This window comes from Facklamia sp. P12950 (assembly GCF_050409465.1).
Taxonomy (GTDB): Bacteria; Bacillota; Bacilli; order Lactobacillales; family Aerococcaceae; genus Facklamia.
This window is the reverse complement of sequence record NZ_JBNUPK010000002.1, coordinates 57,672-115,342: the sequence shown is the minus strand read 5'-3', so window position 1 is coordinate 115,342 and position 57,671 is coordinate 57,672. Positions and strand designations below refer to the sequence as shown.

44 protein-coding genes and 3 pseudogenes (2 of these 47 cut by a window edge) are annotated in these 57,671 nt (G+C 36.2%); 16 read left to right on the top strand and 31 right to left on the bottom strand.

Annotation, left to right across the window (positions count from 1 at the left end; genetic code table 11):
- Window positions 1-740, top strand: the 3' portion of a protein-coding gene (locus ACQV2Q_RS02520; protein ID WP_428873687.1) for an LCP family protein. 154 nt of this gene lie to the left of the window's left edge; the window shows 740 of its 894 coding nt (coding positions 155-894); the start codon falls outside the window, past its left edge; it ends in the stop codon at window positions 738-740.
- A gap of 126 nt (window positions 741-866) precedes the next feature.
- Complete coding sequence (locus tag ACQV2Q_RS02515; RefSeq protein WP_428873688.1) at window positions 867-1,589, top strand: TraX family protein; 723 nt, start codon at window positions 867-869, stop codon at window positions 1,587-1,589.
- Window positions 1,590-1,613: 24 nt separating this feature from the next.
- On the opposite strand, the gene ACQV2Q_RS02510 is transcribed toward ACQV2Q_RS02515, so the two are convergent.
- Window positions 1,614-2,393 carry a threonine/serine ThrE exporter family protein gene (locus ACQV2Q_RS02510; RefSeq protein WP_428873689.1) on the bottom strand — a complete coding sequence of 260 codons (780 nt, stop codon included), beginning with the start codon at window positions 2,391-2,393 and terminating at the stop codon, window positions 1,614-1,616.
- Between the two features lie 241 nt (window positions 2,394-2,634).
- On the opposite strand from ACQV2Q_RS02510, the gene ACQV2Q_RS02505 reads away from it, so the two are divergent.
- Both ACQV2Q_RS02505 and ACQV2Q_RS02500 read left to right on the top strand, forming a co-directional pair.
- Window positions 2,635-3,636 (top strand): ornithine cyclodeaminase family protein, encoded by a 1,002-nt coding sequence (locus tag ACQV2Q_RS02505; protein WP_428881812.1) that lies wholly within the window; start codon window positions 2,635-2,637, stop codon window positions 3,634-3,636.
- A 173-nt stretch (window positions 3,637-3,809) separates the two neighbouring features.
- The gene (locus tag ACQV2Q_RS02500; RefSeq protein WP_428873691.1) at window positions 3,810-4,091 is read left to right on the top strand and encodes a GNAT family N-acetyltransferase; all 282 of its coding nucleotides are present in this window, start codon (window positions 3,810-3,812) and stop codon (window positions 4,089-4,091) included.
- Between the two features lie 70 nt (window positions 4,092-4,161).
- On the opposite strand, the gene ACQV2Q_RS02495 is transcribed toward ACQV2Q_RS02500, so the two are convergent.
- A complete protein-coding gene (locus ACQV2Q_RS02495) occupies window positions 4,162-5,124 on the bottom strand; it encodes an asparaginase (RefSeq protein WP_428873692.1) in 963 nt (320 codons plus the stop codon).
- Between the two features lie 770 nt (window positions 5,125-5,894).
- Here ACQV2Q_RS02495 and ACQV2Q_RS02490 point away from each other — a divergent pair.
- The 9 genes and pseudogenes from ACQV2Q_RS02490 (at window position 5,895) to ACQV2Q_RS02450 (ending at window position 19,162) form a co-directional block, all read left to right on the top strand.
- Window positions 5,895-6,620 (top strand): metal ABC transporter ATP-binding protein, encoded by a 726-nt coding sequence (locus ACQV2Q_RS02490; RefSeq protein ID WP_428874743.1) that lies wholly within the window; start codon window positions 5,895-5,897, stop codon window positions 6,618-6,620.
- Between the two features lies 1 nt (window position 6,621).
- Window positions 6,622-7,506, top strand: a complete 885-nt coding sequence (locus tag ACQV2Q_RS02485) for a metal ABC transporter permease (protein WP_428881810.1) — start codon at window positions 6,622-6,624, stop codon at window positions 7,504-7,506.
- Window positions 7,499-8,638: a metal ABC transporter permease gene (locus ACQV2Q_RS02480; RefSeq protein ID WP_428881808.1), complete on the top strand. Its 1,140-nt coding sequence runs from the start codon at window positions 7,499-7,501 to the stop codon at window positions 8,636-8,638. The genes ACQV2Q_RS02485 and ACQV2Q_RS02480 overlap by 8 nt, the downstream gene beginning before the upstream one ends.
- 263 nt (window positions 8,639-8,901) lie before the next feature.
- Window positions 8,902-9,822 carry a metal ABC transporter solute-binding protein, Zn/Mn family gene (locus tag ACQV2Q_RS02475; protein ID WP_428874741.1) on the top strand — a complete coding sequence of 307 codons (921 nt, stop codon included), beginning with the start codon at window positions 8,902-8,904 and terminating at the stop codon, window positions 9,820-9,822.
- Between the two features lie 259 nt (window positions 9,823-10,081).
- Window positions 10,082-10,255, top strand: coding sequence for a hypothetical protein (locus ACQV2Q_RS02470; protein WP_428881807.1), 174 nt, complete (start codon window positions 10,082-10,084; stop codon window positions 10,253-10,255).
- A gap of 42 nt (window positions 10,256-10,297) precedes the next feature.
- Window positions 10,298-10,834: pseudogene (locus ACQV2Q_RS02465) on the top strand (IS256 family transposase).
- Window positions 10,797-11,138 (top strand): transposase, encoded by a 342-nt coding sequence (locus tag ACQV2Q_RS02460; protein WP_428881805.1) that lies wholly within the window; start codon window positions 10,797-10,799, stop codon window positions 11,136-11,138. The pseudogene ACQV2Q_RS02465 and the gene ACQV2Q_RS02460 overlap by 38 nt, the downstream one beginning before the upstream one ends.
- Window positions 11,139-11,720: 582 nt before the next feature.
- A complete protein-coding gene (locus ACQV2Q_RS02455; RefSeq protein ID WP_428881803.1) occupies window positions 11,721-15,488 on the top strand; it encodes a YSIRK-type signal peptide-containing protein in 3,768 nt (1,255 codons plus the stop codon).
- A 401-nt stretch (window positions 15,489-15,889) separates the two neighbouring features.
- Window positions 15,890-19,162, top strand: coding sequence for a G5 domain-containing protein (locus ACQV2Q_RS02450; RefSeq protein ID WP_428881801.1), 3,273 nt, complete (start codon window positions 15,890-15,892; stop codon window positions 19,160-19,162).
- A 982-nt stretch (window positions 19,163-20,144) separates the two neighbouring features.
- Here the strand turns inward: ACQV2Q_RS02450 and ACQV2Q_RS02445 are convergent.
- The 8 genes from ACQV2Q_RS02445 to ACQV2Q_RS02410 all read right to left on the bottom strand — a co-directional run bounded on the left by ACQV2Q_RS02445 (window position 20,145) and on the right by ACQV2Q_RS02410 (window position 34,815).
- A complete protein-coding gene (locus ACQV2Q_RS02445; protein ID WP_428881800.1) occupies window positions 20,145-22,658 on the bottom strand; it encodes a CAMP factor family pore-forming toxin in 2,514 nt (837 codons plus the stop codon).
- Window positions 22,659-22,862: 204 nt separating this feature from the next.
- On the bottom strand, window positions 22,863-23,525 hold the full coding sequence (locus ACQV2Q_RS02440) for a potassium channel family protein (protein ID WP_428873353.1): 663 nt from the start codon (window positions 23,523-23,525) through the stop codon (window positions 22,863-22,865).
- A 4-nt stretch (window positions 23,526-23,529) separates the two neighbouring features.
- Window positions 23,530-24,885, bottom strand: a complete 1,356-nt coding sequence (locus ACQV2Q_RS02435; RefSeq protein ID WP_428873354.1) for a TrkH family potassium uptake protein — start codon at window positions 24,883-24,885, stop codon at window positions 23,530-23,532.
- A gap of 145 nt (window positions 24,886-25,030) precedes the next feature.
- Window positions 25,031-25,888: a class C sortase gene (locus ACQV2Q_RS02430; protein WP_428881798.1), complete on the bottom strand. Its 858-nt coding sequence runs from the start codon at window positions 25,886-25,888 to the stop codon at window positions 25,031-25,033.
- Window positions 25,889-26,740 carry a class C sortase gene (locus ACQV2Q_RS02425; RefSeq protein WP_428875257.1) on the bottom strand — a complete coding sequence of 284 codons (852 nt, stop codon included), beginning with the start codon at window positions 26,738-26,740 and terminating at the stop codon, window positions 25,889-25,891.
- A complete protein-coding gene (locus tag ACQV2Q_RS02420) occupies window positions 26,721-28,067 on the bottom strand; it encodes an MSCRAMM family protein (protein WP_428876434.1) in 1,347 nt (448 codons plus the stop codon). Before ACQV2Q_RS02420 ends, ACQV2Q_RS02425 begins: the two co-directional genes overlap by 20 nt.
- 99 nt (window positions 28,068-28,166) lie before the next feature.
- Window positions 28,167-29,696 carry a SpaH/EbpB family LPXTG-anchored major pilin gene (locus ACQV2Q_RS02415; protein ID WP_428881796.1) on the bottom strand — a complete coding sequence of 510 codons (1,530 nt, stop codon included), beginning with the start codon at window positions 29,694-29,696 and terminating at the stop codon, window positions 28,167-28,169.
- A gap of 4 nt (window positions 29,697-29,700) precedes the next feature.
- Window positions 29,701-34,815, bottom strand: a complete 5,115-nt coding sequence (locus ACQV2Q_RS02410; RefSeq protein WP_428881795.1) for a SpaA isopeptide-forming pilin-related protein — start codon at window positions 34,813-34,815, stop codon at window positions 29,701-29,703.
- A gap of 337 nt (window positions 34,816-35,152) precedes the next feature.
- Here ACQV2Q_RS02410 and ACQV2Q_RS02405 point away from each other — a divergent pair, with 337 nt between their 5' ends.
- A complete protein-coding gene (locus tag ACQV2Q_RS02405) occupies window positions 35,153-36,346 on the top strand; it encodes a coenzyme F420-0:L-glutamate ligase (RefSeq protein ID WP_428881793.1) in 1,194 nt (397 codons plus the stop codon).
- A 294-nt stretch (window positions 36,347-36,640) separates the two neighbouring features.
- Here the strand turns inward: ACQV2Q_RS02405 and ACQV2Q_RS02400 are convergent, their stop codons facing one another.
- The 5 genes and pseudogenes from ACQV2Q_RS02400 to ACQV2Q_RS02380 form a co-directional block, all read right to left on the bottom strand.
- Window positions 36,641-36,850, bottom strand: coding sequence for a hypothetical protein (locus ACQV2Q_RS02400; RefSeq protein WP_428881791.1), 210 nt, complete (start codon window positions 36,848-36,850; stop codon window positions 36,641-36,643).
- Between the two features lie 124 nt (window positions 36,851-36,974).
- Complete coding sequence (locus ACQV2Q_RS02395; protein ID WP_428881790.1) at window positions 36,975-37,844, bottom strand: radical SAM protein; 870 nt, start codon at window positions 37,842-37,844, stop codon at window positions 36,975-36,977.
- Window positions 37,845-37,936: 92 nt separating this feature from the next.
- Window positions 37,937-38,185 (bottom strand): annotated as a pseudogene (locus ACQV2Q_RS02390) (2-keto-3-deoxygluconate permease); the annotation flags it as partial.
- A 79-nt stretch (window positions 38,186-38,264) separates the two neighbouring features.
- A pseudogene (locus ACQV2Q_RS02385) lies at window positions 38,265-38,816 on the bottom strand (2-keto-3-deoxygluconate permease).
- Window positions 38,817-38,888: 72 nt separating this feature from the next.
- Window positions 38,889-40,076: a M20 family metallopeptidase gene (locus ACQV2Q_RS02380; protein WP_428873363.1), complete on the bottom strand. Its 1,188-nt coding sequence runs from the start codon at window positions 40,074-40,076 to the stop codon at window positions 38,889-38,891.
- A gap of 161 nt (window positions 40,077-40,237) precedes the next feature.
- Between ACQV2Q_RS02380 and ACQV2Q_RS02375 the strand changes: the two genes are divergently transcribed.
- Complete coding sequence (locus ACQV2Q_RS02375; RefSeq protein ID WP_428873364.1) at window positions 40,238-41,578, top strand: MATE family efflux transporter; 1,341 nt, start codon at window positions 40,238-40,240, stop codon at window positions 41,576-41,578.
- Window positions 41,579-41,654: 76 nt separating this feature from the next.
- On the opposite strand, the gene ACQV2Q_RS02370 is transcribed toward ACQV2Q_RS02375, so the two are convergent.
- From ACQV2Q_RS02370 to ACQV2Q_RS02310, 13 genes are all read right to left on the bottom strand, one after another.
- A complete protein-coding gene (locus ACQV2Q_RS02370; RefSeq protein ID WP_428881788.1) occupies window positions 41,655-42,005 on the bottom strand; it encodes a hypothetical protein in 351 nt (116 codons plus the stop codon).
- Window positions 42,006-42,074: 69 nt separating this feature from the next.
- On the bottom strand, window positions 42,075-42,224 hold the full coding sequence (locus ACQV2Q_RS02365; protein WP_428881786.1) for a hypothetical protein: 150 nt from the start codon (window positions 42,222-42,224) through the stop codon (window positions 42,075-42,077).
- A 122-nt stretch (window positions 42,225-42,346) separates the two neighbouring features.
- Entirely contained in the window at window positions 42,347-43,855 is a 1,509-nt protein-coding gene (locus ACQV2Q_RS02360) for a DUF1846 domain-containing protein (protein ID WP_428873366.1), read from the bottom strand.
- A gap of 157 nt (window positions 43,856-44,012) precedes the next feature.
- The gene (locus tag ACQV2Q_RS02355; protein WP_428873368.1) at window positions 44,013-45,092 is read right to left on the bottom strand and encodes a M42 family metallopeptidase; all 1,080 of its coding nucleotides are present in this window, start codon (window positions 45,090-45,092) and stop codon (window positions 44,013-44,015) included.
- An 11-nt stretch (window positions 45,093-45,103) separates the two neighbouring features.
- A complete protein-coding gene (locus tag ACQV2Q_RS02350; protein WP_428881785.1) occupies window positions 45,104-45,895 on the bottom strand; it encodes a Cof-type HAD-IIB family hydrolase in 792 nt (263 codons plus the stop codon).
- Between the two features lie 128 nt (window positions 45,896-46,023).
- Complete coding sequence (locus ACQV2Q_RS02345) at window positions 46,024-46,287, bottom strand: YkvA family protein (RefSeq protein ID WP_428873370.1); 264 nt, start codon at window positions 46,285-46,287, stop codon at window positions 46,024-46,026.
- Between the two features lie 85 nt (window positions 46,288-46,372).
- Window positions 46,373-47,362 carry an MsnO8 family LLM class oxidoreductase gene (locus ACQV2Q_RS02340; RefSeq protein WP_428873371.1) on the bottom strand — a complete coding sequence of 330 codons (990 nt, stop codon included), beginning with the start codon at window positions 47,360-47,362 and terminating at the stop codon, window positions 46,373-46,375.
- Window positions 47,363-47,387: 25 nt separating this feature from the next.
- Entirely contained in the window at window positions 47,388-47,879 is a 492-nt protein-coding gene (locus tag ACQV2Q_RS02335; protein ID WP_428873373.1) for an FUSC family protein, read from the bottom strand.
- A 348-nt stretch (window positions 47,880-48,227) separates the two neighbouring features.
- Window positions 48,228-48,593 carry a DUF937 domain-containing protein gene (locus ACQV2Q_RS02330; RefSeq protein WP_428875263.1) on the bottom strand — a complete coding sequence of 122 codons (366 nt, stop codon included), beginning with the start codon at window positions 48,591-48,593 and terminating at the stop codon, window positions 48,228-48,230.
- Window positions 48,594-48,720: 127 nt separating this feature from the next.
- The gene (locus ACQV2Q_RS02325; RefSeq protein ID WP_428873375.1) at window positions 48,721-50,505 is read right to left on the bottom strand and encodes an ABC transporter ATP-binding protein; all 1,785 of its coding nucleotides are present in this window, start codon (window positions 50,503-50,505) and stop codon (window positions 48,721-48,723) included.
- Window positions 50,492-52,255, bottom strand: coding sequence for an ABC transporter ATP-binding protein (locus ACQV2Q_RS02320; RefSeq protein WP_428881783.1), 1,764 nt, complete (start codon window positions 52,253-52,255; stop codon window positions 50,492-50,494). The genes ACQV2Q_RS02325 and ACQV2Q_RS02320 overlap by 14 nt, the downstream gene beginning before the upstream one ends.
- Window positions 52,256-52,387: 132 nt before the next feature.
- Window positions 52,388-54,229 (bottom strand): heavy metal translocating P-type ATPase, encoded by a 1,842-nt coding sequence (locus ACQV2Q_RS02315; RefSeq protein WP_428876429.1) that lies wholly within the window; start codon window positions 54,227-54,229, stop codon window positions 52,388-52,390.
- Between the two features lie 211 nt (window positions 54,230-54,440).
- Entirely contained in the window at window positions 54,441-55,118 is a 678-nt protein-coding gene (locus tag ACQV2Q_RS02310; protein WP_428873379.1) for an LPXTG cell wall anchor domain-containing protein, read from the bottom strand.
- Window positions 55,119-55,273: 155 nt separating this feature from the next.
- On the opposite strand from ACQV2Q_RS02310, the gene ACQV2Q_RS02305 reads away from it, so the two are divergent.
- On the top strand, window positions 55,274-55,555 hold the full coding sequence (locus tag ACQV2Q_RS02305) for a DUF1294 domain-containing protein (protein WP_428881781.1): 282 nt from the start codon (window positions 55,274-55,276) through the stop codon (window positions 55,553-55,555).
- A gap of 45 nt (window positions 55,556-55,600) precedes the next feature.
- Here the strand turns inward: ACQV2Q_RS02305 and fsa are convergent, their stop codons facing one another.
- The 3 genes from fsa to ACQV2Q_RS02290 all read right to left on the bottom strand — a co-directional run.
- Entirely contained in the window at window positions 55,601-56,257 is a 657-nt protein-coding gene (gene fsa / locus ACQV2Q_RS02300) for a fructose-6-phosphate aldolase (RefSeq protein WP_428875247.1), read from the bottom strand.
- A gap of 98 nt (window positions 56,258-56,355) precedes the next feature.
- Window positions 56,356-57,018, bottom strand: a complete 663-nt coding sequence (locus tag ACQV2Q_RS02295; RefSeq protein ID WP_428881780.1) for an HD domain-containing protein — start codon at window positions 57,016-57,018, stop codon at window positions 56,356-56,358.
- A protein-coding gene (locus ACQV2Q_RS02290) for a deoxynucleoside kinase (RefSeq protein ID WP_428873385.1) crosses the window boundary here: on the bottom strand, window positions 56,999-57,671 show its 3' portion. The gene runs 5 nt beyond the window's last position; the window shows 673 of its 678 coding nt (coding positions 6-678); the start codon falls outside the window, past its right edge; it ends in the stop codon at window positions 56,999-57,001. Before ACQV2Q_RS02290 ends, ACQV2Q_RS02295 begins: the two co-directional genes overlap by 20 nt.

Below are 57,671 nucleotides of genomic sequence, written 5' to 3'. Positions count from 1 at the left end.
TTGGGCGTTCAGATGTTATGATGGTTGCTACGATAAATCCTAAGGAAGAAAATATTGTCATTACCTCTATTCCTCGTGACTCCTATGTTGATATTCCTGATAGAGGAATGGATAAAATCAATCACGCTTATGCCTTTGGGGGACCAGAATTGTCAGTTGAAACAGTCGAAAACTGGTTAGATATTGAAATTCCATACTATATTACCGTTGATATGAAAGGCTTAGCTGATGTAGTTGATTCTGTAGGAGGAATTGATGTTGTTCCACCAACTTCTTTTGAAATCAGCGGTTATAGTTTTACTGAAGGTCAAGAACTACATTTAGATGGTGAGATGGCGCTTGCTTACGTTAGAGAACGCTACAATTCTGGTGGCGACTATGCTCGTCAAAAGCGTCAACGTCAAGTGGTAGTTGGTATTGCCCAATCTGCTTTAAATAAAAGCAGAGGTATTAAAGAAGTAATAGATATGACGACGGCTATTAACAAATATGTGGGGATGAATCTCAATATGTTTGATTTGGGTAAGCTAGTAATTTCACACTTAGATATGCGTCCAACGCTAACCTTTAATCAATTTGAAGGTGAAGGCTTTATGTTAGACGGCATCTATTATGATCAAATTACTGAAGAGTCCTTTAATAAGAATCAACAAATTATTAAGGACGAGTTAGACGGTAAGCTTACCAATAATTCAGAAAATGAAGAAAGCTTTAAATTAGAAAAAGAATCGGATAAATAAATGAAAACAGACAGCTAGGCATAGCATCATTGCCCCTAGCTGTCTGTTTTTTATTGTTTTAAAAGCGTTTTCTCTATATAATAAGAATAATTTTAAAAATAAATTTGATGAGTGGGTGACAATAAAATGAAGAACTTTAAAGGCTTTTTAACAGCTGGCCATTTAAAGTGGTTGGCTTTAATTTTTATGATCATTGACCATACAGCTGTTGTTCTGATCGAAATGGGCATCTTTAGACATCAGAGTGATTACAGCTATGAATTCTTAAGCCAGATGGTAAGCGTTTATGAAATTATGCGAAATATTGGGCGCTTAGCTTTTCCAATCTATCTTTATCTATTATTAGAAGGTTATCATCATACTAAAAATTTGAAGCGTTATTTTATGCGTTTGGGGTTTTTAGCAGTGATATCGGAAATACCTTTTGATTTAGCCTTTGCTGATCAAGTCTTTTATTGGAACCATCAAAATGTTTTCATAGAATTATTGATTGCCTTAATGCTTTTTGTAAGTCTGGATTATTTTAAAGATCGTTGGTTGATGCGTTTAGTGAGTGTCGGCTTATGCTTTGGCTTAGCATATTTAACTATGGCAGATTATGACTTATTTGGTTTATTAGCTGCTTTAATTTTTTATTTTGCTTATGGTAAACGATTAAGAGAGGCGCTAGCCGTTCTGCCAGCCTTTGCTTTTGAGTATTTCATGCCCACTGTCTTTCTAAGCAGTCTATTTATTCTTTTTTATAATGGTAAGCGTGGTAGGGTTCAACAAGCCTTTCACTATTGGGCCTATCCGGGACATATTTTATTGCTTTATCTAATTAAATTAATGCTTTTTAAATCCAATTAAAAATCAGTTTTTGGCTATCGGTTTTTAGCTTAGGAAGGGCAGGAGTATTTGACTAAGAAGAATTCCTAGGGTATACCCAATAGTCAGAGAAATGATGACCATTATTGCATCAATGCCCTTGATTATACCAGCAAGATTGTTCCCTTTAAGAATATCGCGCATGGCATTGGTCGTTGAAGTTACTGGATAATTTGGCATGATCATAGCTCCTAAAATAATGCCTGGATGAATGGTTGAAGGGAAACTAGCATCAATCCATTTTACGGCTAAAGATCCTAGAGCGATGGATAAGATATTAAAGAAAAAGTCAGTGAGAAAAGTTGTTTTGCGCCAATATTCTAAAGCTAGTATGAGACAAGCAATTAGAAAAGCGACCAACATATCTATATTAGTTCCGCCAAAGAGAATGACGAAGAGGACCATCAGGATTAGGTTAATGTATTTAATTAAAAAGCCATACTTATCATCCTTGATATTTTTCATAGCTTCATAGGCTTGATCAACAGATATTGCGCCAGAAACATAGGATCTAGAAATATCATTTACTTTAGCGATGTGTTGGATATTGTTTTGTCGCTGATTTATGCGGACAATACCAGAAAAACTATATTCTGCCAAGTCTGTATCTGTTAGCGATAAAAAAAGACCGGTGGTGTTGGAATAGCTAGAAGGGGAGTCAAGGCCAGTTGTTTGAAGGATTCTCAAAGTCGTGTCTTCAACACGGTGTTCCTCGGCATTGGATTCTAAAAGAATCTTCCCAGCTAAACGTGCTAATTTAAAAACTTTCTTATAGAAAATACGCATTCAACCACCCTCCTTCTTTTTTATATTTTAGAACCTATTGCTTTAAAAGGCAAGGAGAGTCAATCAATTGGTCGAGTACTATGAGTAAAGTATAATAATTGTTAAATAATTAATTACGAAAGGACGAACCTATGGCTTATCAAGCGAAAACCAAACAAACTCAAGCTAGCGTTAAAGCATTTATTCAAAGCATCGAAAAAAGAAAAGTGTCATGATACAATAATCATAAAGGGGTGATTTAATGGATCAATCAAGTTTACTGATCAATGATTCCACAATTGAGCATTTAATTACCATGGAAGATACCGTTGAAATTATTGACAATGTTTTTAAAGAATTTGCGGCTGGTCAAGTGGTTAATCCAGGTAAGGTAACTTTGGATATGGGGGAAACGGGAGGCTGGCCTTTTCATGAAGCCTTTCTTAACGCCATGCCAGCTTATTTAGGTTCTCTAAAAGTAGCAGGTCAAAAATTTGTGGGAGGTTTTGCAGGAGAACGAGCTAAAGCGGGTTTACCCTTTATTAATGCGATGATCATGCTAGTCGATGCTAGAATGGGTAATTTTATTTCAGTATTAGATGGGACACGGATTTCGAATATGCGAACCGGAGCGCAAGCAGCTGTAGCTTTAAAATATATGCTTAATAAGCCTAAGGTTAAAATGGGTATCTTCGGCGCTGGTCAACAAGCTAGACAGGTTACTCATGCCATTTCAACTGTTTTTGAGATAGTAGAATTAAGGGTTTGGAATATCCACCACGATACAGCCGAAGAGTTTAAAGAGGATATGCAAAAATATGTCCAAGGCGCCATTAAAATCTGTGAAGACGGTCAAGAGGCTTGTCAAGTAGACGCGGTCTTTACCCTAACTCCTTCTAAGGTTGCTTTAATAAAAGAAGAGTGGGTACAAAAAGGAACTATCGTTTTCCCAATGGGATCCTACCAAGAAATTGAATACGAATTGATCCACCAAGCAGATGCTATTGTGGTCGACCACGTCAGTCAAGCTCTTAATCGTGGAATCTTAAAACCTCTCTATCAGTCAGGTCAAATTTTAGAAGAAGATATCACAGCTACTTTGGCTGAACTTTCTGAGAGTCCGAGTGAAAAGATTGATCCAAAAAATCAGCGCATCATCTGTATTCCAATTGGAATCGGTGCCACGGATGTAGCTGTCGCTCACGAAGTCTATCAAAGGGCCTTAGCACAAGGATTGGGAACTTCCTTTGATTTTACCGCTTAATTATTTATTGACCAACATCCTAGAGCTTCTTTTAAGAGCGAGCAATACTTATATTTCTCCTATATTAAAAGTAGGTTAAATTGAGTCGTTTAAGATTACAAACGCTTACATTTTGTTTATAATGGTTTTAAGTGACTTTCAGTTAAAAAATAGGTTTAGAAAAGAGGGTTTCGATGAAAATCGTGGATGATTCGAGAAGGTTGGTTGCAGTAGATGAACAAGAAAATACACTGGCACAGATGGTTTATGAATTAACCGAAGGCGATAAAATCTGGGTCACTCATACTTTTACTCACCCTACCAACCAGGGTAGGGGGCTAGCTGGCGAGTTGTTCAATGCAATGGTCGATAAAGCCCGGAGGGAAGGAAGAAAGATTACTTCCACTTGCACCTATGTGACCCACAAGCTAGCTAAGGATCCTGAAAAATATCAGGATGTGACGGCAGACTCTTAAGGATTTAAGCCAATAAATTAAGACCTCCCATTGATTCGTTAATCAATGGGAGGTCGTCTTTGTATTAAGCTTATAGATGGAAGGCTGAAGCAATTTCTCCTTCTATCTCCGCGTTCAAAATCGCTGATAATTTAAGTCGTGCTTTTACGCCAGAAAGTCCTTGCGCAAATATGATCCCCATTTGTTTCAATTGTTTACCACCGCCTACATAGTCATAGACATCTTCAGTGACTCCGTTAAAGGCTCGAGAAACCATCACAATAGGAATGTTTTTTTCTAACAGTTGTTGAATGGGTGGAAGTGTCTCGGGTGGAATATTACCAGCGCCTAATCCTTCAATAACTAAGCCATCAAAATTATTATCTAGGACTGTTTGAAAGAGTTCGGGCCCCATGCTGGCGTAAGTTTTAATTAAGACAACTTTTTTACTAATTGAATTAACTTTATAATATTCACGGTGCAGTGATTCTTGGAAATAAATGACCTGGTTTTTAGAAATTAATCCAATCGGTCCAAAGGTAGGTGTCTGGAAGGTTGCAACATTAGTGGTATGGGTTTTGGTCACATAAGTAGCGGTATGGATTTCTTCATTCATCACCACTAATACCCCTTTGCCGCGGGACTTCTCATCACGGGCTACAAAGATGGAAGAGCGGAGATTGGCTAAACCGTCAGATCCAATTTCGTTACTTGAGCGCATGGCTCCCGTTAAAACGACTGGAATGGGGATATCAAGGGTTAGTTCTAAGAAATAGGCTGTCTCTTCCAGAGTATCTGTTCCGTGGGTGACAACAATGCCATCATATTGATCCGATATCGATTGAATATAATTGCTAAGATTGAGCATCAATTCTTCGTTCATATGCGGTGAAGGAATATTCATTAAATCTTCTACAGTGATATCAGCGAATTGGTTAAAGAAAGAAGATTGGGTAATAATTGGGTTTTCAGATGAGGGAGATACCTTACCACTGGTTTGGTCTTCAGACATGGCAATCGTGCCACCGGTATTAATTAATAATAATTTCTTCATGCTTTCACTCCTCATGGTTGTTCTTAGAAAAGTATAACGTTTTCAAATTCAGTAAACAATCCCTACCGCTTTGATTTTAATAAGAGTTTGGTTAAAGTTATGAAAAGGCGTTTCCCCTGTCTAAATCCAGATGAACCAGATGTAATAGGGAAAACTTCTTTGGGCTTTTTAAAAAATTAGGGTGTTAAGGATGATAATATAGGGCGGATTTTATAATGAACTTGACACTCATTCGTCTAAGTAAAAAACGACACTGAATTCATTTTCTATTGAAGTGACCAATCATCAATAAAGGAGAATTCAAATGTCGCATGATTATCGGAATACACCCACGCAAAAAGAAAAGAATAAACGGACTTTTACTTATTGACTATAGGCTACAGGCCGCATAGTTACAATAAATATTGTGGCTCGTGTTTAGGGGTTCACATCAAAAATGAGTGGATTTTATGCTTATTAAGTGATTTTTAGATGTGTCTTATTGTTGACATTTTCATAAATATACCTATACTAAATTAAGTCGAATTAGACTAAACTAAAAAATTTTTATCAATAGTCTAATATCATTTTAATCACTTTAAAATAAAATTAAAAGAGGCCATCGGAGTTTAAGGATAAAAAATGGAGGGGATATCAGAAAAAGAAAAAGAACTAAATAGATGGAAAAGGTTCGTTAAAACTTTTCAATAATGAGTAATCTTTTAAAAAATAGATATTTTGCTGAAAATCTTTGGGTATCATTTTTATTAAATTAAATAGGAGGAAACATTATGAAAAATGCCATCGTCGAAGTTGAGGATTTAACTATGGCCTATCAAGAACAACCTGTTCTTTGGGATATTGACGTTAAAATTATGAAAGGATCAAGAACAGCTATTATTGGACCTAATGGTGCTGGTAAGTCTACTCTAATTAAAGGGATTCTAGAATTAGAAAAGCCCCTTTCAGGAAGAGTATCTATACTGGGAACACATTTTGATGCCATAAAAAATAAAGTCGCCTATATTCCCCAAGCCAGTGAAGTCAACTGGGATTTTCCAACCACTGTAGAAGATGTAGTCTTAATGGGGAGATATGTTCATTTAGGATGGATTAAACGGCCACGTAAAATTGATTATGAAAAGGCTCATCAAGCCTTAAAAGAAATTGGTATTTATGAGTATAAAGACCGCCAAATTTCTCAATTGTCAGGTGGTCAAAGACAGCGTGTATTTATTGCACGAGCCATTGCTCAAGAAGCAGAGATCTACTTTATGGATGAACCCTTAGCAGGAGTGGACAAGCGGACCGAAAGAATCTTTATCGACTTTGTCAAGCGAATCCAGCAAAAGGGGCACACGTCGATTGTTGTTCATCATGATTTGAACACTATTAAACAATATTTTGACCATGTTATTATTTTAAATAAACGTCTAATTGCGGCGGGACCAACTGAAGAAGTCTTTGTTCATGAACATTTAGTTAAAGCGAATATGACTTGGGGAGGCGAAATTTAAAGTGGATATTTTAACTAGTTATTCCTTTATTTTAATTGCACTTTCTACTTTTCTTTTAGCCTCTGCTTCAGGAGCAGTAGGAGCTGTGAGTGTATTTAAAAGTCAATCTCTGATTGGCGATGCAATTGGGCATGCTACTTATCCTGGGATTGTTTTAGCCTTCATGTTGACGCTCTCCAAAGATACCATGACCATGATGATCGGAGCCGTTATTAGTGGGGGAGTGGCTTACGGTTTAATTCAAATCATTGACCAACATTCCAAACTTAATTTAGATGCAATTCTAGCCATCATTTTATCATCTTTCTTTGGTTTTGGTATGGTATTAAAGAGCAATATTTCTGGCAATCCGCGTTTTAAAGGAGCTTCTCAAGCAGGGTTAAAAAATTACCTTTTCGGTCAAGCTTCTTATATTATGGAAAATGATTTAAAAATCATTTTAATTGTGGCCCTTATCTCTATTTTTATATTAATTCTCTTTAAAAAAGAAATTAAGTTGTTTGTCTTTGATGAAGTTTATGCGAAAACAGTGGGTATTAAACCTGTTATTCTTTATAGTATTATTCTGGTCATGACGATGAGTTTAATTGCTGTAGGCTTAAAACTTGTCGGAACCATTCTAATTGCTTCAATTTTGATTGTACCTTCCATTGCAGCGATGCAATGGACCCATCGTTTTGAGCGCGTTTTAATTCTTTCGGGGATCTTTGGTGGTATATCTGCCGTGATTGGAACTTATATCTCTACCAAATATAACGGTATGAGTACGGGTCCAACTATTATTTTGACCTTATCAATTATCGCATTACTTTCGATGCTTTTTGGTAAAAAGGGAATTGTTCAAAAAACACTCATGCCAAAAAAAGGAGGAGAATTCAATGATTGAGAATATCTTACTATTATTTGATATTACCTATGAATCACTGATCATTCTGGTATTGACAGCTATCGCTTGTGCAATCATTGGCTGTTTCCTTTTATTGAGAAATCTTTCGATGTTAGGAGATGCCATTTCTCATACCGTATTATTAGGAATCGTATTAGCTTATTTTATCGCTCATGACTTAACATCCCCCTTATTAATAATTGGCGCCGCTTTGATAGGCGTTTTTACTGTCTGGGGCGTCGAGAGTTTATCCAATACCGGCTTAATAAAAAATGATGATGCGGTTGGTGTTGTCTATCCGCTCTTTTTCGCCTTATCCGTTATTTTAATTACTAAATATGGGAGGAACGTCCATCTTGATACGGATGCTGTGTTAATGGGGGATGTGGGGATGGCTTCCTTAACTCGTTTGGATGTTTTTGGTATTTCGATTGCTAAATCAGCTGTTCAAATGAGTGTTATGTTACTCATAAATATTTTGTTTATTGTACTCTTCTATAAGGAATTGAAAATCACAACCTTTGATGCCCAATTTGCCCAAGTGGCTGGGTTTACCCAGATTGTGCTCTTTTATGGTTTGATGTTGTTAACTTCAATCACAACGGTTGTCGCTTTTGATGCGGTGGGGGCCATTCTTGTTATTTCCTTCTTAATCGCACCAGCTGCTTCAGCCTATCTCATTGTAAAAAAATTAAATCATATGCTTTTGATAGCCAGTCTTTATGCAATTTTTAACTCCGTTTTGGGTTATTTTATCGGCTTAGGCTTAAATGTTTCACTCTCTGGTATGACAGCCACCATTGCAGGAATCACGTTTGGATTGACTTTCTTGTTTAATAAAAATGGATTCATTACTCAAATGGTCCGTAAGATTCAACAAAAAAGGACCTTAAAAGAAGAATTATTTATTATGCATCTGGCAAATCATAGGAATACAGTCAATGAATTGAGTGAAGTTGGCTTCCAATCAATAAAAGAGCATTTACAATGGCCCCAAGAGCAAATTGAAAAAGTAGCAAACCGTTTAATAAAAAATGACGAAGTTTTTCATGATAATTTGAATGCTACTTATCAACTAACTTCAAAAGGTCAAGTAAGAGTAAAATCTCTTAAAGAAAGGTATAATCTTTAATTCAGTCCTCTAACGCCAGTCTGTTTGCGCATAAGAATCCATGTCCATTACTAGGACGTGGGTTCTTTTAATATTGAAGATGTAAATGAATAAAATAAGGAATCTTTGGTAAAAGTTTACAAAGTTAATTATCCTTTATCAAAAAAATAAGGAAAAATCTTTAATTAGTTTAGATTCGTCTAAAATTCTGTTGACATGTAATGATTACTATTATATACTTACCTTACAAAAATAATTAGGGTAACCTAAAAAGGAGATATAGTATGAAAAAGTTTATTAAGTTTCTGTTCGCAATGGCATTGTTTATGGGGTCATCCGTTAGTTTAGCTTCGAGTGTTGCAGCTGAAGAAAAACCAATGGTTACTGTAACCACCTCATTTTTAGGAGATATGGTAAAGAACTTAGCCGGAGATCTGGTAACCATTGAAATGATTATTCCAGCAGGGGAGGATCCTCATTTGTATGAGCCAAGACCTCAAGATTTGCAAAAATTAAAAGAAGCTGATCTTGTTTTATACCATGGTTTGCATTTTGAAGGAAAAATGATTGAACAATTAGAACCAATTGGTGTGGCAGTTTCAGAAAATTTTGATTCGAATGAGGTCGGAGTAATGGACGATGATGGGGGAATGGCTGTCGATCCTCATTTCTGGTTTGATTTGAATCTCTATCAACAAGCTACTCAAAGAGCTTCTGAAGCCCTAATCGAGTTAATACCAGACAATGAAGCTGAAATTATGGAGCATACCGATAAGTATATTACGCAATTGAAAGAATTAGATAAAGAATTAGAGGAAAAAATTGCTTCAATTCCAGAAGAAAGTCGCTTCTTAATTACCCCACATGATGCTTTCAATTATTTCTCAAGAGCTTATAATATTCCAGTACGTGCTCCTCAAGGGGTAACAACCGATTCTGAGGTTTCTAATAAAGATATTGATGATACTGTTGATTTTATTGTTGAAAATAAAATTAAAGCAATCTTTGCTGAATCAACAACCGATCCAGCACGGATGGAAAAATTAAAAGAAGCTTGTGCCTCTAAAGGTTTTGAAGTGAAAGTTGTTAGTGGAGAAGGTCAAGAACTTTTCTCTGATTCATTAGCACCTGAAGGTCAAGAGGGAGATACATTTATTGATATGTGTCGTCATAATGTTGATTTAATTGTAAACAATTTAAAATAATAACTTAAATACGATTCGACCTAAAATATACCGAGGAATTCTCGGTATATTTTTTTTGTATGGTTAACTCAAAATCTTATTTCAGTAAAGCCTTGAGAGATAAACTTATGGGCTTTATGAACATATAAATAGATTTATAGATCAAGCTTAATATATAGCGTAGAATTTTTTGTGTAAGCTCCGAGACTCCCTAGAAAAAGAGACCTCACTTATGTAAGATTGTAATAGCCACAAAACAATCACACACAGGAGGTCCCTTATGGAAGACTTTAACACAAAATTATTCACAGCACTAGCCCAAGGTGAATCGATTCATGAACTGTTTCGTCAGGCTTTAGAAGAAGCGATTAATCTACTGCTTGAAAGTGAAAGAATCGTCTTTCTTGATGATGAGAAATGGGAAGTAAAAGGCTACCATACAGGCAATTCTTGAAATGGCTATTATTCGAGAACTTTAATAACAGAATATGGCAGGTTGAATCTTAAAGTTCCCCGTGATCGTTTAGGTGAATGAGACGTTAAAACACTCCAATGTCTTCAAGAAGTGCTTTCTCATCTAGAGGAGATGATTGTTTGGATGGTTCAAAAGGGTGTGACGACACGTGACGATTCAAAGCTCATCGAAAAGATGTAGGGTCCACATTATTCACCAACGACCCTCTCTAACCTTTCAAAAACATTTGGAGAAGAATTAGCCGCTTACCGACAACGTCCGATTAAACAAGACGATGTATGTTTATACTGTGAGGCTACTTTTGTCCCTGTAAGGCGTGGAAATGTCTCTAAGGAAGCCGTCCATACTATTATCGGAATGGATGCTCAAGGCTATAAGGAAATACTTGATTTTCAAGTCTATCCCACGGAATCAGCCTTGCATTACCGTGAAATGCTTCAAGACTTAAAACAAAGAGGGCTAGAAAATGTTTTACTTTTTGTCTCAGACGAATTGACCGGGTTAGCGGGGGCCCTGACTAATGAGTTTCCGATGGATCTTGTTGGACACACTTATTGAGACATGTCTCCATAAAAGTCCGTTTGAAGGATCGTCAAGAAGTGTTAGCGTCACTAAAAAAGTTCCTAAAGCCAGTAGTATCGTAGAAGCCACTCGACTACTCAATGAATTCATCCAGACCTGGGGAGCGACTTATCCAAAGTTGGCTGAACAATTGAGACTAAAAAAGAATCTTTTTTCATTTATGCATTTTCCCAAGGAAATACGGACATCCTTTTATACCAACAAACAATCAGAAGCCGTCAATAAACAAATAAAGCGGATCACAACAATAAAAGAACAGTTTCCCCATGAAGCCACTTAGGGAAAAACAGTCTATTGTTCTATTAGCGAGTATAACGCAAAGTTTGGACATCGGAAACATAAAGACTTTGGTAAAGCAACCTTTGAACATCAATCTCTTTTGGATCAAAAACGACCAGTTAACGAGACGAAATTAAGAGAAGGTCTCACAAAGCCCCAGTATCTTAATGGAGTAAACTATCACCCTTCGGTTGCTTCCCTCGCATTTTAGAGGACCTATCAATCCTACAGATCTAAGCGAATCCACATGGTATTCGAAAGATCATCTAAAATGCGAGGTTAGGATCGGAAATAACAGAAGTATTGATCTGATAATTACAATCTTGAACTGTAGGTTACACAATTTATCTGACACTACCTTCGACATTGATCTATAATACATTTATATAGGGATTTAAGGCTGTATTATTTAAAATAATAAGTTTCAAGGTTTTATCTAAAGCTTTTGAGGTCATAATAGTTGTTGTCAAAAAGCAAAAATATATTTAAAGAAGTTTATACACTTGACTTTTCTTTACATTTCAATTAGTTTATAATAAATTAATGTATATTATGCATTGATTATTTTGAAAGGGGTTATGATATGGTGTTAGAAAATAAAAACAGATTTGCCTTAAGAAAAAAATCTTTTGGCTTATGTTCAGTAGCAATTGGTTCATTTATAGTAATGAGTTCATTTGGCATTACACAAGCTTCGGCTAACGAATTGACTGATGAGAATTTTTCTCATGCAGCAATTTTAGAGGAAGTAGTAACTGAAGATCAAGCAGTAACTGAAGAAGAAGTAGTAACTGAAGAAGTAGCAGTAACTGAAGAAGTAGCAGTAACTGAAGAAGTAGCAGTAATTGAACAAGAAGTAGTAACTGAAGAAGAAGTAGTAACTGAAGAAGAAACAGTAACGGAAGAGGAAATTCATTTAAATCAAATAGAAGAAGCTTCATCACTTAATTCAAACAGTAATGAACTTGAATTACAAGAGAAACCTCAAATTGTTACAGACAATGACGTTCAATTTCAGCCAATGCAAAATTATAATCAATTTCAAAATTTTCCCTCACAAAATGTTATTTCCTATACAGGAGGTGGAGTTGATGTAACTCCACTTGAAGCGAAAAAACTGGAGACGGGAGATATTCAGTATTCTTTCCAGGTCTCTTTTGCTGGAATTACAAGTTCGGATCATGTCCAAACCGCAACATCTTATAGTTTAGTGGTTCCTTCTCTATTAAAAGATATTAAAATCACACAAATTGGGACATATGATGGGGATAAATTAAAAGATGAAGCAGGTGATTGGCACTATACGGATATCAAAAAAACACATGATGCAGCAGTTGATATTTTATTACCATTAGAAATGATTAAAGAGTATGAAGGAGTCGAGTACCCAGCTTTATCAGATGCCTTTGATCTACGTGATCAACTACTAAGAGAATATACTGGGGATGAGTATAGTTATGCCGGAAAATTCGGTAATCTAGCAACATTGGATGAAGTGCGCGCCTTAAAAGCTAAAGGATTTGATTATTTACCTGGAGGCATTGTAGATCGAGGCTACACGGCAACACACTCATCATATCAACCTAAAGGAGAAATGTTTACTTCTACGAAAGGATACGCTTCTCCGGAAGAAGCAATCAAGCAATTCAAGTTAAGTCAAAATCAAGAATTGGATGATGAAGGCTTTAGCACAGTTCGAAGATTTGCCATTAATTCAGGAACTCTTTCCTCTCGTTTTCCTATTGCTATTCGGTTGGATTATGTTGTGACAAAAGAACAGGCTCAAAAGACGCCTATTTTACCACTATGGGCTGGATTAGAATGGCGAGCTTATTTTGAAAGTCGTGAGCCGGATAGTCATGAAGATGGATCTCAAAATTTAACTTCTAATGGTGATTTCACCTCTGCCTATCAATTCTTAGCGCATCCTGAAGTCATTCAAGAAACCCAACTATCAAAAGATGGATTGGCAGGGACACAAGTTGGCCTTAACCAATATACAGGTGACTGGAAAATGATCGGCAATGATGTGACAAGTTCTACTTTTAATTATGTAGAAAGATTCAATTTGCATAGTAATCCATCAATAACCTATTATGCTTCAGAAACGGATGATTATCGGGACATTGCAGCTGTGCAATATATTCCTGAAGATAATCTACCGTTGACACCACTCAATGAAGTGCCAACTCTCACTGTTAAAGACATGCGTATTGCTCAAGGTGATAATACTTTTACCTTAGGTTCATTAATTTCAGACGCACAAGATGCTGAAGACGGTGATTTAAAAGAGTCCGTTGTGATTACCAGTGATGGAGGCTTCAACCCAAATGTTCCTGGGGAATACACGATTACTTTTAAAGTAAGGGATAAAGATGGCGCAACTATTACTAAGTCATCTCTTGTTACAGTTTCACCAAAATGGACCGCAATCAATGAAGCTCCAACCCTCACCGTTGAAGACATACGTATTGCTCAAGGTGATAATACTTTTACCTTAGGTTCATTAATTTCAGACGCACAAGATGCTGAAGATGGTAATTTAAAAGAGTCCGTTGTGATCACCAATGATGGAGGGTTCAACCCAAATGTTCCTGGAGAATATACAATTACCTTTAAAGTAACGGATAAAGATGGCGCAACTATTTCTAAATCAGCAGTCGTAACTGTAGAGGAAGAAATGACACCATTGACGCCACTTAATGAAGCGCCAACACTTAGTGTTAAAAATAGCACCATTGCTCAAGGTGACGAAAGCTTTACTTTAGAATCGCTTATTGAAAAGGCTCATGACAAAGAAGATGGTGATTTGATTAACGAAGTTAAAATCTTTGACAATGGTGGTTTTGATGTCAATGCACCAGGTCAATATACGATTATATTCATGGTCACTGACGAAATGGGTGCAAGCATTACTAAATCAGCAGTAGTGACTGTTTCACCAAAATGGACCTCAATTAATGAAGCACCAACGCTCACCGTTGAAGATATGCGTATTGCACAAGGTGATAATACCTTTACTTTAGCTTCATTAATAACAGACGCACAAGATGCTGAAGATGGTGATTTAAAAGAGTCCGTTGTGATTACCAATGATGGAGGGTTCAACCCAAATGTTCCTGGGGAATACACGATTACTTTTAAAGTAACGGATAAGAACGGTGCAAGTGTTACAAAGTCATCTGTTGTTACTGTTTCACCAAAATGGACTCCATTTAATGAGGCACCAACACTCAAAGTAACAGATCAAACAATCACCCAAGGAGATGATGTCTTTACCTTAGAATCACTCATTCAAAAGGCTCATGATAATGAAGATGGCAACTTAATTGACGAAGTTGAAATCGTTGACAATGGTGGGTTTGATGTCAATACAGCGGGTCAATATATTGTTACTTTTAAAGTAACGGATAAAGATGGCGCAACTATTTCTAAATCAGCAGTCGTAACTGTAGAGGAAGAAATGACACCATTGACGCCACTTAATGAAGCGCCAACACTTAGTGTTAAAAATAGCACCATTGCTCAAGGTGACGAAAGCTTTACTTTAGAATCGCTTATTGAAAAGGCTCATGACAAAGAAGATGGTGATTTGATTAACGAAGTTAAAATCTTTGACAATGGTGGTTTTGATGTCAATGCACCAGGTCAATATACGATTATATTCATGGTCACTGACGAAATGGGTGCAAGCATTACTAAATCAGCAGTAGTGACTGTTTCACCAAAATGGACCTCAATTAATGAAGCACCAACGCTCACCGTTGAAGATATGCGTATTGCACAAGGTGATAATACCTTTACTTTAGCTTCATTAATAACAGACGCACAAGATGCTGAAGATGGTGATTTAAAAGAGTCCGTTGTGATTACCAATGATGGAGGGTTCAACCCAAATGTTCCTGGGGAATACACGATTACTTTTAAAGTAACGGATAAGAACGGTGCAACTGTTACAAAGTCATCTTTAGTGATAGTAGAAGTTAAAGAAGTTGACCCAAACGTTCCATCTAACCCTAATAATCCTACAGACCCAGAGACACCTGAAAGTCCAGAAACACCTGAAAGTTCAGAAAGACCTGAAAGTCCAGAGACACCTGAAAGTTCAGAAACACCTGAAAGTTCAGAGACACCTGAAAGTTCAGAGACACCTGAAAGTCCAGAGACACCTGAAAGTCCAGAAACACCTGAAAAGCCTAACCCTCAAGCACCTAATGGTGAGATGGATGAAGTTTCCGTTTTACCAGCAACAGGGGATGCAGGAGCATATGCCATCTTCTCTGGAGCTGCCCTTTCTATTTTAGCTGGATTGTTCCTTACAATGCCTAAAAAGAAAGAAAACGAAGAGTAATACTAAATAATTTGAATAGAAACCTAAGTTTAAAGGCGAATTTATTTTCGGCTTGATGAAACTTAAGGTTGATGCATTCAATTTATCTTGACCAAGCAACAACTGTTGCTTGGTTTTTTTTATTTTTAAAATGATCCGTAACCTTCTTTTGATTAAAACCTTCGGCAAATTGTCTGTGCTTAAATTCAAGCGATGAATTCTTCAATTGAATATCGTCTCTTATTTTGATTTAATGCAAAAGGTAATGGGGACTTTACTTTAGCCTATGTATCTTATATTGGTGACAAACTGTATGATGTAAAGGATAGCAAGGACTTTTAAAAATTTATATAATTATATGGATTTTATTTATATATATGCTATTATATATTTAAAACCATGTATAGTCAGGAGAGGATTAAATGATCAGTCGTAATCAGTATCATCGTATTGATACTAGCAAGTCGAGGAGAGGCTTCAAACTGATGAAAAAAGTCAAAGGGGCTTGGGTCGCAGCTGCTTTACTGTCTTCATTAGCTTTAGGTGTAGTTTCTCAACAAGTTGAAGTGTTGGCTCAAAGTTCGGACATGGAACAAGTATGGAAAAGTCCTTTAGCAACATCTTTTGACAAAAAAGAAGCGTTATTAGCACTTGACGAAATTAAAGAAGAATCACAAAATGCTTTGGATAAAGTAACACTTAAGTGGGAAGCGAATTCTGTTGATACCATCCGTCAAGAAATGGAGCGTCAAAAAGACTTAGGTTTAACTGTTTATGCCATTCAATGGGGAGACACCTTAAGTGCAATTGCTCAAGCAAGTGGTCGAACAGTAGAAGATTTAGCTCTATTAAATGGTATAAAAGATGTCGATTTTATTTTAACGGGCGATATCCTTCTATTAGAAGGTGAGGTCGCTTCAAGCTCTATGACTATGACGAGCAAGGGGGCTGAAGCAATCAAAAAGATTGACCATCCAACCAATAGTAAGCCTTCGCACCCACTCGTTCCCGGAAATAATCAAGACCCTTCGAACACCGATAGGGATAATGATCCTGTAGTTGATCCAAACCAAGAAGAGGCGGATAAAGATACTAATGAAAACACTAGTGAAGATCCTATAAAAGACGATGCTTCAAATGAAGATGACCTTCCAGAAACAGATATCGATAAGGATGACGATCAAGATTCTGAAGAAGTGATACCACCAGTTACTGAAGACCCATCAGATAAAGACGAAGAAGATAATTTCGATCAATGCGTTATTCCTGAAAAAATGCCATTACCACAAAATGTCGCTCCCGTAGTGAACCAACCAGTAGTAGAAGTTATCGGTTCCAAAGATGTGATATCTGGGGAAAATCATCAAGAAATCCAACCAAGCTATGATATTGTATTAGATACAAGTGAAGAAAAAAGCCAAACTGTTCTTGAAGGAAACCTCATTTTTGTTCAACAACCGAAAGTGGATGAAGAAGGAAATCCTGTCTTGGATGAAGAAGGAAATCAAATAATTGAAAATATTCCGACTCCAGATCAAGGGCCAGATATTATTGAAACCCAAACAATTAAGCATGAATATTACAAGACGATACCAGAAACTACCATTATCTATGACAATGCTTTAGCTGAAGGAGAAGTAGTGGTAGAAAAAGAAGGCAAAGAAGGATCTTATACGGCTATAATAACAATTATTGATCAAGATGGGGAAATCATTACCCAATCTGCTGAGTTAGAAGATTTAGTGGCAGCTGAACCTCGTGTTGAACGTAGAGGATCAAAATTAGTTAAAACAATTAAAACTATCAAAGAAACCACAATGACCACTAGAGGAATTGAATACAAAGAGAACCCGAATCTTCCGAAAGGAGAAGAAAAGGTCATTGAAGAAGGACAAGATGGTGAAAATGTTCGGATATATGAAGTCACTTTTGACGCTCAAGGTACTGAAATACATCGAGAAGAGACCTCAAAAGAAGAGACACCAGTTGTCAATAAGATTATTGAAATCGGTACATACGAAGAAGTCATCACTGAAGAACAGAAAATAACGGAATTTGACTTTGACGTGGTTCAACGTGAAAATTCAGAACTGTTAGTAGGCGAAAGTAAAGTTGTTCAAGAAGGTGTTAAAGGTAAGGAAGTAATAACTGAAAAAGTAGTAACTGTCAACTGCGAAGAAATCCGTCGGGAAGAAATTGGTCGTGAGATGATCGAACCAGTGGAAAAGATTATTGAATATGGCACAAAAACCGTAGATAGAATAGAGACTCGTGATGTTATCGCATATGAGACTGAAATTCGTGAGAATCCTGATCTGGAAAAAGGAATAGAACGAGTTGTACGCGAAGGTAAAGAAGGTGAAATAATTGTTATTGAAGATGTCATTTTGATTAAAGGCATTGAGAAAGAACGCATTGAAATTGAGCGTATAGTCGTTACACCAGCAATTAATAAGATTATTGAGGTTGGATCTCAAGAAAGAATCACTAAAATTGAAGAAAAAGAAGCGCCGGTACCTTACAAAGTGGAAAAACGCTTTAATAAGGACCTTGCTAAAGACGAAGTGAAAATAATTCAAAAAGGTAAAGATGGCATAAAAACAGTAAAAGAAGAAGTTGTTTATATTCAATTAAGTGATGGTACATTGGTTGAACATCAACGCCAAGAAATTGGTAGTGAAATTACTGTAGAACCGTTGATAGAAATTATTGAAGTTGGGACACAAGAAACACGAGTTGAAATACAATCAAGGATAGAAAAAATTCCATTTGAAGTGGAAGTCATTTATGATGCAACACTTCCTGAAGGACACACTCAGATTGTTTCAGAAGGTAGTGAAGGTGAAAAAACAATCAAAGAAGAAATTACTTACATTAACGACAAAGAGATTTCTCGCCAAGTAATTAGTAATACGGTGACTAAAGAAGCTGAAAATCAAATCACTTTAATGGGAACTAAGATTGTGGAACCGGCTACCGAATTAGAAATTTTCTTAGAAAAGGCTTCGAAATTTGCTGAAGGATTTCTGAATAATCTAAGAGATAAGAATGGTTTAACTACTCTAATTAATAACGAACAGCTTAACAGCTCAGCAGAAAAAAATGCTGAGAATTTAGCTCAACCTGGAGTGCCATTTGGTCATCAAGATGATCGAAGGATTGCTATTGAAGAAGGATATGTAAAAGATGTTAAAGAGTTAATAAACAATCCATACGCTCAAGCAAATCTCTATAAAATGAGGTTGAGTACAGATCCATTAACTTTCTTTGGTAGCCCAGAGGAACTCGGTAAACGCTTAATTCTTGGTTGGTATGGAGACATTAACAACCGTGATAGCAATGGCAATATTAACCGGGGACACCGGATGGTTCTGTTAGAAAAACAATTTAAGCATGTAGGAACCGGCATCCATTATGATGAAGTGAATAAGTTACTTTATGCTTCTCAATACTTTGGTACACCATTGGCTCAAGCAACTGAAATTCAATTCGAAGAAAATGGGCAGATAAAAACCAAGTATGTATTCAAAATTCCTGAAGGGGATGCTGAAAATCCTGCACCTTCTTATTCGCCAGATGGGTATATGGACTATTTAAATGATGAATTAAATAGGAAAAACCTTTCAAATGATGCTAGAAATGATATCCTAACTCTGATTGAAGAAGAGAAGCATTTTAAAGAAAAACTCAATTAACGCTCAGAAAAAATAAAAAGACTGTGATTCATCTAGAGACCTCCAACAGTTCGTGTAAAAACGAACTATTGGGGGTCGTCTTTTTGTTTTCTAGATTTTTTAGAGTATCCTTTGATTTAAAAGATGAATTGAATGAATCAACGAGTCAGCAATTTCTTTTACGATAGGGAATCAAGCTCTCTAATCCTAGAAATGTTCTATCATTTTTTCAGTCTAAACGCTCGCTTTTTTTAGTAGGCGTTACCACAGGCTCATGAAACTTGATTAAGCACACAACTGCGTGGATTTGAAGCTAAATACTCCTTGAAGGCTAGCGGGTGGATGAGTGCACCATTTAGTAAATGGACACGATGGAAACAATCACTAACAATCTTTGTATCAGGTTTTCTGCATTATTTGACAGCTCTAGAATGATAAAAACCTGTCAGCTTCGAAGCTTGGCATTTATTAAGAGATTCGTTAAACTAATTGAAAGAATATAATTTTTTAGGAGGGGAGAAGATGGAATATCCTTTATTAGCAAACAAATTACCCGTATCGATCAAAATGGTTTGGAAAAAATTTCTGTGCTAACTTTTTTAATTACTTTTGGGAGTGGACTAATTGTTGCAGCTTTGCTAAAAACTATTGATCGACTCTCACTGCTCTGGCAGGCACTAATTGGTGGGTACCTAGCCCTTGTTTTCATTTTGTTTATCCCGAATTAACCCTAGTCAGTAAAGAGCGTCTCATCTATTTTTGGCGCTGATATCTATTAATCAAGGCCCCCGTACTATTGATAGGATTCCATTACCATTTATTTTTGGAGTTATGCTAAGTCTGCTTTTCATCTTTTTACTGGTTAGAGGCTATGTGAATTGTCACCGTTGTAAAAATAAGATAATGTATATTATGTAAACCCATATAAATAAATTGTATTTCAAACTAAAAAGCCTAATAGAATCATTCTATTAGGCTTCTAACGAGACGGACCAAGCTATGATTAAAGATCTGATTCAACGGCTGACTCTTCTATTGAGAGGTCACTTATAGTTTCGTCTTGAAGAACTGTTTGCTCAGCATCAAGTTGAGTTTCTTCAGTTTCAGCGTCATCTGCCGATTTCTCAACCGTTGTTTCTTCAATTTGTTCAACTGATGTTATTTCTTCTTCGATCGCTTCATCTGTAGAAAGCTCTTCAAAAGTATCGCCGACAATCACTTCTTCTACGGAAGCTCCTTCACTCTGATCTTCACTAACACTTTCTTCATTAGCTTCAATTGCTTCATCCACAGCAACTTCATCATTAAGAGCTTGGATGGTAGCTTCTTCTTCAGTGACTTCTGTTGCAATCACTTCTTCGGTTTCTGTTATCTTATCATCAAACAATAATTCTAATTCATGAATCATTGAATAGACATCTCTTAAAGTAGAATTTGGATTTAATTGAACCCCAACTGCTTTTGTAAGTGTTCGATTGATTTTAGAATATACTTCATAAGGTTGTTTACCGAGAACTTCTTTATCCCGTCTAAATCTTGTATTCCAAATCACTTCATCTAGGATTGATTGAACATAAATATTAGCACGAGAATCTAAATGAAGATCGGGTGTATGGGCTGCTTTTGTTTCTAAAGCTTGCAATTCAGCCATTCTTTTTTCAATTTTTTCTTTTGAAGCAAATGGGTCTGATAAAGTAACTAGTGTTCTTGTAATTGCAAAACCATAATCTTTATGTATAGATAAATCTTTATTTTTGAGTTCACTTGTTGCATAATCAATGGACTCAATAATGTTTTTTAAAGCATTCATCCGGCTACCAATTGAGTTTAGGTTAAATATAGTATCTGATTGTTTTATCCCATTTAACTCGCCACCGAGTTTATCGATTAACTTAAAGGCTTGTTCTAATGATTTTTCATATTTTTTAGAAAGAACTCTTTCAGAAATTTTTACCAGTTTATCTTCTTCAATTTTTAATTCTTCTAGATCTGAAGCAACCTCATGATCTTTTACAATGTCTTGAAGTGTCAAGTCTTTTGATACGATTGATCCCACTTCGTAACCTAAAATTGATTGAAGTTTTTCTTGTAATTGTTGAACGGATAAATTAATATCCTTGACAGTCGATTTTGGATCCAACTGCACACCTACGGCTTTAGTAATTGTTTTATTAAGATCATTATACTGTTCAAAAGGAAGTTTACCTAATATGTTTTTATCTCTGATAAAACGTGTATTCCAAATGGCGTTATCTAATTTAGCTTTTACATAGATTGTTGCAATGTCCTCTTCAGTTAAATCTGGATAATCATTGATGGCCTCTTTTAGATCTAAGATTTGTTGTACTTGATGATCGATTGAAGCTTGTGAAGAAAATGGGTCTGCTAAAGTGATTAAAGCTTTAGTGATTGTATATCCCATGTCTTTATGGGCATGGCTGACTTTATTAGTAGCTTCAGTCGTTGCGTATACAATTCCATCAATGATCGTTACTAATGCTTCAATCCGACTTCCAATTGTATCAACCTTTAATGGAACTTTGCCCGCTATGCTTGCTTCGAGAGTGGTTTCTTTCTTGATGTTTTCAACCAATTTTGAAGCTCTTTCAAGGATATTTTCATAATTTGTACCCGCTAAAACTTCTTTCAGATGCTTAATTTGCTCTTCTTTATCTTTAATTACGAGCAGATCTTCCTTGTGATCAGCTACACGATCACGTTTAGTGACTTCTACAACTTTACCTTGTAAGGCTTGATTAAGTTGACTTTCAATTTCAGCCACCGCTTGGTCGATTTCTCCAACGGTTGATTTTGGATCAAGTTGAATTCCTACTGCTTTTGTGATTGCGCGATTTAAAGAATGATAGACATTGGCACCCATCTTACCTAATATTTTTTCATCCCGAATAAAACGCGTATTCCAAATGGCTTTATCTAATTTAGCTTTTGAGTAAATAGTTGCTGTATCTTTTTCACTGAGATCTGGTAGAGCAGCTGCCTCACTCTTGGTTTCTCTCAATTCAGCAATTAATTTCTCAATACTATTGTTCGAAGAAAGCGGATTCAACAGAGTGTATGTAAGATGTGTAATTTTTAATCCCATCATATGGTGGGCATCGATTATTTTATTATTCAAATGATTAACGGAATAATCAATTGCCTCAATTACTTCTGTAATAGCAGTTAGACGTGGCCCTATTGAATTTAAAGCATAAATTGTTTCAGGATTTATACCCTCGCCTTTTGCTATTGCAGTAGCGTCTGAGATGACTGTTTCTAAAATATCAAAACTTTTATTTAGGAGATCTTCATAGGGAGTCCCTAAGACCGTTTGTTCTAATGCTTCTAATTTGTCTTTTTGATTTACTATTTCTATTGCTAAATCTTGTACATTTGCACTATAAGCTTGCGAAGTATTTGACGCTTCTTCTTGTGCGTATATTGATTGTTGCATCAGAGGAGTTCCAACACTAGCTAGCAATAATGCACTTGAAAAAATGATTGACATTTTTCTCATAAATACCACCTCGATCTATTATGATAAAATAATTATAACACGATTAGAAAAAAAATCAATATTTTATCTCGAAACAGTTTGATACAAATTGCTTATATTAAAATGCGTAATATGTTCATTCTCAAACCCTCCCATTTAAAATAAAAAAGAAACAATCTAAAATGTAGATTGTTTCAGGATTTGATACTTTATTCAATGGATCAATTATTGCTCATTAATCAGCTTCTCAACCGTCATAAAGTCTTTTGAGGTTCCCAGTATTACCAACATATCCCCTTTATGGATGACCGAATGAGGTTCAGGATTTCCAAGAAAATCACCCGAATCTCGAATAATTCCAACTATATTAAAGCCATGTTTAGCTCTCACGTCTAAATCGATTAGACTTTTATCCACCCATAATGAAGGGGTGGTTACTTCGAAGATGGAATAGTCATCAATAATATTAAAATAATCAACAAGATTCTTAGAGGATAAACTATAAGCTAATTTACGGCCACTTTCTTTTTCTGGAATAATCACTTTATCAATGCCAACCTTTTTAAGAACTTTGGCATAATAATCGGTAGAAGCTTTGCCGATGATTGTTTTTACACCGATTTCTTTTAAAGTGATGGTAGATAATATAGACGCTTCTAAATCCGATCCAATTGCAATAATGGCTGTTTGGATATTCGCTAGCCCTAACTCATGAAAAACCTCAATGTTTTTGATATCTGCGCAAATTGCATGGGTTACATAAGGAGCGATTCGGTTGATGCTTTCTTCATTATGATCAATAATAATCACTTCATGTCCTAATTTCATTAAATTCTCCGCTAAACTACGCCCAAATCTTCCGGCGCCAATCACTAGATATTCCTTCATATAATCACCCCACTAAGATACTTTCTTGTGCTTCGCGATAATTGTTCGAGGCTTTGGATTTGAAGAAGACAAACACCATCGCCATGGGTCCAATTTTACCAAAAATCATGGTAAAGATTATCACTATTTTACTCATCACACTTAAACTGGCTGTAATTCCTTGGCTTAATCCCACTGTACCATAAGCAGAGATAATCTCATAATAAAGATTAACCAGTGACTTATTAGGTTCAAAGAGGGTAAGCAAGATTAAAGCGATACCCACCCAAGAAAAAGAAAGAAAGAAAATGGCCAGTGATTTCAATATGTTCTTCCTAGGAATCCGACGTCTAAAGACAACGGTATCTTGACTTTCGCGCAAATACGACAGAGTATAAAGAATTAATAAGGCAAAGGTTGTAACTTTTAAGCCACCGGCTGTTCCTCCGGGTGCCCCCCCAATAAACATCAGTAGATTCGTCACCAAGTAGCTCGGGGTGCGTAAGCCTCCTTGTTCGATCGTCGCAAAACCAGCCGTTCTTGTCGTTACCGATTGAAAAAAAGCCGCAGTCAATTTATCCACAAGATTTAAGGGTCCTAACGTACTAGGATTTTGCCATTCAACAACTAAAAAGAATAAGGCAGGTAAGATAATTAAAAGACTTGTTGTCACTATAACAAGTTTTGTATGCAAGCGAAGAGGCTTTCCATTTAAGTAATGGTGGATTAAATTTCTGCTAACTGAAAAACCGAGTCCCCCTACTATAATTAAGAACATTAGTACGATATTTATCCAATTATTATCGACATAGCCCATAAAACTTTGGTCACCGATAATATCAAAGCCGGCATTACAAAAAGCAGAAACAGAGTGAAAGATACTATTGATGACGCCTTTAATGACCCCATATTCAGGTATAAATTGAAAGCTTAATAAAACAGCACCAATGGCTTCAATAATTAAAGTAGAATAAGCGACATACCGCACAAGGTCTGCTACCTCACTAAAAGTAGTGGTATTTTTTTCTTCTGCTAAGAACTTACGATTAGAAAAAGACAGCCGTCTCCCCATTAACATACCAATGGTTCCCACACCGGTCATGATTCCAATACCGCCTATTTGTATGAGAATTAAAATGACCGTTTTACCAAATGGCGACCAATGACTTGCGGTGGTTAAAGTCGCTAGACCCGTGACGCAAACTGCAGAAGCGGCTGTAAAGATACTATCAATCAATGAGGTCTGCACACCCTCATTAGTTGCAAAAGGTAATTTTAAACAGAGGCTCCCAATTAAGATGAGGCCCAAGTAGCTATAGAAGAATAATTCAGCAGGATTGATTGAAATGAGATCTTTTTTCCACTGGTTATAGACAAGCATGACTTTCCACCCTTCTGTGCACAAAAGTTAGTTATATCGTGGTTTAGCTTTTTTAATTTTGCTATTCCTATAGTAGTGAAAAAAAACAGGAATTTCAAACACAAATTACTCATTGTTTATTTTGACCAGCAACTTATCAATAGACTCATTTTACCCTAGAAAAGCTACGATTAGCTTTTTTTCTTTTAATGAATAAAACTATAATAGACAAGAAAATAAATAAGCTTAACGCAATCGTAAGCCATAACTTCCATGGAGATGGCTGTCTTCTTGTTATTGTCTCTTGAATGCTTTCTTTCGGATATGGAATACGTTTACCAATAACCAATAAGCGATGACTATTAATCATATAGGGTGTGCAGGTTAATAAAGTTACTCGATCTTCTGCTTCTTCAATTTTGAGGGATTCAAAATCATTAGGTTCAATCACTTTGATTTCAATCACTTGATAAGCTAAATCATCGCGCAAGTTATGGAGGAAAAATAAGTCGCCAACTTCCATTTTGTTTAAATCAGAAAATAATTTGGCGCTAGGTAAGCCTCTATGAGCTGTAATGACGCTATTTGTTCCTTTACCACCAACAGGTAAGCTGGTTCCTTGGAGGTGAGCGGCTGCTTTTTGTAAGACTTCTTCAGTCGCTCCTGCATGGATAGGTAATGAGAGATCAATCTTAGGAATATCGATAAAGCCTATCTGTTCATTGATTTCGAGCATGCGAGCATATTCTTTAATTCCTTCCTTTTGTTTTTTGGTAAAAGGATCCACCACGCCATTCATACTAGGAAGGATGGTCGAATTATAAGCATGGGCTAATTCAATCCGACGGTCTAATTCAGTTTGTGATATTTTGATAGATTGGTCCCTAAATTCTTCTACTTGCGTTCTTGCCGCTTGGTTATGAATATAACGCGCTACAAAAGGATAGGCGACCAAGGTCAAACCCAAAAGGAAAATAAAAATGTTTAAAACAGCTTTGATATTTCTTCTATTGATTGTAGCCACCTACTTTCCATTGTCAGTCTTTTTTCGATTATACAGCCAAAAAAGAATAGTAAGTAGTAGTAAAAGTAACAGGAGTAATAAAAGCCAGCGGTACTTGATAAAGAAGTTCATAGAGGTCTTGCGGTCTTTTTCAAATTCATCCTCTACATAAGGAATACGGTGTCCTCTAACCAGTAGGCGGTGACTATTGATCATATAGGGGGTACAAGTAATTAATGTCATATAATCATGCTCTGGAACAATATCAAGATATCCTATTTCATGAGGTAAGATGACATCGATTCGATCGACTTGATAGGCTAAAGTTTCATTTAAGTTGTTAAAATAAAAGACATCATCTATTTTTAACTTGTCTAAATGCGAAAATAAACGTGCATTCGGCAACCCTCGATGCCCTGTAATAACTGCATGGGTGTGAAGTCCACCTACCGGCAGACTTGTCCCTTCTAAATGTCCGATTCCTTTTTGCAGCACTTCTTCACTGGTTCCAGCAAAAACTGGTAAGTATTCATTTATTTTAGGAATATCAATGACACCAATTTGTTCATTAATCTCCAACATATGCGCATAGGCTGCACGTCCTTCTTGATGATCTTTTTCTGAAAAAGGATCCGAAAGCTTTGAAACGCCCTCTTTTTTCTGACTTAATTGGTCGTTGTAGGCTTGGGCAAGAAAAACACGTCGGTCCACTTCTTGTATAGACAGTTGTTGTACAGCCTCCTTATAGCTATTCACTTCCACGCGTGAGGCTTGGTCATAGAGGTAACGTGAAATAAAAGGATAGCATAAAGCTATCCCTCCCATTATAAAAAGTAGATTATAAAAAAAGAGTTTAATTTTTTTCTTCTTCATAAAGTTTACATGAAATCCTTTCTGTACCAGTTGTCGACTTATAAAAAAGAATGAATAAACCGATGGTTATAAAAAGAAAAGCAAGGTAGAAATAATTAGTTTTACATTCTCCTGTCGTTGGTAAAAAGCCAATATCACTTGGTTTAGAAGGTCGGTTAATAGGAATATCTTGCTCTTGCTTTGATGCTTCAACTGGATGGTTGACGATTTCCATTACAGTATAGTTCCAATAACTCTGACTGGTTATTTCAAAGGGAATGGCTTGTTCAAAGGGTTGGTATTTTAGACCTTGTACAATGGGGGCTTCGATTTCGATAAGATAGTATTTTCCTAAGGGCAGATTATTGACTTCAAAATATCCTCGTGAATCAGATTCTACAATGTAGAAAGACCCTTCTTTCGAAGAGACTGGTTCGAAGAGGCGTTTTTTACTATTCCAAGTGACTACTTCAAAGCGTGCACCCATCAAGCCTTGCGCCGGCTTTTTATGGTTGACCTTTCGGAAATGTTGTCCGCCCTTTTCAAGCCCTTCTTCAAATGAGCTTTCATCTGTAGGCTCTGTGGTTGAGTCTTGAGAAGTCTCTTTAGCAATCAGATAATTTTTAACTAAAACTTCAGTAACTTCACCAGCCTTAATAGTGAAATGTATTTTTTTTGAAAGCTGATACCCATCGACCGTTTTTAGTTCAACTAATACATAGTCTCCTTCTGGTAATGAAGCGAGAGTGATTTCACCAAGAGAATTCGACTTCAATTCAGCCTTGCCCGAAGGATCCGTTGTAAAATGCCCTTCTTTAAACAACATTGGCTGGTCTGAATTCGCTGCATAAATATAAAAAGTAACATTCGCTAAATTCTTCCAATCATCCATTTGGTTAGTGGTCACTTCACCGATCACTTTGATTTTTAGGTAGCCCGTTTGAACGCGCTTAGGGAAAACATCAACTTCAAAAGCGTTTTGATAAGGCAAATCGATGATAAATGGTACCGTACGTTCTTCTTTTTTACCGGCTTGATTGATTTCTAATCCGTAATAGCTACCATCCGGAAGCCCGTCAATAATGGCTAGAGAATTTTCATTCGTTTTTGAAGAGTAAGATTGTTTAAATAGATGATCTAATTCACTAACTTTCTTTTCTTTTAAAGAAGCGATATCTGCTTGAGAATAGGTGGGATCGACCTTCCACACTCTATATTCTCTTATTGTTTCACTATCAACAGAATGAATGATCAAGCGATTGGATGTGGCTGAAATATGATTAAAGGGTATGATCATTAAGGTAAAAAGCATCAATAGAAATGTAGTAAGTTGTTTAAATAACTTCATATCATACCTCCTAGTTTGAATATCCTTTGTTAAGGGAAATAGGCCTATTTCCCTTAACAAAGGATGGAGAAAATCTCCATACCTTAAATTCTTAATCGTTTAGGCTTCTTCTTTGGCCTTACGACGACCATAAATTGCAAGGAACATTAGTAATGCGCCTGCTACGATGAAGATGACAGTCCCTATACCACCAGTTGCTGGGATAGATGGACGTAAATTATTAGTAATCTCAAGTTTTTGATTATCTTTTTCTACTGAAAAATTAACAGCATCGGCTAACAACTGATAACCCTCCGGTGCTTTAGTTTCTTTAACTGAATACTGCGATGGTTTAGTTCCCTCATTTCCTTGCGCTGAGTATGCCAGTCCGTCAATTGAAAAATTACCCTCGGCATCAGATTTTAATTGGATAACCTTACCAACCATTGCATCTGGGAATTTTGGATTACTCTCGGCATTGTTAAGGGTGATAAGATGTTCGTTCCACTTCATCGGAGCATTATCTTCTAAGACAGTAAAAACAGCTTCTGAAAGAGCTTTCTTATTGGAGTCAACTTTTTGAAATTCTTGACTTCCGTATTTGATCGAAACATCATTTGAAGCGCTAGTAGTCTCTTCTACCACACTATTATTGTAAGTAATTGTTGCATTGTTTGTAATTGGTGTATCAGTAGATGAGTGAGTGCCGTTAAGGTAGGCAGTAAAACTAACTTCAATAAATGGTGCTTCATTTGTATTGGACGAAATACCATCGATTTCATTATCAGCGATTTTATTTCGATTTGCTAAAGGAACTTGAGAAGCGATTTGTTCGATACCCTTTGGTGTTAAAGCAATACTTATAGTTTGACCACTGACTGAATAATTGAAATGATCTTCTATAATTAACGTTTCATTTCCCACCTTAATCGTCGGTTTAAGGTCATCATGCTTAATCGTTAAGGCCGGATCTAACTGGTCTGTAAAGGTATATTTTGAATATTTTTCAATATTTGTTGGGATGGTTCCTTTTAAAATATATTGAAAAGCTTCGCCAACATTGAATGAGGCTTCATTAAAACCTAACTTAGCAATATCCTTACCGATAACCGGAAAAGCACCTGTGACGTTTTTAGGATAAATATGAATATCTTTAAGATATTCACTACCGTCAAATTTAGTCATTGGAAAAGCAATTACAAATGGAACCGCTAATGACTCCGTTACGGAATTTGGTTTTTTTGTTTCAAAAACAGCAAAGTATTTAGGGTTAGCAGGATCAACATTTACTGTCCATTCAACCGTTCCATTTGAATCGGTTTCACCGAGAAGCTGGCCTCCAGATGCTGGCTGGGTAGGCTTTGTACCAGCAATTGCTTTATCATAGCTATCTTTATCAATTTCATAAGCTGTAAAGCTTACTCCAGATAAGGGTTTTACATTGGTACCGAGAGTAGAAAGGTCTGTAATTATTGTCCCGTCCTGGTTTGCTTTTGGTAAATCAGAATTATATGAATCTGCTTGCAGTTTATGAATGGTTACCTTTGCATCGAAAGGTTCTGTTGCAAATACTGAAGGGGCCTGAGTTAAAATGTTCGAGAGTCCCAAAATAAAAACAAGGACTGCTGTTAATAAGTTGCTTTTTTTCATGTGTTTACTCCTTTTCATGTGTTTTTTTTGATTGAAGATAATAAAAACTTGTTAAAGCCATTAATATGAAGCCGGAAACTAGATAAATCAGCACCCCCGTTCCTCCAGTAAGTATAAGGTCATGCGATTGGTAATTCATTACAACAATTTCATTGTCATTACCGTCAGAGCTTGTTTCTCGTTTGCTAATAAAATCGACTTGCTTTTCATCCAATATGAATTCTGCTTGGCCTGTTTTATTCCCTTGGGAATCGGTACTTTCAATAATTTCAATAGTTAATGGTTGTCCCAGGAGCTTATAGCCTGCAGGTGCCTTTTCTTCATATAATAGGTACTTTCCAAGAGGTAAATCTTTAAAGACGATGGAATTATAATTATTCTGGCTAACGACTTGATCAATAAGACGGTGATCTTTATTATCCTCAGCTTTAGATTTTAAGCGAAAGATGCTGCCAGTTATTCTTGTAGTAGGGTCCTCACCGTCAATTTTATTGAAACTAAAATCGGTCCTGATAAGTTCATTAATCACAACATAGCCCTTATTAGCATCTAAGACTATTGCATTTTCGTTCTTAATTAAATCATCCGGCATTATAGAGACGTTGTTACTTCTATCTACTTGAATGATAACTGGCTTAACAATTTTTCGATAGCCATCTGGTACAAAGCTTTCATCCAGATGGAAATAAACATAATTCTCCTCTGTTCTGATGGGACGATAATTAGATAATTCTTGGTTAAAACTAACTCTTCCATTGGTATCACTGGTAACTGTCCAGCTTTCATGACTCGAACTTAATCCACTTGCTGGGTCCCCTTCCATACGGGTCAATGTAAAGCCGGCACCAGCTATAGCATTGCCATAGTCTCCATTTTGATTATTAATATCATCCCGTTTCCAAAATTCAATTTCGATCGGATGGAAACGGTTGATCACTCTCGGAATGCCATCACTGCTTTCGAAATTCCAATGGGCATCAGATTGGGAAAGCCAAGTTAATTCTCCTTTGTCAGAAACTTCTACTTTTGCACTGATACCTCCTCCACTTATTGTCTCATAATTAACAGGTGATTGGGTTTCTACAACTTCATAAGTTTTGCCAACTGGCAAATTCTTGAATGCAAGCAAGCCATCTGCTCCGGTTACTTTAGTAGCCAAAGCTTGTCCGACTCGTTCTTGTTTTTGTCTATCGTACTCATAAATTTGAAAGCTTGCACCTTCTAAAGGGGGCATTGACTCGATAGACAGACCTTCATTATCATCTGCTACTTTCTTTAGTTGGATATTGGTGGGGTTTTGACGATTAATGGCAAAATCTAAGCGATAGTTGCCAGAGTCGTCTTTTGTTAAGAAGTCCTCCTCATCAGTACCTTCTATACGGGTGATGTGAGGGCGTATTCCTCCTGCATCCGAAACAATCTCTATTTGATAGACATTATTTGACCTTAAATGAGTGTTGGGACTACTCAATTCCCTTAATTCATATTTACCTGTTTCTACATCGGTAAAACCTGCTGTTCCCGTCGCATTGGTCGTGGCTGTTTGTAGATAATCTTTTCCTTCTATTCCCTTTAGTTCAAATTGCACACCAGCTAAAGGAATAACCGGTTGCGTAAAAGGATCCAACTCTTCCCCTTTTTCACTATAGCCGTATTTCACAATTTTAAAGTTCGAGTCCACTAGGTTTGAAACGGTATAGCCTTGATTGTCATCTCCAGTGAGCAATTGATTGTATTCTGGCAGTATATCCGCAATATATTTATTGTCTAGCGTATCCAATTTTATCTCAATGATATCATAGGCATCGCTTTGGGCAACATAACCTGGTGGAGCTTGTATTTCTTGTAAACGATAGAAACCTAGGGGGAGATCGTTAAAAATGACTGTGCCATCTGAAGCTGATTGAGCGATCAGAGCAGTCTGATTCGAGTCCTCAATATATTCACCTTGATCATTCTTGATAACAGGCGTTAAAGTAAACTTTGCCCCTTCTAACGGCAAGTCGTTAAGTCCCACCTTGGTGAATTGAATGGTATAGGTTAAGAGTTTGTTAGTCATTTTGATCTGATCCTCTGCCCCATCTACGACACTTGAACCAGTAAATTCGTCTGATCCAGTAGGGGGTTCCATAGTGACTTGTCCAAATTCATCTGTTGTAATTTTCCATGTTGCTTGACTCTTTTGATACCCTAAAGGTGCTCGAATCTCTTGAATAGTAAAGGTTGAATTAGGTTGAGTGGCTGTTCGATTGAGAGTTACTCGCCCTTTTGTATCACTTGTCTTTATTAAAACCTCTTCAGTTTTAGCGTCATTAACCACACGGAATTGAGCCCCTGATAAAGGTTTGCCTTTTTCATCTACCTTAAAGAAGGAATAGGATTCTCTAGTATTGCTATATTCATAAAGATTAGAAACTGGATTGCGTTTTAAAAGTGGGGCCACTTCTTTTTGTGTGTCTAAGTTAATTGTTTGAATATTTTTAATTATTAACCCGCTATTATCTGCTAATAATTCCAAATCAAAAAGGGTTTTTAAATGTTGTTTTACATAGCCAGGCGGTGTTTTTGTTTCTATTAATTCATAGGAGCCGACTCCTAAGTCCTCAAATTGAACCTCTCCACTGGAATCCGTTGTGACTGAAGCAATCTCAGCTTCAAAGGGCTGTGTTTGTTTCAAATCAAATTGAGCCCCAGCTAAACGGCTTTCATTTAAGCCAATTTTTGTGAACTTAAAATCAAGTGTATGTTCTTGATTGATAAGATTAAAGCTTTGGCTATCATCTGTAGAATTTATCTCACTAATATTGCTTGTATTGCCTTGTAAACGGATCTTGCCATCTGCATCCACCACCAGGGTCCACTTGTTATTGTGAGGCAAATAGTAGCCAATTGGGGCCTTGTCTTCAGTTAAGAGATAACTTCCCTCTGATAAGCGACTGTATTCAAAAATTGCTGACGAATTGCTAGTTTCTTTTGGAATTACTGTTCCATTAAGTGTTTTTAATGTAAATTGAGCATCTTCAAGTAAATCGCCTTGTTTATTAACTTTGCGGATTCTTAAACGATTGGGTTTGTTTTCTAAAATGGGAGGGGTATCCCCTAGCGAAGTAACGCTTCCTTTATAGGATTGGCGAAAATTTCTGGCGAAAACGGCTGATTTATCCTCGTTTTGATCAATATCAAATAAAATTGTTTTCTCACTTTCAAGGTACCCATCAGGCGCATTAATTTCTTTGAGTTCATAGCTACCATAGCTCAACTTAGTAAAATCTAACTTTCCTTCTTGATTAGAAATTACGGTCTGACTAAAGGAAGAATCCCCCTCTTTACTTAAGCGATAGACTGCATTCGCTAAGGGTTGTTGCGTTTCTTGGTCAACTTTTTTAAAAGTTAAATCCGTCAGCAATATCTCCAGTCGGATTAGTGCGGCGTTATTTAGTACCTCACGACCATTTTTGGCAAATGGACGATAAATATTATTATAATCAGGAGATAAAGTACCATTGGCTGAAAGATTGTATGCTCCATAATAACTGCCTTCTTTGGGGTCGAATTTATTTGCAACAAGACTTGGATTCTTTTCTAGTAGGCCAATTTTAGGCGGTGCATACCCATTAGGTGTACTTATAAGCTTGACATAAAAGTAAGGGTAACTTCCATCTCTTGGAACGTTGTAATAAGCAGTATAGCCATTAGTCCCTGTATATGAAGTTGGTTGGGAGTCGTCATTTACAAGGCTTAGATCAAAGGTAAACCAATCTTCTTCTTTTCGATTATAATGAAAAAGCTTTACTTCTACATCAGGCGCCGGATTATCAAACTGGTCTAAGGCTAAGATATTAAATTTATTTGAGACGGGTGTGGTAGAATCCGTTGCTGATCGCGCTTGGATATTAGAAAATCTTGCTATTACTTCATATTCTACAGGTAATTTAATGGTTTCACCGTCAGGAAAAGTGATGGATAAAATGGTTTGGAAGACCCCTGTTTGCGAAGTATCTATGGCTTCCTCCCATTCGTACAGCACTTCTTTCGATAAATCACTGTAATTTTCGACTACATTTTCCGCTAACAAAGGTTGATCGACTTGAACAAGAATTTCATCTTTTAAGATCGGCTCAGGATTTAGCTGAGTACTTTTATCTTTTGTTTGATCTTCTTGACTTGATTCTTTATTTTCTTGATTTATAGTAGTTGCATTATCATCAACTATCGTGACTGTTGTTGATTCTTCGTTTGTCGCTAATTCTTTATTATTGTCATCGTTTTTAGGAACAGTTTGCTGGGCAGTAATCTTCCTATTCGAAAAAAGCGTAACGGCTTTAACGGTAAAACTTTTACTCATCGAATCTGAACGATCTACCTCTGCTTGCAGTGTATGTTTAAAGTAAGCTTTTGGTATCCAAAATTGATAAACTTCTTCATTAGCATTCGCTTTGAATCCGACTTGCCAAAGTTTCTCTTTTTCTTCATTATAAGGATTTTCTGGTGCTAATGGTTCTTCCATTGTAAAAACTTCAGGTTCTACTAAATCAGCTTGACTTGGGGCTTGTGGTTCAACTAGGTCGGAAGGAATTTCAAGACCACTCTCAATTAGTTGGTTATATTGTGTCCAGTATGCTTCTAGTTCTTGCTCATAATTTGCATATTCTAGCTGATAAGTCTCTAGGGCTTCTTGGTAGGCTTGCCACTCAAGATCATTTTGTTTTTTGGCTTCCAGATAAGTTTGGTATTTTTCTTCGTAATGAACCTTATCCTGCTGATAGGCCTCCATCTCTTCGCGGTATTGCATAAAATTCTTAATAGCCCTATTAAAATCTGATTGCTGATTAACTAATCGCATGGAAATAGTTTCTTCTTGATTGGTAATAAGTTTAAATGAATGGACTTGTTCAAATTCAGCATCTGTTTCAAACATTATAAGCTGATCACTTGGTTCCATATTATTGTTGCTATTCAAAAATATTTGCCAAGTAGAAGGATTATTTTTTAATTGAAGAATATTCGGGTCTATTGCTTCTTGGGCATAGACCGTAGTGAAAGTTTTAAAGGGAATGGTTGATAGAAGCAATAGGAGCACTAACATAGTATTCCAAAGGGTTTGTGAATATTTTTTCAATTTTATCACCTCTTAATCGTTGTGTATTCTATAACTTAATAGCATTTTAAGATCATAATCAATTGCATAGCTTTCTTCAAATATTATATCTAAAAAAACAGTTCCATTGCAAATAAATCTATAGCATTTATAAAAAAATTAAACATTAAGAGCAAAAATAACTATGAATCCGAACATTCGGCTTAAATTTCTTGTAAAAAATCATATAAATCTTTCTCCAAAGAAGACTCTATGATAGACTATTTTAGTAAATGGGTGATGGCGGTCTTCCGTCGTTTTTTTCATTTATACATTGTTGGTCGATTAATTTATCTCAATGAGAGAAAGGAATTTGATTATGAAAAGAACAGTAGGTACCGTAGTAAGAGGGTTAAGAGCACCAGTTGTCCATGAAGGAGACGACTTAGTCAAGATTGTTGTGGAGACTTTATTAGAATCTTCTAAGGAAGCTCAGTACAAGATAGAGGATCGAGATGTTCTTGCGATTACGGAATCCATTTTAGCGCGTGCCCAAGGCAATTACGTGACCCTTGATCAAATTGCAAAGGACATTCAGGATAAATTGCAAGCCAAAAAAATAGGAGTTGTCTTCCCTATTACAAGTCGTAACCGTTTTCAATCAACCCTTAAAGCGATTGCTCGTGCAGCCGATGAAGTGATCGTTCAATTGAGTTATCCGTCCGATGAAGTGGGAAATCCGCTTATGTTAATTGAAGATTTGGATGATGCTGGTATTAATCCATGGACAGATGTCTTCACAGAAGCAGAAATAAAAAAAATATTTGCCGATATGAAGCACCCCTTCACAGGTGTTGATTATTTAAGTCTTTACCGAGAAACCATCGAAGCTGAAGGAGCTGCTTGCACGATTATTTTAGCTAACCAACCAAAAGCTGTCCTAGATTACACAGACACCATAATTACAGCAGATCTTCATACACGCAATCGTACTCAAAAACGCCTATTACAAGCTGGTGCTTCAAAAGTACTCCGACTGGATGAGATTATGAATCAGCCAGTCGACGGTAGTGGTTCGAATCCAGAATTTGGATTGTTAGGTGCAAACCTATCTTCTGATGAAATCGTAAAACTCTTCCCTATTAATGGTGAAGCCTTTGTCAGTGAGGTCCAGTCTTTAATTAAAGATTTAACTGGTAAAACAATCGAAGTTATGATTTACGGTGACGGCGCTTTTAAAGATCCTCAAAGTCAAATTTGGGAATTAGCCGATCCGATAGTATCCCCTGCATACACCAGTGGGTTAGAAGGAACACCTAATGAAGTAAAGCTAAAGTATTTAGCAGATGGCAAATTTAAAGATCTTGAAGGTCAAGATTTACAAACGGCTATTTCAGATTATATTGCAGGCCATGTGGAGGCGAGCCAAGACCAAGCAGAAAGAATCGGAACTACCCCGCGTCAACTAACAGACCTATTAGGTTCTTTATCTGATTTAACTTCTGGCTCAGGTGATAAAGGAACACCTTTCATCTATATCAAAGGTTACTTCGATAAGTTTTCTGATCAATAATTTTACCCTTTAAATAAAAACTCTGTTAAGCACCTGAGTGTTTAACAGAGTTTTTTTAGATTAATTCACGAGGTAGGCTGTTGTTCCTGTTTTCAAAACATCTAAAATGGTATTAAGCTCACCTTCTACTAAGTTTTTTGCGGCTTGGTCGGTATAAAAAGCACTGTGTGGTGAGGAGATGATTTTAGGGTGATTTAATATTTGAAGGAAGGTTTCATCTGAAATTTTTTGATTTTTAAAGCCATTGCCTGCATAAGGGCCTTCACCCTCAGAGCTATCCAGACCAGCTCCGGCTCAATGGTTTTCATCTAAAACTTTGATCCAGTCATTGGAATTAATGATGCCACCACCTGCCATATTTAAAAAATAGGCAATTTGTTTAAAGCCAATCTTAGCTAAACTTTCATAAAAAGTATTATCTATTTGGGCTACTTGCGAGATTGTTATACGGTCATACTTATCTAAAGAGTCAAAATATTTACTACTTAGAAAATGACTGCACAAGGTGAAGTCTACTTGATGCGATATGATTTTATAAATATACTCTCTCCTACATTACTAAATATAAATTCGCTTGTCTTTTTTAGCAAAAAAGTTACATTAATTAATCTCTATAACTTTTAGATGCTTAAAATATTTTCAAAAAGTCCCTAAAGCTCTTTTTATTTTCTTCTTCCCAATTGTAAAGCTTGTCTTCCAGTTGACTGATAATTTCTTCTTTATCTTGAGGGAACTTCCCACTTAATGAAATTGTATTTGAGGAGTGATTTCCATTTATTTTGATATTTGTATTAATATGATTCAGTAGCATTAATTCTTCCTCTAAACTTTCACGAGGCGTCAAAATTACAAAGCCTTCTCTCTCTTCCTCTTTTAAACTAGATAAGTCTTCTGCATCGATTGTCAATAAAATAAGTTCTTCTGCATCGACATGGTTAATAAGTTTGGCAGTTTCAATGGCATGTCTATCAGATAAACCATTTCCACCAGCTCCTATAACAGTCACTATAGAATAGTTAATGCCTACTTTTTTCAATTTTTTTAAAGCGATTTTTTCTTGATGAATAGTTAGATGTTTATTGTAAAAGTTTAATGTTTGATCTGATCCTGTTTCAATTAAAAGATAAAGTTGGTCTAAACCGTGAAGTCTTAACTTCAATAAATCTTCTTCTGAAGAATCTAAAATACTTTGTGAGCTAGTAATACCTTTTAAAGTTTTTGCATTAGAAAGATCTTTTTTAATTGCAGGGATTATATTAATTAAACTCTCTATATCTACATCTAATATATTTTGATTAATAATCACTATCTCTTTTGTTTCTTCACCTTTTTTACTTTTTAATTCTTTCTTATTTATAATAGATTCTTGTACATTCAACGGTTTATTTGAATCGAATGCCTTTTGATCATTTTTAATAGCTGGGTGATGAATAGATATTTTTTGGTCTTTTAGCTGATTGGTTATGAAATTGACCATTTTTAAATAAAGTTGGTTCATAGTCTTAATCGCTCCTATTTGAATAGTTTATATATAAAAAGCTAACCCCAAATTATGGTTAGCTTAATTATATGATTGAACTTGTATCGGTTTCAACCACAGAAAGCATTAAGAAGCTTTTTGGTGAATTTTGCTACTAAGAATGATGTTAAAAATGTGGGAATAAGCCCTGTTAGAATTTGTGCAGATGCTTGTGTTACGTAAGGTTCTACACTAGGATAGCTTTGAGCGATTAAAGTGGGAAATGAAGCAGAACTTTCTAGCTTAGCATTGAAGGACATGCCCATTACACCATCATTTTTAAGTAAATACTTGTCTACTAAAAATAGTGGTGAGCTTACTAAATAGAAGAATACAACTCATCACACCGATTAATCCAGAATGCAAACTATCGACAATGTTCATAGCCTGACCGATTCCTCATCCTAATAAAGGCAGGAATAATCCGATAGCTGGCGAAAAAAGTTTTACTGCCTTTTTATCGATATTTCCAATAATAATTCCTACTACTAGGGGAATAAGAGTTGATAGCAAAGGCATCTAATTAAAGCCAGAGCTATCAGCTTTTCCAAGCGAATAGACGATTAATGGTAAAGTTGGTATTCTAAAAAAGACTATAAAGTTAAAGCCAATCTTATTTTCTTCTTGGGCATAATCAGTAACTAAGGATAAGAAGATGGCTAGATTGGCTGAACATACTGCAAGAATAAGCGCTAAAAGACTAATACCTAAGAAACCTTCATCTCCAAATACCTTTAATATCAACCCCCCCAATAATGATTGATAATTAGCTTTAACAAGAGAAAGGCCCCCTTCTCGTTGAATAACTTTCATCAAACTTTTTGTATTAATCATCGTTCCCAAACAAAAAGTGATGGCAGCCAAAATAAAAGCAATTGAGTTTTTACTTAGTATAGCCTCAGTCATTCTAACAATATAGGACAAATCAGGCCAGAAAGTGTGAAAATACAGAAGAAATTAGTAAGGGAAGGAGGAAAGTTCCAGCAGGTATTTTTTATCCACTGTAACAGATGGGACTCCTTTTTAACCTACAAACTCATCAACGACTGCAGCCATTGATATTGCCGAAATTTTTAATGATTTTTCATCGATTTCAAACTTTGGATGATGATGAGGGTAACTATTTTCTGGATCTTCATTGGCACCAATATAGAAGAAACAACCAGGAACTTCTTTAAGATAATAAGAGAAATCTTCCGAAGGAGAAATAGGTCCACTATCTTCAACAGCCTTAATATCAGAGATATTTAGACTTTCAAGTGCTGATGTAACCCTCTTAGTAACTGCAGGATCATTATATAATACAGGATAGTCTGGCTTATACTCTAATTCTGTTTCTACTTGGAAACTCTCTTCTAAACCTTTGGCTAATTGTGTTACCATATCTTGAATAGTCTTAGCTGTTTCTTCCGACATTGAGCGAACATCACCTTCTAGAACTACCTTATCTCGAATAATATTAAATTGACCTTTACCATCGAATGAACCAATTGATAAAACGCCCATATCAAATGGATTTACTCGACGACTAACTACCGTTTGAGCATTCATGACGAAAGACGAAGCAGCTACAATTGCATCGTTTGCATCATGTGGAGCCGAACCATGTCCACTTTTACCCTTAATGGTTAATTTAAAATAAGCTCGGGCAGTTTGGGTATTTCCTTCATGCGTATAAACGGTTCCGAGTTTAAACTGACTCATCACATGAGCACCAAAAATGTAGTCTACATTTTCTAAGGCTCCAGCTTTAATCATTGCTTTAGCTCCTCCTGGTGGAACTTCTTCAGCTGGTTGATGAAGGATTTTAATTGTACCTTTAATTTGATCTTTTAATTCAATTAGAGACTCGGCTAAAATCAGCATATAAGCGGTATGGCCGTCATGACCACAAGCGTGCATTACCCCATTATTTTTTGATTTAAATGGCAAATCTACCTCTTCCGTAATAGGTAATGCATCAAAATCTGCCCTTAAAGCGATTGTAGGTCCCTCTTGCCCCCCTTTAATTGTAATAACATGGCCATATTGTCCTCCTAAGTCCGTTTCGATATGATCTATATCAAGGTCTTTATAGAAGTTTTTAATATATTTAGAAGTTTCTTTTTCTTGAAAGGATAACTCTGGATGTTGATGTAAATAACGGCGGATTTCAATTATGCGTTCTTCTTTATTTTCGATTTTAGAAATTAATTGCTCTAATAGTGTCATAGCAAACGCCTCCTCTACTCCATCATATCTACTTTAATTAAAAAGTAAAGACATACACATAGGGTGATATATAATTAAGACAAAAAAATTCTCATCAAATTCTTACAGCTTTTTTCTTAGAATTAGGTATAATGAAAGGACAGTTTAAAGTGAGGTGTCCTATGAATAATCAAGATTTTTATCGTAAAATGTTAGCCATTGCGATTCCGATTTCTTTGCAAAGTTTAATCGTTTCGTTTCTAAACACTTTAGATACCATGATGATCTCATCACTGGGACCGGAATCAATCGCAGGAGTCGGCTTGGCCAATCAAGTCTTCTTTTTTTTCACTATGATTTGTTTTGGTACAGCCACGGGAGCTTCAGTAATGATTGCTCAATACCATGGTCGAGGTGATCTTGCTAAATTACAAAAGGTTAATGCTTTTTCGTGCTTAATTACCTTTGTAGTAGCTTGTCTTTTCACTTTGTTGGCATGGCTAATACCAGAAAGAATATTAGGCTTAATGATTGATGATCCTGCTGTCATTGCAGAAGGGTCTAAATATTTAAGAGTAGTTGCTTGGTCGTATGCCTTAACTGGTGTCAGCTTCGTGAACAGTGTGGCTCTTCGCTCAACTGGAAACCCTCGTTCGCCATTAACAGCCGCTATAGTTGGTTTTGTTTTCAATGCTTTTTTCAATTATGCCTTTATTTTTGGTAAGTTTGGTTTCCCAGAATTAGGGGTAGTGGGAGCAGCAGTGGGTACAATCATTGCTCGATTAATGGAATTATTGGTTATCTTTTACACAGTCAGTCGCTATGATTGTCCGCTTAATGGTTCGATTAAAGAGATGTTTAATTTTAAGGGAGATTTTATTCAAAACTTTTTGCGCATCACCTTTCCTGTCATTGTTAATGAAACCTTTTGGGGACTCGGTCAAGTATTATATAGTGTGGCTTACGCCATGGTTGGTACTAAAGAAACAGCTGCCATTCAAGTTGTTTTTGCCATCCAGAACTTAGCCTTTGTTTTAATACGTGGTCTATCCAATGCTTGTACGATTATGTTAGGAAATACGATTGGGCGCGGCGTTATGGATGTTGTTTATCCTCATGCCATCCGTTTTCTTAAAATGGGCGGAGTCATTGCCTTATTTGTAGGCCTTTTCTTATCCGTCACCCCTTCAATTAGTTTACAGTTGTTTCCCAATTTAACACCAGAAGTCTATGAACTTTGTAAGACTTTACTAAATTATATGGGCTTTATCTTCATTTTAAAAGCTATTAACTCCATTCTGATTGTAGGTGTTCTAAGAGGTGGAGGCGATACGAAGTATTCCCTTTTCTTAGAAATGGGATCTGTATGGTTAGTAGGCGTTCCCTTAGCTTTTCTAGGAGCGGCTGTGCTTAACTTTTCTATTCAATGGGTTGTAATGTTAGCGGCCACGGAAGAAATTACCAAATTAGTGATTGGCCTATTTAGAGTAAAATCTAAAAAATGGATTCATCAAATCTCATAAAAATAAAGACTGCCGCTCATAAACGGCAGTCTTTTATAATTAATGAAGTTCTTCTAATATTTCTTGCATTCCAGCTCTAGGAGGTGGTGTTGAATGAAGTGAAGCAAAAACCTCGTATCGACCAGTCGATCAAGCCAGATCGGTCAAAATATCTTTTGTAATATACGAATCCTTGACTTATTTTTAAGGCGAAGTCCGGTTCGATGAACGTAGCACGTCCAATAGCCACTAAATCCGTATAATTCAAGGCTCTTTGAGCAGCGTTAGCATCCAATACGCCTCCTAATAAAACAATTTGTTGGATAGTTAAGGGCACAGTTTCATGATCTAGGAAATCTAAATCCACAGCTGACGGACCATATACTGTTAAACCTTCGCTGGCTCTTTGATGAGCTTGGTAACCGGAATGGTGGATTTGTATAAACACTTTGTTGCCTTTAGACTTTACTTTTTAGCTAGTTCTTTTAAACCAGGAAAATAGGCATCAGAAAAGCGGCTAATTGCACCCTTCTTTGGTAATCCTCCAAGGTTTCTTGGCTGGACCCCCCTTTTTAACCCCCCAAAAAGACATCATAGGGGGTTGAACAATCCGGTTAGCTAATTGTGCACCGTGTCTTAAGCGAATAGAATCTGTGAATTTCTTCATCTTTTTCCTTCTAAATTTTTATCGTAAATATAAAGTATTAAAACTAGTTTAAACTATTAATTAAAAACTTCTACCTACTGAGACTTCAATAAGTAGAAGTTTGGATTGAGTGTCATCTGGGCTTAATTACCTTTTAATGAACCCGAAACAAAAACGGCATCACAAGTAATATCAATCCCCAAGTTTTGTAATTGGTTTTTAGTATCTTGTGATAGGATGATGCTAGAATGCGCTTGAGCACCACTTAATTTAGATAAGGCTTGATAGGCTGCTTGAGCCGTTGGATTTGTCACTGCTGAAATTGCTAGAGCAATTAGTAATTCATTTAAAGTTAAAATGGGATGCTTACTTTGCAACTTGTTAGCTTTAAGATTTTGAATGGTTTGTAAAATCATGGGAGCTAAGAGGTCGATTTGGTCTGAGATACCTGCCAAGGTCTTTAGAGCATTCATAATCGCTGCCCCCGGTGCATCCATTAATTCGGTTCGTCTGCCAGTAATCATTTGTCCATCGCTTAATTGAATAGCAATGACTGCCGGAATCTCTTCCTGCGAAAAACGTTCCTTAACCGATTGAGCATAAGCTTGAGCCTTAACCACTGGAAGACGATCTTCAGCTGTTAACCCACTTTCTTCCATTAACAAGTGCATTTTCGAACGAACCTCTTCATCCACAATGCCGACTTTATAATCTTGTTCTACTTGGAAATAGCGGCGAATAATTTCTTGCTGGGCCGCTTCTTTAACAACTTCTTCATCGGTAATTCCCGATTTAATCCGATTAACTCCCATATCCGTTGGGGATTGGTAGATTAAATTGGGTGAACTCGTATTAGCTAAAATCCGACGAATAACTGGGAACATCTGCATGTCGCGATTATAATTGACCGCCATTTCGTTATAGGCATCTAAATGATAAGAATCAAGAACATTAATATCATTTAAATCAACTGTTGCGGCCTCATAAGCCACATTAATTGGATGTTTTAGTGGTAAGTTCCATACTGGGAAAGTTTCAAACTTAGCATATGAAGCCTTAATTCCCTTTTGATGTTCATGATAAAGTTGGTTCAAGCAAGTTGCTAGCTTGCCCGATCCAGCCCCTGGACCAGTTACAATAATCAAAGGTTGACTAGTTTCAATGTATGGATTTTTAGCAAAACCATTTTCCGAAAAGACAACTTCCAGATCAGTTGGATAGCCATTAATACTCTCATGTAGGTAAACTTTAACTCCTCTGTTTTCAATGTTTTTCTTGAAGACAGTGGCATTTTTTTGTCCTTTATATCTAGTTAATAGAACACTGTTTACTTGAATGTCTAACGCTTGGTATTCATCAATTAGCCGCAACACTTCTTGGTCATAAGTAATACCATAATCGCCCCGCATTTTATGATGTTCAATATCTTCGGCATAGATACAGATAATAATCTCAGCACGATCTTTAAGCTTGGTTAAGAGCGTTAATTTGACGTCCTCGTCATAACCTGGTAGTACCCGCTTAGCATGCTTATCACCGATTAATTTACCGCCAAATTCTAAATAGAGTTTATCAATATTCTCAAGTCGCTCAAAGATATATTTCGATTGTTCTTTGAGATATTTATCGTTATCGAAACCTAATTTTTGCATCCTCCCAACCCCTTTCATCACATACGAATTATTTTATCAAAACTTTTGGTGGGACTAAAGATTTTCTTTATTAAATGAGTTAATAAAGACTTTTTTTCTTTTTAACGTTCAGTTTTACATGAAAAAGTCTGCTAATTACTGAATCCATTGTATTCTTTTACTTTAATTCAAAATGGTTAAAGTCTTCTGCTGTTAAGTTCTTAACGAATGCTAGGCTCAGGTCCACAGTATTTTCGAAGTCTTTATAAGAGCAGAAGCAATAATTAGTATGCGCATAACGCGTCGGAGTACCTAAAGTAGCTACAGGAACTCCTTTGTTAGAAAGGTGAATAGACCCAGCATTGGTTGAACCACCTTCTCTTACCGCATGTTGTAAGGGAATATTTTTTTCAGTAGCTAGTTGCTGAATGCGATTGAGTAACCATTCGTTGGCAATATAAGAGTTATCCCGGTAACGTAATTGAGGTCCCATTCCTAAGCGAGCTTGTTCCAAGTATTCATCGGCAGTAAAGTCATCCGAAGGGGTTCCTTCAAAAACCAAGGCCATTTGGGGATTCACACGTTTACTAGTAATGACTGCTCCACGCATTCCCACTTCTTCTTGGGCAGCAAAGGCTGCGACAAGATTAAAAGGTAGATCTTTAAGATGATCTTTCATCTCATTCATTATAGCCACCGAAACGGCCACACCGATTCGATTATCAAATCCCTTGCCAAACATTACTTGATTGCGCTCATTAAAAGCAAATTTTGTAGCAGGCACAATCGGTTGCCCGATTGTAATTTTAAAATCTTCAATCACTTCTTGACGACTACTTGCCCCAACATCAATTTTTAAATCAAATAAGGTTATCTTTTTGGCTCTTTCTTCTGCAGTCATAAAATGAATTGGTTTAGAAGTTGAAATACCTGGGTGGTAATGACCTTGACTATCACGGACTAAATAATGTTGGGCCGAAACGTGTTCTGCTAGCCAACCACCTAGAGGCTGTAAGTGGATTAAACCGCTCTTATCAATTGCTTTAACCATAAAGGCTACTTCATCAGTGTGGGAGTCTAACATCAAGGTGGGTTTTAAAGGGTCTAGTTGATCAAGGTTATAATAAGCATTCTTAAGGTTGTCGATTTGTAGACTATAAGCTCCCTTATACTTATTAAGGACCTCTAAGACTTCATCTTCAAAGCCAGGCGCCCCTTTAGCGTTTACTAAATCACGAATTAGGTGTTGATAATTCACTTTATTCTCTCCTATTCTAATATTTTGAGTACTTCTTCAATAATCCCATCACCATATTTTTTCTTAGCTGTAATCATGGCTGTTCGTTTAACTTCGTCTAAAGCATTGAAAGCAGCAATACTACGCCCTGCTTCTTTTAATAAGTCAATATCATTGTGGTTATCACCAGCAGCTATAACTTGATCGCTAGTAATTCCTAGATAATCAGCGATCCAATGCAAGGCTCTCCCTTTACTAACATTCGCTGCTACAATATCCATCGCCCAATCTGAATAAGTAAGATAGCGATACTCTGGTTTAAGATTATTAACTAAAGCATGGAGTCGAGACAAAGCTGTTTGTGGATGGTCATCGACGATTAAGAATTTATCCACTTCCATGCTAGCCCAATCTTCTGGCTTAATTGGGCGAATGATTTGTTCAGTAAAGTTGTTTTTCAATTCATGTCGAATAAACTCAGTATCCTCTAAAGCAAACTCTTCCCCATTCACAACATAAACAACCGTTAGTCCCATGCTTAAAGCCACTTCGATTAAAGGACGTAAAGGTCCAATAGGAAAGCTAAAGGACTGAATTACTTGTCCTTCTAGCATAATATTAGCGCCATTAGAGGTCGCATAAGGAAGCTTTAAATCTAATTCATCAATAATGGGTTGCACAGCCTTAGCTGAGCGACCAGTTGCTAGTGTGAAAGCGACATTTTTTTCAGCCAAAGTGGCTCTAAATTGTTCAAAATTGGGACTCCACTTCTTATTATGATCCAAAAGTGTATCATCTAAATCGGATAAAAATAATTTAAACATAGTTTCTCCTTACTTACATAATTTGTTATCATTACCTGATTTAGTATACCCCAAATATTATATAAAATAAATTATAAGCAAAAAGCCAAGTTCACTTAATTGGAAGTGAACTTGGCGAATTCATAGTATTAATTGGCTTTAATTGCTTGCTGAAGCATATGTTCAGGCAAACGTTTGACCACACTGTTAACCATTAAAGGAAGTAATAAAGCGTCATCCATAAAGCCTAAAGGACCTAAAAAATCGGGCAGCAAATCGGTTGGTAGTAAGACATATAAAAAAGTTGCAAAAATTAGAACTCTAGCTAAGATGGGTGTTTCTCTCTTGAATAAGGATGTTATAAAGAGTGGAAACTTTTCGACTAAAGTTAATTTAATCGGTTTCTTTTTCATTTAATCACTTCTTTCGGTTGACTACGACTCTACAATTATATTCTAAATGATTGTTGTTATACTTTAATCCAACTAGAGTCTGACTTTATTTAAAAAGTTCAGCCAGTAGTTTATAAGAATGTAGACGTGCTCTTTGATCAGGTATGGGCATATAAGCCATTAATTCATCGATGCCTAAGCGATCAATTTCTTCATGTAGAATCTCTCCAACTTGTTCTGGTGTACCTTTTAGGATAAATCTTCTTTGATATTTTTCGTCTAGCATAGCTTGTTCTTCTAAACTTAAATCGATGGCTTGAGCACGTTCAGAAGACATTAACGCTAAATTATTTTTACGAATATGAGTAATTTCGGAAGGTCTTGCCCAATAATCTGCTTCTTCTTTTGAATCAGCTAAAATAATTTTATAAGAAACCATCACTTTGGGTTCTTGGAAAAATTCACTGGGTTGAAAATGATCGCGATAAGCTTTAAATACAGAAGTTTCCGTTTCTACTCCAAAGAATTTTGCAAAAGAATATCCCAATCCCATTTGACCGGCTTTGATAGCGGATTGTCCAGATGACCCTAACATCCAAGGTTGAGCAATAGTCCGGGTTTTAACTGGAATGGCTTGAGTCAGGCCGTAAAATCCTTTGGGAATAGTATCTGTCATATAATCTAATATGACTTGAGCTTTGTCATATAAATGGTCAAAATCAATCGAATTTCCTTGAGAAAGAGCCATCATACCATTGTAATCCGTTCCTGGCGCCCTTCCAATACCAAAATCAATCCGATCGGGTGCTAATAAAGTTAGAGTCTTAAAAGTTTCAGCAACTTTTAAGGGGGAATAGTTTACAATCATTGTTCCACCTGTCCCAAGGCGAATTTGTTTGGTAACTGCTGCTAAATAGGCCAATAAAATTTCTGGAGCAGAACTAGCCAGGTTAGACCTACCATGATGCTCTGAAGCCCAGTAGCGATCATACCCCATAGCTTCCAATTCTTTAACCATTTCAATGGTCTTTTCATATCTGGTTTGAGTGGACTCTCCTTCATTTAAAGGTAATAAATCATGAATTCCTAATTTCATTTTAATCTCCTTCTTAAGTATTGAGTTAATGGTTTTTATCTGACGGACTGGGTAAGAGATAATTAATGGCAAGGGCCACAAGGACTCCCATGACCGTTGAAAACAAACGAATCAGCGTATAGCTTAATTGATTATTTACAGGTATATTAAAAAAAATTACTAGCATAGTGGCACAGCCGGTTATAATTCCTTTTTGTAAGTGAATACGATTAGCGACAGAAATATATAAGATAATGGCTATTGGAGCGAGTATAATCAATATTTCATCTTGGCTAGATGTAATCGGAAAGAGGAAAATAAATAATAAAGCCACCACACCTGATAAAAGAACACCCATAATTCTTGCCTTGCCAAAGGTATAACTACTTTCCAAGTCCTGTCTGAGTGAAAAAATAGCCGCCAGACAAGAAAGGGTTGGACTGATTTTAAGGACGTAAAAGGAAAAAAGAATGCAAAGAAAGACAGCGACTGCTGTTTTAAAAGTACGCATACCGACCGGCGATTTTGAAAAATCCAATTTAACACCCTCTTTAAATAGATAGAATTATTATAGCACGGCTTCTCTAGATAATCATTATATCGCATATTTTCCCTAAAAAGGGATGAAGCTAAAAAAGTCCGCTAAGAATAGCGAACTTTTTAAGCATTATTTAAATAGATCCAAAATCCCACCCAGGATACCTTCCTCGCCATTAGTTTGTTCTTTATAATCAGGATGCAGCTTGATCACCTATAGGGTATTACCTGCGCTAGTTGGAGCCTCTCCACGCTCTTTTAAAGAAGAATTAACTCTTTCATAAGTCTGACTGACTTCTTTTTGAGGGCCCTCTTTATCTAGTTTTTTAGCCATTTTACGATCGACCATCTATTTTAATAGCAAGGGTGCTACTACAATCAAAGTTCGCTTAACAGCATTCACAGACAATTCTAAAGTGTTGGCGATACAATCAAAAATAGTTGGCTTATCTTCAAAGACATGAGCTAGAATTTTATCTCTATCTTGAGGATCAACATTTTCGCTTAATTGGTCGACGGATGGATAGTCATTAATGTCTTCATGCTTGCTTAAAGCATTATTAATGGATTCTAAGCCTTCAAGTGTTTGAGTCTTTTTATTAATTGCTGTCAAGATAATTGGTAAACCAATAGTAGCAATTTTACCCAAGACTCCTAAATTTAAGCCTGCTTTATTAGCAAGATTTTTCTTATTTGTGCCTTTGAACCTTGTAATAATCTATCTAATAGATTCAATACATCAAGTAAGCCCATCATCAACTCTTTAAAGTTTTATTATTTAAGGATAATGTAAAAATTAAGAAAGAACTACTAAAACGCTGACTGAGGCTTTAGCAACTTAACTATTTTTCTTTTAAGGACTGTAAACGGTACATATCGTAATAGATTCCTTGATGAGCAATTAGTTCATCATGTTTGCCAACTTCAATAATATTTCCTTTATTCAAAACGTAGATTTGATCAGCTTTTTTAATGGTTGATAAACGGTGGGCAATCACTATTAAAGTAGCTTGTTGTCTAATTTTATCTAAACTTGTCTGAATATACTGCTCACTTTCAGTATCCATGGAGGCCGTTGCCTCGTCAAGAATTAAGATTTTAGGTTGGCGAATCACCGAGCGCGAAATATTGATTAATTGTTTTTGACCAGCTGATAGGGAAGCTCCTCCCTCGGTTACTAAATGGTCATAACCATCAGGGAAAGCTTCAATAAAGTGATCAGCTCCGGTGAATTTTGCAGCTGCAATTACTTCTTCATCCGAATAGTCTCCATGCAAACGAATATTATCCTTGATACTACCATAGAACATAAAAGCGTCTTGTTGTACTAAGGAGACTTGGTCTTTTAGGGTCTCTATGTCATAGTCTTTGATAGAGACTCCGTCAAAATTAATTTCTCCTTGATCAAAGTTATAAAACCGCATTAAGAGATTGATGATGGTCGATTTACCAGATCCAGTGTGGCCGACCAAAGCAATCATCTGACCTTGATGGGCTTGAATATTTATATCTTTAAGCACCAGTTGCTCTTGGTCATATGAAAAGCTTAAATCTTTAGTTGAAACTTCGCCATCCAATTGTCTTTGAATTTTCTTATTAGTTTGGCTGGGGTTAATATCTGAGTTTGATAACAGCTTACGCCCTCTGGAAGCAGATACCAGGCCATCTTGATAAACAGAAAGACTATCCAACATATTACCAATTGGATTAAAGAATGACTTGGAGTAAGAGGTGAAAGCATAAATTATACCGATATCTAAGTTGTTTCCTTTTAATAGTTGATTACCAAAAATCCAAATTACTAATACTAGAACAATTTGTTCAATCAAATTAACCGCTGGCATTAAAAAGATCGCATTCATTTTGAACATATTCGTTCTTGCTTTAACATATTCTTGGTTAACTTGGTCAAACTCATCTTTCATACGCTCGGTCTGATTAAACTGCTGAATTAACCACATTCCCATAGTCGATTCGGCCAATTTAGCATTCACTCGTGCTAGAGCAGACCGCATCTTGCGGTATACGACTGTCGATATTTTTTGATAAATATAAATTAGAATAAACACTAAAGGTAGAAAGGCAATAAACATCCAAGAAATACCAGCGTGTAAACTAAACATAGCTGTTCCAACGGTTACAGCATTAATGAAGCCATCAAAAAAAGTTAAGAAAACATTCCAGAACTCTTTAATTGTTTCAGTGTCATTTGTAATGCGCGAAACAACTTCGCCGTTAGGGGTTTGGTTGAAATAGTTCATACTTAACCGGCCTAGTTTTGAATACAAACGGTTACGCATACTTGCCACAGTGTATTCGCTCGCCATAAAGAAGTAAAAATCTTTGGCATAAATCAAGATCATTCTTATAATCAAGAGGCCCAAATAAGTTAAAGCCACTTTGATGGTGATATTAAAACTTGTCACTTGACCAGCTGAAATACTGTCTAAATAACGTTTAATAATAATCGGCAAATAGGCAGCAATAGATGAGGAAGCAATCATTGCAATGACAGAAATAAGAAACCGCCACCACTGATTGGAAGCGAAAGAGAAGAGATAACGTAAGATATCGATTTGTTCAAGAATTGAAAATTTAGTTTGTCTAGTTTTCTTATTCTTCTTCACCGACTTCACCTCCTAATTTCTCTTCTAATTGTTGTTGGGTAAACATATTGGCATACCAACCATTCAAGGCAACTAGCTCTTGATGGTTTCCTCTTTCAGTTATTTTCCCTTGGTCTAGCACAATAATCTCATCGGCATGCATAACAGAAGATAGGCGATGAGTCGCAATAATCGAAATGCCATTATCTCTTTCATCTTTTAACTTACTTAAAATAGCTTGTTCAGTTCTAGCATCCACTGCTGATAGGGCATCATCCATTAATAAAATTTGAGGCTGCATAGCCAGCGTTCTTGCAATTGAAATCCTTTGTTTTTGACCACCAGAAAGTGATACCCCTCTCTCACCTACTTCCGTCTCATAGCCATCAGTAAAATCAAGAATATCTTGGTGAATATCAGCTATTTGAGTGTAATGTTCCACTTGATCTTGTGACATATCTGGCCGGCCAAAACGAACATTTTCTCTAACAGAAGTTGAAAACAAAAGGTTTGTTTGCGGAATATAGCCCACATGGTCTCTTAAGTAAGTTAAATCAATCTTAGTTAAATCTTGATCGTCGAATAAAATCTGACCTTGATCTAAATCATAGAGACGAACTAAACAGTTTAAAAGGGTCGTTTTGCCTGAACCAGTTTTGCCGACAATTCCTAATGTTTGTCCTTCGCTTAGTTCAAAAGTAACATCTTGTAAATTAATTTCTTCACTAGTAGGATAGGTAAATTGTTTGATATCAACCTTTAGGTTTTTAAATGGAAGTTTCTTAATGCCATCTTTTGGATTAGTAACACTCGCCTTTTGAGCTAGGAGTTCTGTTACCCGGTCATAGGATGCATTCCCTCTTTCCATGGTATTGACTAAACGACCCACTGCTAAAAGTGGCCATGTCATATTACCTAAATAAGAAAAATAAGCAATCAATTGACCAATCGAGATTCTCCCCTCACTGACAAAGTATGAGCCAAAGATAATTGTTAAAACATAAGTTAATCCTGTAATTAAGTTAATGATAGGAGAATAGGCTGAATTGACTAAGTGGACCTTACGATTTTGAGCAATTACATTATCAGTTGCTTTTACAAAGTCTAAGTGGTCTTCTTTTTCTTCGCCAAAGGCTTTAATGACTGTCATTCCAGCTACACTTTCTTGCACATGATCATTCATTTTAGAAAAAGCTCTTAGGGACTCTCTAAAGTATTTATTAATCCACTTACCTAAGTATCTTGAAACAAAAATAAGCAAAGGGAAAGGAACAATTGTATAGAGTGTTAACTTCCAATCAATAATAATTACCATGGAAAAAAGTGTGACGATTGTGATAGATAAGGCATCAGTTAAGGTTAAAATACCTCCCCCAGCTACAAAGCGTAACGCTCGTAGGTCATTAGTAGCGTGAGCCATCAAGTCACCGGTACGGTATTTTCCGTAAAAGGTTTGATCCATTTTTGTAAAGTGGTCATATAATTTATTACGCATAATCGACTCTAAAATAGTGGAATTAGTAAATAGATTCGATCGCCACATATAACGTAAGCCATACATCATTAGACCGACCAATAAAAGCAATAACATATACTGTAAAAGAGAGGATGAAGTTAGACTACCTTTTGCCATTTGGTCAACTACTTGACCAATTAATAAAGGAATTATTGCAGATAAAACCGCACAAGAAATCAACCCCCCTATTGCCAAGGTATAGGTCTTCCATCTTAATTTAAAAAACCATGCTAATTTGCGAAAAATTGCAAACATTATTTTTCTTCCTCTCTATATTTTTTTCAAGTAACTCTTATTGTAGTATATTTTAATCTCGATTTCATATTAAATGCATAAAACTCTCCCAAAATACCAAAAATGGGAGAGAACCAAGATTAAAAGTAAAAATTATTCATTTAAAGACTCGTTTTGTCTTAAAAGACGAAGACCGTTTAAAATAACTAAAATAGTAGAGCCTTCATGAAAAACTACACCTAAAGGTAAGTCTAAAGTACCTAGAAAGTTAAGGACAATTAATATAAAGATGACACTAATAGCAAAGATAATGTTTTGCTTAATGATTCGATTTAATTTATGACTCAACTGGTAAGAATAAAATAGTTTCAATAAATTATTTTTTACAACGATAATTTCAGATGACTCCATCGCGATAGAAGAGCCAGATCCCATGGCAATACCAATATTAGCATGGGCTAAAGCAGGAGCATCATTAATTCCATCGCCAATCATGCCCACTACCTTATCCTTTGCTTGACTTTCTTTAACATATTTTATTTTATCTTTGGGTAAGCATTCAGCCACTACATCTTCAATCCCTACCTGCTGACCTACTTTTTTAGCAACTTGATGGTTATCCCCAGTAATCAGGACAACTTCTACTCCGGCTTGCTGGAATTTCTTAACCGCTTCAATTGATTCGGAACGAATCTTATCAGCTAATGAGAGATAACCTAATACTTTTTCTTGATTAGCGATAAAGATAGTTGTATGCCCTTCTTCTATTCGATCAATATATTGTGCATAATTTGCTAAGTGTTCAAAAGTAGAAGGCTTTCCAACTTGAATTTCTCCTTTTTTCATCCCTTGTCCTGGTAATTCTTCCACCTTTTCATGGGTATCTACTTCCGACAAGTCTAGATCCTTAAAATGCTTAACAACTGCTAGTGCAATGGGATGGTTGGAACCTTGTTCCATATAAACTACTTCTTTTAAGTAGTCTTCTTCTAGCTCATAATCTACCACATCAAAGACACCTTGAGTTAGAGTACCAGTTTTATCTGAAAATAGAATATCCATGGTATTTAATGATTCCATGGCTGCTCCACCCTTGACCAAAATACCATTTTTAGCTCCATTAGAAATGGCTGATAAAGTGGCTGGAGTAGCCGTAGCAACTAACGCACAGGGACTAGCCACCGTTAGCAAGACCATGCCGCGGTAGAAAGCCTCTTGGAAGGAATAATCCACTAAAAAATATAAGGCAACAATGAATAAAGGCACAGCGATTAAAACACCCATAGCATAATGCGATTCAAAGCGATCGATAAAACTCGCTATTTTAGATGGATTGGACTGGGCCTCTTGAACCATCCGAATAATGGAAGAAAAGACTGTATCTTTACTTAGCTTACTTACCTCTAGTCTAAAAGAATTTCCTTCATTGATTGTACCAGCAAAAACTTCTTCGCCTTGATTTTTTTCTACTGGTAAAGATTCTCCGGTTAAAGCAGCTTCATTTATGATTACCGATCGATCTGAGAAACCATCGATTGGTAAGGCATCACCCTTAGCTACCAATACTTGATCACCTATTTCTAAACTATCTGTAGGCACTTCTTTCGTTTCACCATTTGGTAAAATTTTTAAGGCTACATTAGGCACATGCCCCATTAGTTCTTCGATGGCCTTAGTAGATTTATTGGTTGCATATTCTTCTAAAACTTCGGCCCCTGCAAAGATGAATAAAAGCATAGCTCCCTCAGACTCATAATTAATAATAACAGCTCCTAAAGCTGCTAAAACCATGAGGAGGTCTACATTCAATTTTTTTTCAATAAAAGTCTCACTGACAGCTTCTTTAGTGGCAAAAAAGCCTAAAAAGAAAATAGCTAAATAAAAAGCAAACCGACTCAAAAGAGGATTAAATGAAAATAAGAAACCCGCGATCATTAAGATAGTTCCTATGGCAAAAAACTGCCCTTCACGATTCCTAAAGATACTAACCACCACAAAATCTCCTTCTTTCTTTCGAAATTCTCTAACAAAAAAAGCGCACCAAAGACAGTTAATGAAAACTGTCTCACAGGTACGCTAAGGTATCTCTGCTGTCCTCGCAATGAGGACCGGGCTGCATGATTATATCACCGCTTGATCAGAAATATTTAATTGTTAAAGTTTATAAACATATTATACCGTCTATTTATTCTTTGTCAAGGTGTTTTTAAATCTTTTCGAAATGATCGACTAACATGGCTGGAACAAGCTGTTTATTAGAAACTTTTAAGCCTTGCATCTTACCATAAACTTTGACATGATCGTCTGTATTTAGCGTTTGGTCCGTCTCGTTAATGAATTTTAAAGCTACAAGATTAACGGGTTCTTCTTGGCTAGTAGATAAAGAACCTAAGGCGATAGCGCCTTCTACTCCTAAATCTTCAGTAAAGAACGATGCGATTTTTCCTTCAAGTTGCACCCATTCATCTTTTAAGCCATTATTATCAATTAGTTCTTGATAGTGAACAAAACGATAAGAAGAATGGTCGAATGATTCACTTGAGGTAAATGCGTTTTGACTATTATTTAGGGGGGGAGTTTTTCCGTCCTCTGCTTCACTTGCTTCATCAGGATTTACTCCTATTTCATCATTATAATGCTGAGCTTTTTGAGCTGCTTGACCTTCACGTAAAGGAACGTTATCTTTGAACGGATCTTCCCCTAAAGCATTGGTTGAAGAATCAATATCAGAATTAATATGAACCGGACCTAAAGGATCGTTCATAGTCTTGTCAGTAACCTGAGGTTTATTATTTGAATCTTTACTTTTACGTGATAAGAAGTAAATGGCTCCTAAAATAATAACCAATCCGAGTATCAATAATAAAGTACTTGTATCTATCATATACATTCTCCTCTGTCATTTTGTTATAACCATTATAACTCATTTACTTGTCTTTAGAAAAATGTTTTGCTTAAAGTTTATTTTGCAAGAACCATCGCTCTATTTAGCCCGTTTAGCGTTATAATAATATTAACTTATTAATAGAAAGGTGACTTATGCCGACTTATATTTACTTTGTCATAGGACTGCTTGGTCTTTGGAATATTGTTGTTTTTTCACTCTATGCTGTTGATAAATATAAAGCCAAACATCAGCTTTGGCGTATTTCAGAAAAAAGCTTATTAATAGCCACCTTTTGTTTCGGGGGCTTAGGTGGTCTACTAGCTATCTATCTTTGCCGTCATAAGAGCCGTAAAGGGATATTTTTAGCAACTGCCCGATTATCCTGCTTAATGATTGTGGCCTTTGTGGGTTATCTGACTGGTCTAAATTTTTAAAAATAATTAATTAAAAAGGATCTAAAAGCTAGATCCTTTTTCTTTTTATTTAGATTGTTTATGCTGAAAAGCTTCCCAGTCTTTTAAGAAGCCAGCAATTCCTTTGTCAGTTAATGGATGAGACCATAATTTAGGGAATAGACTGCCGGGTACCGTTGCAATATCTGCTCCTGCAACAGCTGTGGCTTCAAAATGTCCAATATGACGAATGGAAGCAGCAATAATTTCAGCGTCTAATGCATAGTTATCTAAAACTAAGCGTAAGTCAGCAATCAATTCCATACCATCTTCTCCCATATCATCGATTCGTCCAATAAATGGAGATATATATGTGGCACCTGCCTTAGCCGCTAAAAGGCCTTGAGCCACTGAGAAAATAAGTGTGACGTTAGTCTTAATTCCTTCTTTAGACAATGTATTAACAGCTTTTAAGCCTGCTTCAGTCATCGGAATTTTAACCACGATATTATCTGCCCATTGGGCAACTTGTCTAGCTTCTTTAACCATGCCTTCATAATCTAAGGCAATGACTTCAGCCGAAACAGGTCCATCAACAATTGAACAAATCTCTTTGATAACTGTTTCAAAATCTTTTCCCTCTCTAGAAATTAATGTAGGATTGGTAGTAATGCCATCCACCAAACCTAGGTCGTTGATGCGCTTAATTTCTTCAACATTTGCAGTATCTAAAAAGAATTTCATATAGGGCCTCCTAATTGTATTCGTTTACTTCTTTGAGTATAACAAGCTTAAAGAATTATTTCAATCTTGAAAACTTTATAGTCAACTGCCCAGGCCATTTAACTCAATTGATTGGTATTTGAGAGGGTATCTTGATCAAAAGCTTGTAGAAAGTCAATCATTAACTGATGACGATTTTTAGCCATTTCCTGCCCAGCTTTAGTATTCATTAAGTTTTTGAGCTTTAATAACTTATCATCAAAATGTTGGCGTACGTTTCTTACTTGACGATAAGTTTCTTTGGAGCATACAGCTTGTGCCGAAGTATGAACAGCTTTCGGATCATAAAGACTATGCCCCTTGCTACCTCCGTAGTAGAAAGTTCTAGCAATACCAATCGCACCGATTGCATCTAGGCGATCGGCATCTTGAACAATTTGGCCTTCCAATGTTAAGTGTTGTTTTTCTATTAAATTGGCAGCAAAAGAGAGGTTTTTTATAATACGTAAGACTTGCTCTATTTCTTCCAGAGACATTTGGGCTTCTTTAAGTATATGTCTTACATTTTTTTCCGTAAGGAGGTAATCAACTTTTATTTTTTCATCTAATAAATCATGGGTATAAGCAGCTGCCAAAATAACATCAACATTAATAGGCTCTTGTATATGTTTGATTATTTGCTCACAATTGGCAACCACCCGTTGGATATGTAACCAATCATGCCCACTTTTTTCTTGTCTTAAATAAGTTTTGCTAAAGTCTTTAATCTTGTCCATATCCATCGGCAGGAACCCCTAGCTCTTCTAGTTTAACAATAACCATTTGTATCACTTTTTTTGCATCAGCAGGATTATTTAAGACATCCAATTCATCAATCGATATCTTTAAAACTTGGGAAGCATGATAATGGTTATCTACCCAATCATCATAACCTTGCCATAGACGATAATAATACTCGATTAATTCAGGGTCTTGTTCAAAATCGCGACCTCTTTGATTGATTCTTTTTAAAATGCTTTCAAAAGATCCATGTAAATAAACCATCAGATCGGGTGCTTTTTTGGGTAAATCTTCTAATTCTTCCATCATATTGTCTAATAATTTCTCATAAATAATAAATTCTTCGTCCGAAATTTTACCCGCTTGATGGTTGACCTTGGCAAAATACCAATCTTCATAAATGGAACGATCTATTATATTATGTGGGTGATAAAAAGCTTTCTTGATATCACGATAACGACTGGACAAAAAGTCTAATTGTAATAAAAATGGATACCTTTTTCTTTCTTGTTCTTCTTCACTTGCGGTGTAGTATAAGGGTAAAATATGATTATCATCTACATTTTCGTAATACACCTGGCTCTTTAAGGCCTTACCTAAAAAAGTCGCTAAGCTTGTTTTGCCAGCTCCAATCATTCCTCCAATAACTATCATA

Coding starts and splice junctions, on each gene's coding strand:
- ACQV2Q_RS02405 (WP_428881793.1), top strand. CDS start 35,153: ATGAAAAGAACAGTAGGTACCGTAGTAAGAGGGTTAAGAGCACCAGTT.
- ACQV2Q_RS02310 (WP_428873379.1), bottom strand. CDS start 55,118: ATGATAGATACAAGTACTTTATTATTGATACTCGGATTGGTTATTATT.
- fsa (WP_428875247.1), bottom strand. CDS start 56,257: ATGAAATTCTTTTTAGATACTGCAAATGTTGAAGAAATTAAGCGCATC.
- ACQV2Q_RS02500 (WP_428873691.1), top strand. CDS start 3,810: ATGAAAATCGTGGATGATTCGAGAAGGTTGGTTGCAGTAGATGAACAA.
- ACQV2Q_RS02475 (WP_428874741.1), top strand. CDS start 8,902: ATGAAAAAGTTTATTAAGTTTCTGTTCGCAATGGCATTGTTTATGGGG.
- ACQV2Q_RS02360 (WP_428873366.1), bottom strand. CDS start 43,855: ATGCAAAAATTAGGTTTCGATAACGATAAATATCTCAAAGAACAATCG.
- ACQV2Q_RS02440 (WP_428873353.1), bottom strand. CDS start 23,525: ATGAAGGAATATCTAGTGATTGGCGCCGGAAGATTTGGGCGTAGTTTA.
- ACQV2Q_RS02320 (WP_428881783.1), bottom strand. CDS start 52,255: ATGTTTGCAATTTTTCGCAAATTAGCATGGTTTTTTAAATTAAGATGG.
- ACQV2Q_RS02425 (WP_428875257.1), bottom strand. CDS start 26,740: ATGAAGAAGAAAAAAATTAAACTCTTTTTTTATAATCTACTTTTTATA.
- ACQV2Q_RS02490 (WP_428874743.1), top strand. CDS start 5,895: ATGAAAAATGCCATCGTCGAAGTTGAGGATTTAACTATGGCCTATCAA.
- ACQV2Q_RS02505 (WP_428881812.1), top strand. CDS start 2,635: ATGGATCAATCAAGTTTACTGATCAATGATTCCACAATTGAGCATTTA.
- ACQV2Q_RS02450 (WP_428881801.1), top strand. CDS start 15,890: ATGATCAGTCGTAATCAGTATCATCGTATTGATACTAGCAAGTCGAGG.
- ACQV2Q_RS02470 (WP_428881807.1), top strand. CDS start 10,082: ATGGAAGACTTTAACACAAAATTATTCACAGCACTAGCCCAAGGTGAA.
- ACQV2Q_RS02455 (WP_428881803.1), top strand. CDS start 11,721: ATGGTGTTAGAAAATAAAAACAGATTTGCCTTAAGAAAAAAATCTTTT.
- ACQV2Q_RS02380 (WP_428873363.1), bottom strand. CDS start 40,076: ATGACACTATTAGAGCAATTAATTTCTAAAATCGAAAATAAAGAAGAA.
- ACQV2Q_RS02480 (WP_428881808.1), top strand. CDS start 7,499: ATGATTGAGAATATCTTACTATTATTTGATATTACCTATGAATCACTG.
- ACQV2Q_RS02435 (WP_428873354.1), bottom strand. CDS start 24,885: ATGCTTGTCTATAACCAGTGGAAAAAAGATCTCATTTCAATCAATCCT.
- ACQV2Q_RS02460 (WP_428881805.1), top strand. CDS start 10,797: ATGAGTTTCCGATGGATCTTGTTGGACACACTTATTGAGACATGTCTC.
- ACQV2Q_RS02345 (WP_428873370.1), bottom strand. CDS start 46,287: ATGAAAAAGAAACCGATTAAATTAACTTTAGTCGAAAAGTTTCCACTC.
- ACQV2Q_RS02305 (WP_428881781.1), top strand. CDS start 55,274: ATGCCGACTTATATTTACTTTGTCATAGGACTGCTTGGTCTTTGGAAT.
- ACQV2Q_RS02395 (WP_428881790.1), bottom strand. CDS start 37,844: ATGAACCAACTTTATTTAAAAATGGTCAATTTCATAACCAATCAGCTA.
- ACQV2Q_RS02495 (WP_428873692.1), bottom strand. CDS start 5,124: ATGAAGAAATTATTATTAATTAATACCGGTGGCACGATTGCCATGTCT.
- ACQV2Q_RS02375 (WP_428873364.1), top strand. CDS start 40,238: ATGAATAATCAAGATTTTTATCGTAAAATGTTAGCCATTGCGATTCCG.
- ACQV2Q_RS02340 (WP_428873371.1), bottom strand. CDS start 47,362: ATGAAATTAGGAATTCATGATTTATTACCTTTAAATGAAGGAGAGTCC.
- ACQV2Q_RS02365 (WP_428881786.1), bottom strand. CDS start 42,224: ATGAAGAAATTCACAGATTCTATTCGCTTAAGACACGGTGCACAATTA.
- ACQV2Q_RS02420 (WP_428876434.1), bottom strand. CDS start 28,067: ATGAAGTTATTTAAACAACTTACTACATTTCTATTGATGCTTTTTACC.
- ACQV2Q_RS02415 (WP_428881796.1), bottom strand. CDS start 29,696: ATGAAAAAAAGCAACTTATTAACAGCAGTCCTTGTTTTTATTTTGGGA.
- ACQV2Q_RS02515 (WP_428873688.1), top strand. CDS start 867: ATGAAGAACTTTAAAGGCTTTTTAACAGCTGGCCATTTAAAGTGGTTG.
- ACQV2Q_RS02295 (WP_428881780.1), bottom strand. CDS start 57,018: ATGGATATGGACAAGATTAAAGACTTTAGCAAAACTTATTTAAGACAA.
- ACQV2Q_RS02350 (WP_428881785.1), bottom strand. CDS start 45,895: ATGTTTAAATTATTTTTATCCGATTTAGATGATACACTTTTGGATCAT.
- ACQV2Q_RS02445 (WP_428881800.1), bottom strand. CDS start 22,658: ATGAGAAAAATGTCAATCATTTTTTCAAGTGCATTATTGCTAGCTAGT.
- ACQV2Q_RS02510 (WP_428873689.1), bottom strand. CDS start 2,393: ATGCGTATTTTCTATAAGAAAGTTTTTAAATTAGCACGTTTAGCTGGG.